Annotated in this window: 51 protein-coding genes (2 of these 51 cut by a window edge); 25 read left to right on the forward strand and 26 right to left on the reverse strand. The window is 69.8% G+C overall.

Features of this window, described 5'->3' with window-relative positions; translation table 11 throughout:
• From gyrA to dnaA, 8 genes are all read right to left on the reverse strand, one after another.
• Positions 1-853: the 5' portion of a DNA gyrase subunit A gene (gene gyrA, locus ACFFRH_RS15275; RefSeq protein ID WP_344747962.1), read on the reverse strand. 1,697 nt of this gene lie to the left of the window's left edge; the window shows 853 of its 2,550 coding nt (coding positions 1-853); its start codon is at positions 851-853; its stop codon lies beyond the left edge, outside the window.
• A 31-nt stretch (positions 854-884) separates the two neighbouring features.
• Positions 885-2,837, reverse strand: coding sequence for a DNA topoisomerase (ATP-hydrolyzing) subunit B (gyrB, locus tag ACFFRH_RS15280; protein ID WP_344747961.1), 1,953 nt, complete (start codon positions 2,835-2,837; stop codon positions 885-887).
• A gap of 298 nt (positions 2,838-3,135) precedes the next feature.
• Entirely contained in the window at positions 3,136-3,732 is a 597-nt protein-coding gene (locus tag ACFFRH_RS15285) for a DciA family protein (protein ID WP_344747960.1), read from the reverse strand.
• A 124-nt stretch (positions 3,733-3,856) separates the two neighbouring features.
• Positions 3,857-5,032, reverse strand: a complete 1,176-nt coding sequence (gene recF, locus ACFFRH_RS15290) for a DNA replication/repair protein RecF (protein ID WP_344747959.1) — start codon at positions 5,030-5,032, stop codon at positions 3,857-3,859.
• A gap of 103 nt (positions 5,033-5,135) precedes the next feature.
• Complete coding sequence (gene gnd / locus ACFFRH_RS15295) at positions 5,136-6,080, reverse strand: phosphogluconate dehydrogenase (NAD(+)-dependent, decarboxylating) (protein ID WP_344747958.1); 945 nt, start codon at positions 6,078-6,080, stop codon at positions 5,136-5,138.
• 32 nt (positions 6,081-6,112) lie between these two features.
• Positions 6,113-6,988, reverse strand: coding sequence for a 3-keto-5-aminohexanoate cleavage protein (locus ACFFRH_RS15300; protein ID WP_344747957.1), 876 nt, complete (start codon positions 6,986-6,988; stop codon positions 6,113-6,115).
• Between the two features lie 113 nt (positions 6,989-7,101).
• A complete protein-coding gene (dnaN, locus tag ACFFRH_RS15305; RefSeq protein ID WP_344747956.1) occupies positions 7,102-8,241 on the reverse strand; it encodes a DNA polymerase III subunit beta in 1,140 nt (379 codons plus the stop codon).
• Between the two features lie 574 nt (positions 8,242-8,815).
• The gene (dnaA, locus tag ACFFRH_RS15310) at positions 8,816-11,056 is read right to left on the reverse strand and encodes a chromosomal replication initiator protein DnaA (RefSeq protein ID WP_386157093.1); all 2,241 of its coding nucleotides are present in this window, start codon (positions 11,054-11,056) and stop codon (positions 8,816-8,818) included.
• Between the two features lie 35 nt (positions 11,057-11,091).
• Between dnaA and rpmH the strand changes: the two genes are divergently transcribed.
• The 8 genes from rpmH (at position 11,092) to ACFFRH_RS15350 (ending at position 16,828) form a co-directional block, all read left to right on the forward strand.
• Positions 11,092-11,229, forward strand: coding sequence for a 50S ribosomal protein L34 (gene rpmH, locus ACFFRH_RS15315; RefSeq protein ID WP_329088117.1), 138 nt, complete (start codon positions 11,092-11,094; stop codon positions 11,227-11,229).
• A gap of 61 nt (positions 11,230-11,290) precedes the next feature.
• Entirely contained in the window at positions 11,291-11,713 is a 423-nt protein-coding gene (gene rnpA, locus ACFFRH_RS15320) for a ribonuclease P protein component (protein WP_344744246.1), read from the forward strand.
• Positions 11,710-11,991: a membrane protein insertion efficiency factor YidD gene (gene yidD / locus ACFFRH_RS15325; protein ID WP_425581720.1), complete on the forward strand. Its 282-nt coding sequence runs from the start codon at positions 11,710-11,712 to the stop codon at positions 11,989-11,991. The genes rnpA and yidD overlap by 4 nt, the downstream gene beginning before the upstream one ends.
• Positions 11,992-11,995: 4 nt before the next feature.
• Positions 11,996-12,946, forward strand: a complete 951-nt coding sequence (yidC, locus tag ACFFRH_RS15330; RefSeq protein ID WP_344744244.1) for a membrane protein insertase YidC — start codon at positions 11,996-11,998, stop codon at positions 12,944-12,946.
• Between the two features lie 35 nt (positions 12,947-12,981).
• Complete coding sequence (locus ACFFRH_RS15335; protein ID WP_344744242.1) at positions 12,982-13,485, forward strand: Jag family protein; 504 nt, start codon at positions 12,982-12,984, stop codon at positions 13,483-13,485.
• 475 nt (positions 13,486-13,960) lie between these two features.
• Positions 13,961-14,656, forward strand: coding sequence for a 16S rRNA (guanine(527)-N(7))-methyltransferase RsmG (rsmG, locus tag ACFFRH_RS15340; protein WP_344744240.1), 696 nt, complete (start codon positions 13,961-13,963; stop codon positions 14,654-14,656).
• Positions 14,657-14,852: 196 nt separating this feature from the next.
• Entirely contained in the window at positions 14,853-15,779 is a 927-nt protein-coding gene (locus ACFFRH_RS15345; protein WP_344744239.1) for a ParA family protein, read from the forward strand.
• 71 nt (positions 15,780-15,850) lie between these two features.
• The gene (locus ACFFRH_RS15350; protein WP_344744237.1) at positions 15,851-16,828 is read left to right on the forward strand and encodes a ParB/RepB/Spo0J family partition protein; all 978 of its coding nucleotides are present in this window, start codon (positions 15,851-15,853) and stop codon (positions 16,826-16,828) included.
• A 959-nt stretch (positions 16,829-17,787) separates the two neighbouring features.
• Here ACFFRH_RS15350 and ACFFRH_RS15355 read toward each other — a convergent pair.
• The 3 genes from ACFFRH_RS15355 to ACFFRH_RS15365 form a co-directional block, all read right to left on the reverse strand.
• Positions 17,788-18,846 carry a threonine aldolase family protein gene (locus ACFFRH_RS15355; RefSeq protein ID WP_344744235.1) on the reverse strand — a complete coding sequence of 353 codons (1,059 nt, stop codon included), beginning with the start codon at positions 18,844-18,846 and terminating at the stop codon, positions 17,788-17,790.
• 269 nt (positions 18,847-19,115) lie between these two features.
• Complete coding sequence (locus ACFFRH_RS15360) at positions 19,116-20,069, reverse strand: D-alanine--D-alanine ligase family protein (protein WP_344744232.1); 954 nt, start codon at positions 20,067-20,069, stop codon at positions 19,116-19,118.
• Positions 20,070-20,254: 185 nt separating this feature from the next.
• On the reverse strand, positions 20,255-21,487 hold the full coding sequence (locus ACFFRH_RS15365; protein ID WP_344744253.1) for an aminotransferase-like domain-containing protein: 1,233 nt from the start codon (positions 21,485-21,487) through the stop codon (positions 20,255-20,257).
• 297 nt (positions 21,488-21,784) lie between these two features.
• Between ACFFRH_RS15365 and ACFFRH_RS15370 the strand changes: the two genes are divergently transcribed.
• Positions 21,785-22,405, forward strand: coding sequence for a GNAT family N-acetyltransferase (locus ACFFRH_RS15370; RefSeq protein ID WP_326646217.1), 621 nt, complete (start codon positions 21,785-21,787; stop codon positions 22,403-22,405).
• A gap of 221 nt (positions 22,406-22,626) precedes the next feature.
• On the opposite strand, the gene trxA is transcribed toward ACFFRH_RS15370, so the two are convergent.
• From trxA to ACFFRH_RS15410, 8 genes are all read right to left on the reverse strand, one after another.
• Positions 22,627-22,950: a thioredoxin gene (gene trxA / locus ACFFRH_RS15375; protein WP_344744231.1), complete on the reverse strand. Its 324-nt coding sequence runs from the start codon at positions 22,948-22,950 to the stop codon at positions 22,627-22,629.
• A 166-nt stretch (positions 22,951-23,116) separates the two neighbouring features.
• Complete coding sequence (trxB, locus tag ACFFRH_RS15380; RefSeq protein WP_344744252.1) at positions 23,117-24,052, reverse strand: thioredoxin-disulfide reductase; 936 nt, start codon at positions 24,050-24,052, stop codon at positions 23,117-23,119.
• A 453-nt stretch (positions 24,053-24,505) separates the two neighbouring features.
• Positions 24,506-25,420: an RsmA family anti-sigma factor gene (locus ACFFRH_RS15385; RefSeq protein WP_386157103.1), complete on the reverse strand. Its 915-nt coding sequence runs from the start codon at positions 25,418-25,420 to the stop codon at positions 24,506-24,508.
• The gene (sigM, locus tag ACFFRH_RS15390; RefSeq protein WP_329088091.1) at positions 25,410-26,057 is read right to left on the reverse strand and encodes an RNA polymerase sigma factor SigM; all 648 of its coding nucleotides are present in this window, start codon (positions 26,055-26,057) and stop codon (positions 25,410-25,412) included. Before sigM ends, ACFFRH_RS15385 begins: the two co-directional genes overlap by 11 nt.
• Before the next feature lie 114 nt (positions 26,058-26,171).
• Positions 26,172-27,704 carry a protein kinase family protein gene (locus ACFFRH_RS15395; RefSeq protein WP_344744228.1) on the reverse strand — a complete coding sequence of 511 codons (1,533 nt, stop codon included), beginning with the start codon at positions 27,702-27,704 and terminating at the stop codon, positions 26,172-26,174.
• A gap of 195 nt (positions 27,705-27,899) precedes the next feature.
• Positions 27,900-29,504, reverse strand: coding sequence for a murein biosynthesis integral membrane protein MurJ (murJ, locus tag ACFFRH_RS15400; protein ID WP_344744227.1), 1,605 nt, complete (start codon positions 29,502-29,504; stop codon positions 27,900-27,902).
• Between the two features lie 46 nt (positions 29,505-29,550).
• Positions 29,551-31,671 carry a DUF6049 family protein gene (locus tag ACFFRH_RS15405; protein WP_344744226.1) on the reverse strand — a complete coding sequence of 707 codons (2,121 nt, stop codon included), beginning with the start codon at positions 31,669-31,671 and terminating at the stop codon, positions 29,551-29,553.
• 46 nt (positions 31,672-31,717) lie between these two features.
• On the reverse strand, positions 31,718-32,239 hold the full coding sequence (locus ACFFRH_RS15410; protein WP_344744225.1) for a YbaK/EbsC family protein: 522 nt from the start codon (positions 32,237-32,239) through the stop codon (positions 31,718-31,720).
• 159 nt (positions 32,240-32,398) lie between these two features.
• Between ACFFRH_RS15410 and ACFFRH_RS15415 the strand changes: the two genes are divergently transcribed.
• Both ACFFRH_RS15415 and ACFFRH_RS15420 read left to right on the forward strand, forming a co-directional pair.
• Entirely contained in the window at positions 32,399-33,925 is a 1,527-nt protein-coding gene (locus ACFFRH_RS15415; RefSeq protein WP_386157343.1) for a CCA tRNA nucleotidyltransferase, read from the forward strand.
• Between the two features lie 190 nt (positions 33,926-34,115).
• Positions 34,116-35,330 (forward strand): adenosylmethionine--8-amino-7-oxononanoate transaminase, encoded by a 1,215-nt coding sequence (locus ACFFRH_RS15420; protein WP_344744251.1) that lies wholly within the window; start codon positions 34,116-34,118, stop codon positions 35,328-35,330.
• A gap of 67 nt (positions 35,331-35,397) precedes the next feature.
• On the opposite strand, the gene ACFFRH_RS15425 is transcribed toward ACFFRH_RS15420, so the two are convergent.
• Complete coding sequence (locus tag ACFFRH_RS15425) at positions 35,398-36,702, reverse strand: MFS transporter (protein WP_344744223.1); 1,305 nt, start codon at positions 36,700-36,702, stop codon at positions 35,398-35,400.
• A gap of 135 nt (positions 36,703-36,837) precedes the next feature.
• Here ACFFRH_RS15425 and idi point away from each other — a divergent pair, with 135 nt between their 5' ends.
• Positions 36,838-37,419 (forward strand): isopentenyl-diphosphate Delta-isomerase, encoded by a 582-nt coding sequence (idi, locus tag ACFFRH_RS15430; RefSeq protein ID WP_344744222.1) that lies wholly within the window; start codon positions 36,838-36,840, stop codon positions 37,417-37,419.
• 146 nt (positions 37,420-37,565) lie between these two features.
• Here the strand turns inward: idi and ACFFRH_RS15435 are convergent, their stop codons facing one another.
• Positions 37,566-38,645 (reverse strand): inositol-3-phosphate synthase, encoded by a 1,080-nt coding sequence (locus ACFFRH_RS15435; protein WP_386157111.1) that lies wholly within the window; start codon positions 38,643-38,645, stop codon positions 37,566-37,568.
• 30 nt (positions 38,646-38,675) lie between these two features.
• A complete protein-coding gene (locus ACFFRH_RS15440) occupies positions 38,676-39,350 on the reverse strand; it encodes a PadR family transcriptional regulator (RefSeq protein ID WP_344744221.1) in 675 nt (224 codons plus the stop codon).
• A 619-nt stretch (positions 39,351-39,969) separates the two neighbouring features.
• On the opposite strand from ACFFRH_RS15440, the gene ACFFRH_RS15445 reads away from it, so the two are divergent.
• The 3 genes from ACFFRH_RS15445 (at position 39,970) to ACFFRH_RS15455 (ending at position 45,352) form a co-directional block, all read left to right on the forward strand.
• Positions 39,970-42,687 carry a transglycosylase domain-containing protein gene (locus tag ACFFRH_RS15445; RefSeq protein WP_386157115.1) on the forward strand — a complete coding sequence of 906 codons (2,718 nt, stop codon included), beginning with the start codon at positions 39,970-39,972 and terminating at the stop codon, positions 42,685-42,687.
• On the forward strand, positions 42,687-43,994 hold the full coding sequence (locus ACFFRH_RS15450) for a glycosyltransferase family 87 protein (protein WP_344744218.1): 1,308 nt from the start codon (positions 42,687-42,689) through the stop codon (positions 43,992-43,994). The genes ACFFRH_RS15445 and ACFFRH_RS15450 overlap by 1 nt, the downstream gene beginning before the upstream one ends.
• A 161-nt stretch (positions 43,995-44,155) precedes the next feature.
• A complete protein-coding gene (locus tag ACFFRH_RS15455) occupies positions 44,156-45,352 on the forward strand; it encodes a putative hexosyltransferase (protein WP_344744217.1) in 1,197 nt (398 codons plus the stop codon).
• Positions 45,353-45,486: 134 nt separating this feature from the next.
• On the opposite strand, the gene ACFFRH_RS15460 is transcribed toward ACFFRH_RS15455, so the two are convergent.
• Positions 45,487-46,245, reverse strand: coding sequence for a deoxyribonuclease IV (locus tag ACFFRH_RS15460; protein ID WP_344744215.1), 759 nt, complete (start codon positions 46,243-46,245; stop codon positions 45,487-45,489).
• A 95-nt stretch (positions 46,246-46,340) separates the two neighbouring features.
• On the opposite strand from ACFFRH_RS15460, the gene ACFFRH_RS15465 reads away from it, so the two are divergent.
• A complete protein-coding gene (locus ACFFRH_RS15465; RefSeq protein WP_344744214.1) occupies positions 46,341-46,526 on the forward strand; it encodes a hypothetical protein in 186 nt (61 codons plus the stop codon).
• Between the two features lie 71 nt (positions 46,527-46,597).
• Here ACFFRH_RS15465 and ACFFRH_RS15470 read toward each other — a convergent pair whose 3' ends face one another.
• On the reverse strand, positions 46,598-46,909 hold the full coding sequence (locus ACFFRH_RS15470; RefSeq protein WP_344744213.1) for a hypothetical protein: 312 nt from the start codon (positions 46,907-46,909) through the stop codon (positions 46,598-46,600).
• Between the two features lie 272 nt (positions 46,910-47,181).
• Here ACFFRH_RS15470 and rpsF point away from each other — a divergent pair, with 272 nt between their 5' ends.
• The 7 genes from rpsF (at position 47,182) to ACFFRH_RS15505 (ending at position 51,945) form a co-directional block, all read left to right on the forward strand.
• Positions 47,182-47,472 carry a 30S ribosomal protein S6 gene (rpsF, locus tag ACFFRH_RS15475; RefSeq protein WP_030919721.1) on the forward strand — a complete coding sequence of 97 codons (291 nt, stop codon included), beginning with the start codon at positions 47,182-47,184 and terminating at the stop codon, positions 47,470-47,472.
• A gap of 77 nt (positions 47,473-47,549) precedes the next feature.
• A complete protein-coding gene (locus ACFFRH_RS15480; protein ID WP_344744212.1) occupies positions 47,550-48,107 on the forward strand; it encodes a single-stranded DNA-binding protein in 558 nt (185 codons plus the stop codon).
• 101 nt (positions 48,108-48,208) lie between these two features.
• The gene (rpsR, locus tag ACFFRH_RS15485) at positions 48,209-48,445 is read left to right on the forward strand and encodes a 30S ribosomal protein S18 (protein ID WP_012895699.1); all 237 of its coding nucleotides are present in this window, start codon (positions 48,209-48,211) and stop codon (positions 48,443-48,445) included.
• 14 nt (positions 48,446-48,459) lie between these two features.
• Positions 48,460-48,906 carry a 50S ribosomal protein L9 gene (gene rplI / locus ACFFRH_RS15490; RefSeq protein WP_344744211.1) on the forward strand — a complete coding sequence of 149 codons (447 nt, stop codon included), beginning with the start codon at positions 48,460-48,462 and terminating at the stop codon, positions 48,904-48,906.
• Positions 48,907-49,273: 367 nt separating this feature from the next.
• The gene (locus ACFFRH_RS15495) at positions 49,274-50,164 is read left to right on the forward strand and encodes an ABC transporter substrate-binding protein (RefSeq protein WP_344744210.1); all 891 of its coding nucleotides are present in this window, start codon (positions 49,274-49,276) and stop codon (positions 50,162-50,164) included.
• Between the two features lie 97 nt (positions 50,165-50,261).
• A complete protein-coding gene (locus tag ACFFRH_RS15500; RefSeq protein WP_344744209.1) occupies positions 50,262-51,128 on the forward strand; it encodes an amino acid ABC transporter permease in 867 nt (288 codons plus the stop codon).
• A gap of 73 nt (positions 51,129-51,201) precedes the next feature.
• A complete protein-coding gene (locus ACFFRH_RS15505) occupies positions 51,202-51,945 on the forward strand; it encodes an amino acid ABC transporter ATP-binding protein (protein ID WP_344744208.1) in 744 nt (247 codons plus the stop codon).
• A gap of 67 nt (positions 51,946-52,012) precedes the next feature.
• Here ACFFRH_RS15505 and ACFFRH_RS15510 read toward each other — a convergent pair whose 3' ends face one another.
• Positions 52,013-53,629 carry an APC family permease gene (locus tag ACFFRH_RS15510; protein WP_386157124.1) on the reverse strand — a complete coding sequence of 539 codons (1,617 nt, stop codon included), beginning with the start codon at positions 53,627-53,629 and terminating at the stop codon, positions 52,013-52,015.
• Between the two features lie 305 nt (positions 53,630-53,934).
• On the reverse strand, positions 53,935-55,203 hold the full coding sequence (locus ACFFRH_RS15515; protein ID WP_344744250.1) for an MATE family efflux transporter: 1,269 nt from the start codon (positions 55,201-55,203) through the stop codon (positions 53,935-53,937).
• 565 nt (positions 55,204-55,768) lie between these two features.
• Here ACFFRH_RS15515 and dnaB point away from each other — a divergent pair.
• A complete protein-coding gene (dnaB, locus tag ACFFRH_RS15520) occupies positions 55,769-57,124 on the forward strand; it encodes a replicative DNA helicase (protein ID WP_344744206.1) in 1,356 nt (451 codons plus the stop codon).
• A 180-nt stretch (positions 57,125-57,304) separates the two neighbouring features.
• Positions 57,305-57,671: the 5' portion of a ClpX C4-type zinc finger protein gene (locus ACFFRH_RS15525; RefSeq protein ID WP_344744205.1), read on the forward strand. The gene runs 5 nt beyond the window's last position; the window shows 367 of its 372 coding nt (coding positions 1-367); it begins with the start codon at positions 57,305-57,307; its stop codon lies off the right edge, out of view.

Below are 57,671 nucleotides of genomic sequence, written 5' to 3' on the forward strand. Positions count from 1 at the left end.
GCGCGAGGTTGTCCGGGTTGACCTGGTAGGGGAGTTCGGTGACGACCAGGCACTGGCGGCCCTTGGCGTCCTCCTCGACCTCGACGATCGCCCGCATGGTGATCGAGCCGCGCCCGGTGCGGTACGCGTCGTCGATGCCGCGGCGGCCGACGATCAGCGCGCCGGTGGGGAAGTCGGGCCCCTTGACCCGGGCGATGAGCGCCTCGAGGAGCTCCTCGTCGTCGGCCTCGGGGTTCTGCAGGCACCAGACGATGCCGCCCGCCACCTCCCGCAGGTTGTGCGGCGGGATGTTGGTGGCCATGCCGACCGCGATGCCCGCCGCCCCGTTGACCAGCAGGTTGGGGAAGCGCGAGGGCAGGACGAGGGGCTCCTGGGAGCGCCCGTCGTAGTTGGGGACGAGATCGACGGTGTCCTTGTCGATGTCGCGCAGCATCTCCATCGCGATGGGCGCGAGCTTGCACTCGGTGTAGCGCATCGCGGCCGGCGGGTCGTTGCCCGGCGAGCCGAAGTTGCCCTGTCCGTCGACCAGGGTGTAGCGCAGCGACCAGGGCTGGGCCATCCGCACCACGGTGGCGTAGATCGACGCGTCACCGTGCGGGTGGTAGGAGCCCATGACGTCACCGACGACGCGGGAGCACTTGAAGTAGCCGCGGTCGGGCCGGTAGCCGCCGTCGTACATGGCGTACAGCACACGGCGGTGCACCGGCTTGAGGCCGTCACGGACGTCCGGCAGCGCACGCGAGACGATGACCGACATCGCGTAGTCCATGTAGCTGCGCTGCATCTCGGACTGGATGTCGACCGGCTCGACGCGGTCGGTCGGAGGGCCGGGCGGAGTGTTGACTTCCGTCACAGGTCAAGATCCTTTTCTGGTACGGCTACCGCTACACGTCGAGGAAACGGACGTCCCGGGCGTTCCTGATGATGAAGGAGCGGCGGGCTTCGACGTCCTCACCCATGAGCACGCTGAACAGCTCGTCGGCCTGGGCCGCGTCGTCGAGGGTGACCTGGAGGAGAAGGCGGGTGTCGGGGTTCATGGTCGTCTCCCAGAGCTGGGCGGCGTTCATCTCGCCCAGACCCTTGAAGCGCTGCACGTTGTCGCGCGGCCGGGGGTCGGGCTTGCCCGCGTCGATGCCCGCCTGGATGACCACGTCACGCTCGCGGTCGGAGTAGGCGTAGGAGGCGTCCTCGCCCTTCCGGTCCCACTTGATCTTGTAGAGGGGCGGCTGGGAGAGGTAGACGTGCCCCGCCTCGATCAGCGGCCGCATGAAGCGGAACAGCAGGGTCAGCAGCAGCGTGGTGATGTGCTGGCCGTCGACGTCGGCGTCCGCCATCAGGATGAGCTTGTGGTAGCGGAGCTTGGCGATGTCGAACTCGTCGTGCACGCCCGTGCCCATGGCGGTGATCAGCGCCTGGACCTCGTTGTTCTGCAGGACCTTGTCGATCCGGGCCTTCTCGACGTTGAGGATCTTGCCGCGGATCGGGAGGATCGCCTGGAACTTGGAGTCGCGGCCGCCCTTGGCGGAGCCGCCCGCCGAGTCGCCCTCGACGATGTACAGCTCGCACTTCTCCGGGTCGCTCCACTGGCAGTCGGCCAGCTTGCCCGGCAGCCCCGAGCCCGACTCCAGCAGCGACTTGCGCCGGGTCAGGTCGCGGGCCTGGCGGGCGGCGAGGCGGGCGCGGGAGGCCTGCAGGGACTTCGTGATGATGTCCTTGGCCTCGCCGGGGTTGCGCTCGAACCAGTCGCGCAGGTGGTCGTTGCAGGCCTTCTGGACGAACGACTTGGCCTCGGTGTTGCCCAGCTTGGTCTTGGTCTGGCCCTCGAACTGCGGGTCGGTCAGCTTCACCGAGATGATCGCGGTGAGGCCCTCACGGATGTCCTCACCGGCGAGGTTGTCGTCCTTGCCCTCCTTGAGGAACTTCTGCTCGCGCGCGTAACGGTTGACGATGGACGTCAACGCCGCGCGGAAGCCCTCCTCGTGGGTGCCGCCCTCGGCCGTGTTGATCGTGTTGGCGAAGGTGTAGACGGACTCGCTGTAGGAGTTGTTCCACTGCATCGCGATCTCGACGGCGATGCCCTCGCCCTGCTCCTCGAAGTCGATCACCGAGAGGTGGGCCGGCTCCTTCTTGGAGTTGAGGTGCTTGACGAAGTCGGACAGGCCGCCCTCGTAGTGGTACGTGGCCTCCCTGGGCTCGCCCTCCTCGCCCTCGGCGAAGTCGGGGCGCTCGTCCCTGATCGAGATCGTCAGGCCCTTGTTGAGGAAGGCCATCTCCTGGAAGCGGCGCGCGAGGGTCTCGAAGTGCCAGGTCGTGGTCTCGAAGATGGTCTCGTCGGCCCAGAAGGTGATCGAGGTGCCGGTCTCGTCGGTCTTCTCGCCCTTGGCCAGCGGGGCGGTGGGCCTGCTCTCGACGTAACTCTGGCGCCAGTGGTGGCCCTCGGTGCGGATCTCCACGTCGAGCTTGCTGGACAGCGCGTTGACGACGGAGACGCCCACGCCGTGCAGGCCGCCGGAGACCGCGTACGACTTGTCGTCGAACTTGCCTCCCGCGTGCAGCACGGTCAGCACGACCTCGACCGCGGGACGGTTCTCACCTGGGACGATGCCGACGGGGATGCCTCGGCCGTTGTCGACGACCCGTACGCCGTTGTCGGCGAGCAGGGTGACCTCGATCCGGTCCGCGTGTCCCGCCAGGGCCTCGTCGACGGAGTTGTCCACGACCTCGTAGACGAGGTGGTGCAGACCGCGCTCGCCGGTGGAGCCGATGTACATGCCGGGGCGCTTACGGACCGCCTCGAGCCCTTCGAGAACGGTGATTGAGCTAGCGTCGTAGGACAAGTGCGAAATCCTCCTGCCGCGGACACGCGGCAGGGAGACAAGATGTAGCCCCGCCGTGCCCGTCACCGTCGTGAATGCCCCGATGCGTTCACCCAGGGGAACCGGCATGCGCGCCGGGGGTGACACGCAAACGGACGTGTCCGGAATTCGATTTCATTCTAGCGGCTCAGAGCACATCATGTGGCATTGACGGCCTCTGGAATGGCCTGTCGCGCGACGATCATCGTCTTGGACATCCCCCTACGGGGACGGGGTTCGCCGCGCCAGAAGGGCCACTGATCCGTTTTCGAGCCTCGGATCAGCCGTAGGTGTCGCCCGGACCGCGGCTTCCGGTGACGCGCAGGCCCCCACTGGAGCGGGGGCCGTTCTGCGGTCCGCGAACTTTTACCTTTTGCACCGTTCCGTCCCCAAGCTCCTCGTTCAACCTCCTGACGAGCGTCCTCGCCAGCAGGCGCACCTGGGTGGCCCAGGCGGTGGAGTCGGCGACCACCACGACCTCGCCCTCGGCGAAGGTCTCCGGCTTGGTGTGGGCCGCCATGTCGGCGCCGACGATCTCGTGCCAGCGACCGAAAACCCCGCCGATCGCGGCGGGCTGCTCCCAGCCGCGGTCGGACAGCAGGTCGGCGATGGCCCTGCCGAAGAGCTGGGGATCACCGGAGTCCCTGCGCGCCCCCGACGCCCTGCGCCGCGGCTCGCGGCGGGGGAGCTGCCCCCGCCTGGCGGCGTCCGACTTGGCCTGGGCCAGCTTCTCCCTGGCCAGCGCGGCCCCCTTGGCGGCCGCGCTCCTCGCGGAACCGGCGGCCGCTCCGTCCACCTCCGTACCGCGCATGTCGCCCGCGCCACCCGCACCGCCCGGCGCGGATGCCGTGCCGCCTGTGCCGCCCGTGCCGCTCACGCCGTCCGGGTCCGGTGAACGGGGGTCGGGCCCGCTCCGCTCCCGGCCGCCTCGCGCGGCGCCGCGCCGCCTCGGTTCCGGGGCCCGCGGCACGGGCACCGGGCCTGCGGTGCCCTCTCCGCCGTCATCGGACACGGGCCACGCCCCCCTCGGTCACGTCGAAGCGGCTCCCCGCCAGCTCCTCCGGCACGTCGTCGGGGACCGCGGCGGTGATCAGCACCTGCTCGGCCGGGGCGACCATCTCGGCCAGGCGGCGTCTGCGCCTGTTGTCCAGCTCGGCGAAGACGTCGTCCAGGATCAGGACCGGGTCGCCGCCGTCGGCCCTGAGCAGGTCGTAGGCGGCCAGCCTGAGCGCCAGCGCGAACGACCACGACTCGCCGTGGCTGGCGTAGCCGCGCGCGGGAAGCTCGCCCAGGCCGAGGAACAGGTCGTCGCGGTGCGGCCCGACGAGGGTCACACCCCGTTCGAGCTCGGAGGCGCGGACCTCCAGCAGACAGGCCCGCAGCCGCTCCGCCAGCTCCGCGCGGTCGGTCCCGGCGTCCGGGGGCAGGGTGCCGCGATACTCCAGCCCGGCGGGGGCGGAGTCGGGCGCGAGGGAGGCGTACGAGGCGGCGACCAGCGGGCGCAGCGTCTCGACCAGCTCCAGCCTGGCCGCGAGCAGCTCGGCGCCGTGCGTGGCCAGGTGGGCGTCCCAGACCTCCAGGGTGCTCAGCGGGTCTCCCGCCCCCGCCTCGGCGAACGCCGCCTCGCTCTCGGCCCGCCGGGTGCTCCTGCCCCGGCCCCGCCGGGCCTGCGCGGCGGTGCGCAGCAGGGCCCCGCGCTGCTTGAGCACCCGGTCGTAGTCGGCGCGCACCCCCGCGAACCTGGGCGTCCTGGCGACCAGGAGGTCGTCGAGGAACCGGCGCCGCTCGGAGGGGTCGCCCTTGACCATCGCGAGGTCCTCGGGGGCGAACAGGACCGTGCGCAGCAGCCCGACGACGTCGCGGGGACGGGAGACGGGCGAGCGGTTCAGCCTGGCCCGGTTGGCCCTGCCCGGGTTGATCTCCAGCTCGATCAGCGCGCGCCGGTCGTCGCGCACCACCGACGAGCGGACGATCGCCCGCGCCGCGCCCTGCCTGACCAGCGGCCCGTCGTTGGCGACCCGGTGGCTGGCCTGCGTCGCCACGTAACCCAGCGCCTCGACCAGGTTGGTCTTCCCCATGCCGTTGGGCCCGACGAAGGCCGTGACCCCCGGCTCCATGCCGAGGTCGACGGTTTCGTAGGACCGGAAGTCGGTCAGGGAGAGATGGGCGACATGCACCCCAGGAAGATTAGTCGGCCCCGTCCGCCACCGGGGCCTCCCGCGTCCGTACGGCTCGCGCCCTGTGGAAAAGGTATGACGCGAGCCGCAGGGGGACGGCGGGCTATCCGGCCGTCTCGACCGGGGGCGTGACGTCGGCGCCGGGGGAGTCGGCGCCCTTCTCGGCCGCGCCCGCCTTGGAGGTGACCGCGTGGCCGCCGAACTGGTTGCGCAGGGCCGCGACGACCTTCATCGCCGGTGAGTCGTCCTGGCGGGAGGCGAACCTGGCGTACAGGGCGGCGGTGATGACCGGCAGCGGGACCGCGTGCTCGACGGCGGCCTGCACCGCCCAGCGGCCCTCGCCCGAGTCCTGGGCGTAGCCCTCCAGCTCGGAGAGGGACGGGTCCTCGTCGAGCGCGCGGACCATCAGGTCGAGCAGCCAGGAGCGGATGACCGTGCCCTGCCGCCAGCTCTTGAAGGAGCCGGCCACGTCGGTCACGATGTCGGAGGCCTCGAGCAGCTCCCAGCCCTCGGCGAAGGCCTGCATCATGCCGTACTCGATGCCGTTGTGGACCATCTTGGCGAAGTGGCCGGCGCCGACCGTGCCGGCGTGGACGAAACCGTCCTCACCCTCGGGCTTGAGGGTCTCGAAGACCGGCATCACCCGCTCGACGTCGGCCTTCTCGCCGCCGACCATGAGGGCGTAGCCGTTCTGCAGCCCCCAGACGCCGCCGCTCACGCCGCAGTCGACGAAGCCGATGCCCTTGGCGGCGAGCTCGGCGCCGTGCTTCTGGTCGTCGACGTAGTGCGAGTTGCCGCCGTCGACGAGGATGTCGCCGGGTGACAGCAGGTCGCCGAGCGCCTTGACCGTCGCCCGGGTCGGGTCGCCCGAGGGCACCATCACCCACACGGTGCGCGGCGCCTGGAGCCGCTCCACCAGCTCCTCCAGGCCGGAGACGTCACTGACCGCCGGATCGCGGTCGTAACCGACGACGTCGTGGCCTCCGCGGCGCAGACGCTCGGCCATGTTGCCGCCCATCTTGCCCAGCCCGACCATGCCGATCTGCATACGAGCACCCCCTTCAGGGTTTCATCATTCACCTACGCCAGGCGTGCCCGCGCGAGCCTTACCAGCTCGGCGTTCCCGCTGACGGGATCACCCACAGGGCTGTGGAGGACGTCCTCCAGGCCGATGCGCGTGGCGAGTCCAGACTGCCCCGCCTCGTCCAGGAGAATCCAGGTCGGGTCCCCCTCACCGTGGAGCAGCCTCGTGCCGGGGACGCCGAGCTCGGCGAGACGGCCCAGGACGGCCCGCGCCCGGGAGAGGGCGGTGCCGGCGGGACCGCCGATGATCTCGACGAGCACCCGCGCGCATTCGAGGCCGGTCGCGGCGAGCGCCTCGGCGTCCTCCACCGACCAGACCCCGGCCTCCACCTGCACCCCGAGCCGTCGCAGATCATGCCACAGGGCCTCGAAGCCGGGCTCGGAGAGGTTCGCCGAGGCGAAGTCGGGCAGCTCGCCGGGGGAGAGCGCGGCCCAGCCGCGGACGGCGTCGCGCCGCGCGTCCACGTCCCAGCCGGTTATCCACAGCCCTGTGCTCACCCCGACGGGAAGCCCGGGGCACGCCTCGCGCACGGCGCGTACGGCCGCCCCGATGTGGGCGGCGCTGAGCGACTCGCTGCCCGCCTCGTCGCGCGGATGCATGTGAACGGCGTCCGCACCCGCCCCACGCGCCCCACGGGCCGCCTCAGCGAGCTCCAGGGGGGTCAGGGGGACGGCCGGGTGGTCGCCGGGCCTCCTGGCGCCGTTCAGGCACGCCTTGAGCCACGTCGCCCCCCGCGCGGTCTCGCCGTGCGTCCCGCCGCGTGTCTGGGCGGCCCTGTGGACGGCCGTTCCCGCCGCGGGGCCGCGGTCGGGGACGGCCTCCGCGCCCGCCGCGAGAGGACCGGCCACGAGTTCGCCGCCGGCATCGGTCACCGCACCTGCCGCGAGATCGCTTTCCGGGGCCGGCGCGGGATCCCCCGGGAAAGCGGGATCCCCCGGGGAACTCGCCGGGGGATCCGCCGCGCCGGGCCGTCGCGGGGCCGCCATCAGCTGGACAGGCGGATGGGCATGATCAGGTAGCGGTAGTCGGGGACGCCGCCGTCGTCCGAGGGCTTGCCTCCGGTGAGGATGGCGGGCTTGGTGGACGTGGTCATCTGCAGGCGGGCCACGTCGGAGTCGATCGCGCCGAGCCCCTCCAGCAGGAACTGGTGGTTGAAGGCGATGTTGATGTCGTCGCCCTCGAACTCGACGGGGAGCACCTCGACCGCCTGGGCCTCGTCGCCGCTGCCCGCCTCCAGGACGACCTCGTCGCCGCGGAAGGCCAGCCGTACCGGCGTGTTGCGCTCGGCGACCAGGGCGACGCGCTTGACGGCCTCGACGAAGGCGGCCGTCGGCAGCTCGGCGCGGGCGGAGAACTCCGTCGGCAGCAGCGAGCGGTACTTGGGGAACTCGGGGTCGAGCAGCCGGGTGGTGGTGCGGCGTCCCGCGCTGGAGAAGCCGATCATGCCCTCGCCGGTGCCGCCCGCGGAGCTCATCGCGATCTCGACCTCGGCGCCGGTGCCGCCCAGGGCCTTGGCCGTGTCGGCGAGGGTCCGGCCCGGGATCATCGCGATCGCCGAGAAGTCGGGCTGGCCCGGCTGCCACTTCAGCTCCCGCACGGCGAGGCGGTAGCGGTCGGTCGCCGCGAGCGTGACCGTGTCGCCCTCGATCTCCACGCGCACGCCGGTGAGCATCGGCAGGGTGTCGTCCTTGCCCGCGGCCACGGCCACCTGGCCGACGGCCGAGGCGAACACGTCGCTGCCCACCCGTCCGGCGGCCGGGGGCATGGTCGGCAGGGAGGGGTAGTCCTCCACAGGCATGGTGAGAAGGGTGAACCGGGCGCTGCCGCAGGTGACGACCGCCTTGGCGCCCTCCACGACGAAATCCACAGGCTGCGCGGGGAGCGCCCTGGTGATCTCGGCGAGGAGCCTGCCGGAGACGAGCACCACGCCCGCCTCGCCCGTCTGCAGTTCGAGGGTCACCTCGGCGGAGACCTCGTAGTCGAAGCCCGAGAGCTTGAGCTGCCCGTTCTCCGTGACCTCAAGACGCATGCCGGCCAGCACCGGCACGGAGGGACGCGCCGGCAGGCTGCGCGCCGTCCATGCGACCGCCTCAGCGAGCACGTCTCGGTCGACCCGGAACATCACGTGGATCTGCCTCCTGTGTGTCGAGCGCCATCCGCTCGGTGCCTGGGGTTCAAGTGTTCACTGTCGCGCACCTGTGCTCCCTCGGAACCCTCTTATGGCTCTTGGGTTTCCTAGTTAGAGATACAAGTGGCCTTCGTATTAGGGGCTGTGGATACTGTGGAAAGCCCTTGTTTCCGCAGGTCAAGTGCTGTTTTTTCATCCACTGGGGCTGTGGGCGGAGACTGTGGACAACTCTTGGGGCTGGGGAGAACCTCGGAGTACACACAGGCCGTCCCCAGATTCGGTGCCCTCTGTCCCCAAGTTTTCCACGAGGTTTCCCCAGGTTATCCACGGGGTAGGAGGTCGTTTTGTCCTTGTGGAAAACTCTCCCCACAGGGCGTCCCCAGGTTATCCACGAGTTGTCCCCAGGTTGTCCCCAAGTTCTCCCCAGAGTTGTCCACATGCTCCGAATGCTGTTCGGACCAGCGGGTTTCCGGATGATCATGGTTCGGCGCCCCGGAGCCTCCCGGGCCCTCGCGAGCCGTTGATCCACAAGGTTTTCCACAGCCTGTGCATCACGGGGTGAAAAACCTCATCATCCGTTGCGGGACTGCTGCTTGATCCGGGTCGTCAGCTCGTTGACCTGGTTGTAGATCGAGCGTCGCTCGGCCATCAGGGAGCGGATCTTCCGGTCGGCGTGCATCACCGTGGTGTGGTCGCGGCCGCCGAACTGCTGGCCGATCTTCGGCAGCGACATGTCGGTCAGCTCCCTGCACAGATACATGGCGATCTGCCGGGCGGTCACCAGCACCCGCGAGCGCGACCCTCCGCACAGGTCGTCGATCGACAGGCCGAAGTACGCGGCGGTGGACGCCATGATCGTGGCGACCGTGATCTCGGAACCGGCGTCCTCGGTGATCAGGTCCTTGAGCACGACCTCGGTGAGCTGCAGGTCCACCGACTGCCGGTTCAGGCTCGCGAACGCGGTCACCCTGATCAGGGCGCCCTCCAGCTCGCGGATGTTGGTCGAGATGCGGCTCGCGATGTATTCGAGCACCTCGGGCGGCGCGGCCAGGCCCTCCTGGATCGCCTTCTTGCGCAGGATCGCGATCCGGGTCTCCAGCTCGGGCGGCTGGACGTCGGTGATCAGACCCCACTCGAACCGGTTGCGCAGCCGGTCCTCCAGCGTGACCAGCTGTTTCGGCGCCCGGTCGCTGGAGATGACGATCTGCTTGTTGGAGTTGTGCAGCGTGTTGAAGGTGTGGAAGAACTCCTCCTGCGTCTGCTCCTTGCCCTCCAAAAACTGGATGTCGTCCACCAGCAGGATGTCCACGGCCCGGTACCGGCCCCGGAAGTTGTCGGCCTTGTGGTCGCGGATGGAGTTGATGAAGTCGTTGGTGAACTCCTCCGAGCTCACGTATCTCACCCGCGCGCCGTCGTAGAGGCTCTGCGCGTAGTGGCCGATCGCGTGCAGCAGGTGGGTCTTGCCCAGGCCCGAGTCACCGTAGATGAACAGGGGGTTGTACGCCTTGGCCGGCGCCTCGGCCACCGCGACCGCCGCCGCGTGGGCGAACCGGTTGCTGGAGCCGATCACGAAGGTGTCGAAGGTGTACTTCGGGTTCAGCCGGGCCGGCTCCCCCTGTGTCCGGCTCCCGCGGCCGTCCCACCTGTTCTGCACGCCACCGGCGCCGCCCGCGGCGGGCACGGGGGGCGTGCCGCGGGCGAAGGAGTCGGGCTCGGGCCGCGGCGGTGACGGCTGCGGGGTGTAGCCGCGGCCGTATCCGGGGCTCTGCTCCCCCTGCGCGGGCGCCTGCGAGGGCTCCGCGGGGAGATAGGGCTGGGGAGACTCCTCGCCCTGCTGGTACGGGTAGGAGAACGGCTGAGCCTGTGGATAGTCGGTGGACGGCTGCGCGGGCTGGCCGCCCCCCGGATAGGGGTGCTGGAGCCCGGAACCCCCGTGGTGCTGGGGCGGAGCGGGCTGTGCATAACCCTGCCGGTCCCCGCCTGCCTGTGCATAACCCGGCGGCTGGGCCTGGGGATAAGCGTCCTGGCGGGAGGTGAGCCCGGACTCGGGGCCCGCCGCGCTGGGGTCGACCATGACCGCCACCCGCATCGGGCGGCCGAACTCCTGGGAGAGCGCCTGACTGATGAGCGGACGAAGCTTGTTCTCCAGGACATCCCTGGCGAAATCCGTGGGTGCGGCGAGCACCACGGTGTCGTTCATCAGGCCGAAGGGCCGGGTCATGTTGAGCCAGACCCGCTGCTGGGACGGGACGTTCTCGTTCAGGGAGTTCTCAAGGGCCCTCGCCCAGACCGCGCTGAGGTCCGTTCCGTCCATGGTCCGGCTCCCCTCCTCCCGACGCGGCCCCCGCTGGCCTACCGCGATCTGTTTATCCACAATGGTGGCCGCCGGGCGCACCGGATCTCGTCGTTGTCCACATGCCGGGAGTCCCGTGGCCCCTTCGTGGGCGCCATACGAAATCCACATCGAATCCACAGGCTGTGCACAGCCCGTTACCTGCGGTCCGACACGTCCTCGCAGCGGAGAGAGGGTCTGGAAGGGCCGACAGTAGCCCTGTCCACAGCTGTGTACAAGACGTTGTCCACAGCCTAGTGGCGTACGGGGGGGACGGAGCGCACATCCTGTGGACGGCGAGGCGCCGGTGGATAACGTGCCTGTGGAAACGTGGATAACCTGTGAGGGCGTGCTTGGGGAACCCTCTCCGGTTTGACCTGGGACACGTCTGACCCGTAACGTACGACGGTCGGCTTGCCACGCGGCGGCTATTTCGCATGCCCCGCATCCGGTAAGCCAGCCACTGTCGAGCGTCCCCATGTGCTGGGGATGCGTCTTGAGCCTGGAGCCCACTCGTGAGCAAGCGTACTTTCCAGCCGAACAACCGCCGTCGTGCGAAGACCCACGGCTTCCGGCTCCGCATGCGCACCCGCGCCGGCCGCGCCATCCTTGCCGCTCGCCGTCGCAAGGGCCGCGCCGAGATCTCCGCCTGACGCATCCGTTGCGCCCGGTTCGCCGGGCCTAGGCAGTAGCGCCCGTCGCCCGCCGGCAGCGATGCCGGCGGGCGACGGGCGTACCTGCCCAGGGTCGCCAAGATCTCTCGTGCTGCCGTCCGGGTCCCGCATGCGCCGGGGCGACGAGTTCGCAGGCGCGATCAGAAGGGGAAGCCGAGTAGGCCGTCCCACCCTGGTCGCGCACCTTGGCATGCGTTCTGACACGGACACTCCCCCCCTGGTCGGATTCGTGGTGAGCCGTGCCGTGGGAGGCGCGGTCATCAGAAATCGGGTTAAACGTCAGTTGAGACACCTCATGCGAGACCGTCTCGACCGGCTTCCGAGAGGTAGCCTGCTGGTGGTACGCGCCAATCCACCGGCCGCGTCCGCGCGAAGCGAGCGCATCGCCGCCGAACTCGACGTCGCGCTGGATCGTTTACTCAGGCGGCTGGAGCCCCCCGGGGCTCACATGGATGGGCGATGATGACGGCGCAGCAGACCGCTGGAATTTCTCCGGCTGCCAGGATCCTGATGGCTCCGATCCGGTTCTACCGGTCCTTCGTGGGCCCTCTGCTGGGTCCCCGTTGCCGCTTCCACCCCTCGTGCAGTGCCTACGGCCTCGAAGCCGTGGCCGTTCACGGCGCGCTGCGCGGCACATGGTTGACGATCCGGAGAATCGGGCGTTGCCACCCATTCCATCCCGGAGGCTTTGACCCGGTGCCCCCGCGCCCGGGCCGGTCCGACGAAACGCAAGGGAGCTAGCTCGGTGGAGCTGTCCTGGCTGAACTGGCTATACACAGCCGTCGCCCATGTAATCACCTGGATTCACCAGGGCTACAGCACCTTCATCCCGAAGGACAGCGGGCTCAACTGGGCGCTGACCATCATCACGCTCACCGTGCTGATGCGGCTGCTGATCTTTCCGCTCTTCCTCAAGCAGATGCGCTCGTCGAAGAAGATGCAGGAGCTGGCGCCCAAGGTCCAGGAGATCAGAAAGCGCTACAAGAACGACAAGCAGCGGATGAACCAGGAGGTCATGGCGCTGTACCAGGGGCAGGGGGCCAACCCGCTGGGTGGCTGCCTCCCGATCCTGGCGCAGTTCCCGATCTTCATCTCGATGTTCACCGTGCTGCAGGCCATGGCGAACAGCCCGGTGCCCAAGTTCGGCATGACCCAGCAGATGATGGACAGCGCCCGAGCGGCCCACATCTTCGGCGCGCCGATCCCGGCGACCTTCTTCACCGACTCGGCCGACATCATCAAGCTCGGTGCCGACCCGATCGTCACCAAGGTCGTGCTCGCCATCTTCGTGGCGGTCAGCTCGCTGACGACCTTCCTCACCGTCCGGCAGAGCGTGACCCGCTCGATGGCCCAGATGCCGGACAACCCGATGGCGCAGCAGCAGAAGATCCTGATGTACGTCTCGCCGCTGTTCGCCGTCTTCTCACTGAACTTCCCCCTCGGCCTGATCCTCTACTGGGTCACCACGAACCTCTGGACCCTCGGCCAGCAGCACTGGTTCTACAGCCGTAACCCCTCCCCGGTGGTCGACGCCAAGGGCAACGTCACGACTCCCGAGCCCAAGCCGAGCCTGCTGAGCAAGGTCAAGAAGACCGCCCCCGAGCCCGAGGCGCCGCCCGTGCCGGAGGCCAAGGTGATCCGACAGCAGCCCACCCGCCAGCCCCGCAGCAAGCGGACCGGTAGCAAGAAGTCCTGACGTCTCATCCCGACAGCACGAAGGAGTGGCCGGACGTGACCGAGGCCGAGGCCGAGAAGGAGCCCGCGAAGACGGCTCCCGATCTCGCCGCCCTGGAGCAGGAAGGCGAGATCGCGGCGGACTATGTCGAGGGTCTGCTCGACATCGCCGACATCGACGGTGACATCGACATGGATGTCGAAGGCGATCGCGCCGTGGTGTCGGTCGTCGATATCAAGGGCGGCGACCTGGTCGGCCCCAACGGCGAGGTGCTGGAGGCGATCCAGGAGCTGACCCGTCTGGCGGTCCACCGTCAGACGGGCGAACGGTCGCGCCTGATGCTCGACATCGGCGGCTACCGCGACCGCCGCCGGAGCGAGCTGAGCGAGCTCGGTACCAAGATCGCGGCGGACGTCAAGCGGAACGGCGAGCCCAAGTCGCTGCAGCCGATGACCCCGTTCGAGCGGAAGATCGTGCATGACGCCGTCGCCGCGGCGGGCCTGCGGAGCGAGTCCGAGGGCGAGGAGCCCCGCCGTTTCGTGGTGGTCCTTCCCGTCTAGCACCTCCCAGCGACGGCGCGAGCCGACAGAGGCCGCCGTCCCCGGCTCCCCGGGGACGGCGGCCTTTTCTCATGGGTGTTTCCGTGGCCCGGCTCCGTGGCCCGGCTCCGTGGTCCGGCTCCGTGGTCCGGCTCCGTGGTCCGGCTCCGTGGCCCGGCTCCGTGGCCCGGCTCCGTGATCCGCTTTCGTGCCCGTGCCGTACGGACACCGTCTGGGACCCCGCGTCCCGGGGGCCTTTGCCGGCCGGTGCCCCGGATCACCGCTTCGGGGTGCTCGGGGAGATCACGGCTCTCGTCCGGGAATCGCCCGATATCGGAGTGCGCGTCGCCTGATGTCGGAGCGCGCGTCGTGCGGCGCCGTGTCCCGGCGCCCTACGGCGGTGTCGCCACCCCGCGCTGTACGACGGCGCGGAGGCGGGCCGTTAGCCTTGAGATCGGCCTGACCCCGATATCTCCGAGGGAAGAGTGAGCATCGAGTGAGTGACCAGATCCCCGAACCGCCCGAGGTCGCGCGCGAGGTGTTCACCGGCGACGCCTGGGCCAGAGCGGAGGCTTTCGCGGAGCTGCTGGCCGGCCCCGGCGTGGTGCGCGGGCTGCTCGGCCCGCGGGAGGTGCCGCGCATCTGGGACCGCCACCTGCTCAACTGCGCGGTGATCGCCGAGGCCGTGCCCGCCGACGTGCGCCTGGTCGACATCGGTTCCGGAGCCGGCCTGCCGGGCCTCGTCCTGGCGATCGTACGGCCCGACATCACCGTCACCCTCCTGGAGCCGCTCCTTCGCCGGACGGTCTTCCTGGAGGAGTGCGTGGAGTCGCTGAAACTCGACAACGTCGAGGTGCTGCGCGGCCGGGCCGAGGAGTTCGCGGGCAGGCGGGAGTTCGACGTCGCCTCCGCCCGCGCGGTGGCGCCGCTCGACCGGCTGCTGAAATGGTCACTGCCCCTGCTGCGCGAGGGAGGCGAGTTGCTGGCGATGAAGGGCGAGCGCGCCGCGGAGGAACTGGCGGACGCCGAGCCGCAATTACGGGCGAGTGGGGTACAAACCGCGGAGCTTACATCGGTCGGGCACGGTAAGGTCGAGCCGCCCGCAACTCTCATCCGGGTGGTCGCCGGTCGAGCTCCCGAAGGAGCGCGGAAGGCCTCTCGCCGGAAGGATCGTGCCTCGCGAGGCAGGTAGTCGCGAGGCACCGGATAAACCGAGCAAAGCGAGTACGAGGCCAGTGAACGACCGTTCGAGTGCGATCGCCAGCGCGAGGAGCGGTCTCGGCTGGCCCGAGGTTCCCGCCGTTCTGCCCCATGGACGCCTTTCCGGTCTGGGCTGGCCGGCACCAGCACCCGGTGCCGTAGTCAGGCCGGTTGAAAGGAAGACGACCGTGACCCAGACCCCCCTTAATCCCGGCGACTCGCCGCTGGTACGAGAGGCACTCAGCTCAGTGGTTTCACGTGAAACATCGGCCCAGAAGACCGCCGCCGCTCCCGGAGGTTCCACCGGGGTCCGGGACGGGGACTGGCCCCGCCCTTCCAAGACCCGGATCTTCACCGTCGCCAACCAGAAGGGCGGCGTCGGCAAGACCACCACGTCGGTCAACCTGGCGGCGGCGCTGTCCATGCACGGCCAGCGGGTGCTCGTGGTCGACCTCGACCCCCAGGGAAACGCCTCGACGGCCCTCGCCGTCGAGCACCGCGGTGACGTGCCGGACATGTACAAGGTGCTCGTGGAGGACCTGCCGCTCGCGGAGGTCGTGAAGGAGGTCCCGGACATGCCGGGCCTCTACTGCGCTCCCGCCACGATCGACCTGGCCGGTGCCGAGATCGAACTGGTCTCCATGGTCGCGCGTGAGGCCCGCCTGCAGCGCGCGCTGGCCGCTTACGACGCCGTCGAGTTCGACTACATCCTCATCGACTGCCCTCCCTCGCTCGGCCTGCTCACGGTCAACGCGCTGATGGCCGCGAACGAGCTGCTGATCCCCATCCAGTGCGAGTACTACGCGCTGGAAGGTCTCGGCCAGCTGCTGAGGAACGTGGACCTGGTCCGCGCCCACCTGAACCCCACGCTCGACCTCTCCACCATCCTCATGACGATGTACGACGGGCGGACCCGCCTCGCCTCGCAGGTCGCCGACGAGGTCCGCTCCCACTTCGGCGCGACGGTGCTGAGCACGCTGATCCCCCGGAGCGTGCGTGTCTCCGAGGCGCCGAGTTACGGTCAGTCGGTGATGACGTACGACCCGGGCTCCAGCGGCGCGATGGCCTACATGGACGCCGCCCGCGAGATCGCCTACCGCGGCGCGGCCGTATGAGCACGGGGAACCCCGGGGCGGCGGCCACGGGCATGTCAGTGAGGGCGACACCTTGAGTCTCGGGAGGGGCAGTGAGTAAGCAGCCGAGAGGGCTGGGCAGGGGGCTGGGGGCGCTCATCCCGACGGGTCCGGCCGTCGTCGCGGAGCCGCCCGTGTCGATGACCGTGACCATGGTCGCCCCCGAGCCGGTGGTGGTGCCGGAACAGCCCGGCCCCCAGCCGGTCGCGGGCGCCTACTTCCTCGAGATCCCCGTCGACGACATCGCGCCCAACCCGCGTCAGCCTCGCGACATCTTCGACGACGAGGCTCTGAAGGAGCTGGCCGTCTCGATCGGTGAGGTCGGCCTGCTCCAGCCGATCGTGGTGCGCGCCACGGGTGACGGGCGCTACGAGCTGATCATGGGTGAGCGCCGCCTGCGCGCTTCCAAACTCGCCGGGCTCTCCGAGATCCCCGCGATCGTCCGGGAGACGCACGAGGACAAGCTCCTGCTCGACGCGCTCATCGAGAACCTCCAGCGCGAGCAGCTCAACGCCCTGGAGGAGGCGGCGGCCTACCAGCAGCTGCTCAGCGACTTCGGCGCGACCCACGAGCAGCTCGCCACCCGGATCGGCCGGTCCCGCTCGCACGTGACCAACACGGTGCGCCTGCTGAAGCTGCCGCCTTCGGTGCAGAGCAAGGTCGCGGCCGGGACGATCAGCGCGGGCCACGCCAGGGCCCTGCTCCGCCTGGACGATCCCGCCGCCCAGGAGCATCTCGCCAGCCGTATCACGGCCGAGCTGCTCTCGGTCCGCGCGGTCGAGGAGATCGTCGCCGTGGGCGACGCCAAGGCGGCCCCGGCACCGACTCCGCGCGCTCCCCGTGCGAAGCCCGACGAGGAGCCCGCCCTGCGGCATCTGGCCGACCGTCTCTCCGACCGCTTCGAGACCCGGGTGAAGGTCGACTTCGGCCGTCGCAAGGGACGCATCGTGGTGGAGTTCGCGACCATCGACGATCTGGAGCGCATCATCGGCACGATGGCCCCGGGCTCGCTGCAGGCGATGGAAGGATGATCACACCGGCCCCGGAGGCCCGGGAGAGCGATCCCGTGGCGCACTCGCCGGGCCGGTGAATCCTCCCCGAGGCCCCTTCCGGGATGGCTGCCTTCCGGGACGACCCCCGGCGGCCGACCTTCCCGGACGGTTCCCCGCCGACGAACGGCCTCCCTGTTTCACGTGAAACAGGGAGGCCGTTCGCGTTCTCCCCGACTCGCGTGCCTCCCGCCGCTTCCCGCCTCGGTCGCTCTTCCGGCTCCCTCCGCTTCGGTCATCCCGCGCTTCGCCCGCGACCCGCGCCCGTCGCCTCGCCTTCCTGCGGCCGCTTCCCCGCCCGTTCACGATCCTTTCCCGCGCGCCGCTCTCCCTGTCATTCACGCTTCTGCCCGTCGTCCCGTCGTCCCGGCGCCCCGTCGTCCTGGCGTCCTGGCGTCCTGGCGTCCTGGCGTCCTGGCGTCCTGGCGTCAGATCCGCGCCCGGCACCTCCTTCTCCGCCGCCCACCGCCCTGTGCTCGCCGTACGGCGTTGCGATGATCGGCGGACCCCCTGTCCTTCTGGCGCGTCTCGCGCGCACACATGAGCGACTTCAGGGCCGTACGCCCCGGTTCGACGGGGCAACGCGAGTGGAGTGTCGCATCCGGCAGAGGCTTTCCCCGTGGCGCCGGAGCGACCGCCTTTCGGGGGTGTCTCGCCCGACGGTCTCGCCGGCGCCATCGCGGAGGCGGCGTTGTTTCACGTGAAACAGGGATGGGAGGCGTGTGTAACCGGACTCCACGAGGGGGTGGTTCTCGGCGGGAGGGAAGAGGGGCAGCAGGAGGGAAGGTGGTTCTTCGGGCATGGAACGACGCCGGGATTGACGTACGGGACAGGAAACATGCGGGAGAAGGAGGGCGGGCCCGGGGACGGCGGTCGCTGTTTCACGTGAAACAGTCACCGACTCTGGATGGCAGGGCTGTTTCACGTGAAACAGAGGTCGTTCAGGAGCCGACGATCTCCTGGACGACGAGACGGATGTCGGCGACGAAGGCGTCGACGTGCTCGGGGGTGGTGTCGAAGGCGGTCACCCAGCGGACCACGTTCTCGGCCGCGTCCCAGACGTGGAAGAGATAGCGCTGCTGCAGCTCCGCGATGGCCTTCTCGGGGAGGGCCGGGAAGACGGCGTTGGACTGCACGGGATAACGCAGGGAGACGCCCGGGAGGTCGGCGATGCCGTCGGCCAGGCGGTGGGCCATGGCGTTGGCGTGGGCCGCGTTCTCGCGCCAGAGGTCGTCGGTGAGGAGGGCGGTCAGCTGGGCGGAGACGAAGCGCATCTTGGAAGCGAGCTGCATCCCCTGCTTGCGCAGGAACAGTGCCGGGGAGTCCAGCTCCGGGCGGAGGATCACGAGCGCCTCGGCGCCCATGGCGCCGTTCTTGGTGCCCCCGAAGCTGAGCAGGTCCACACCCACGTCCGTGGTGAGGGAGCGGAGCGAGCAGCCGAGCTCGGCCGCCGCGTTGGCCAGGCGGGCGCCGTCCATGTGCAGGAAGAGGCCGTGCGCGTGCGCGAAATCCGCGAGCTCGGCGAGCTCGTCGGCGGTGTAGCAGGTGCCGCACTCGGTCACCTGGGAGATGGAGACGACCCTGGGCTGGGAGTGATGCTCGTTCCCCAGCACGGACAACTGGCCGCGGACGTCGTCCACGGAGATCTTGCCGTCGTCCGTGGGAAGGGTGATCAGCTTGGCGCCCAGCACGCGTTCCGCGGCACCGCACTCGTTGGTGTGGATGTGGGCGGTGGCCGGGCAGAGCACCGCGTCGTACGCCCGGAGCACGAGACCGAGGCCCACCACGTTGGCGCCGGTGCCGTTGAACATCGGGTAGACGGTCGCGTGGGCGCCGAACTCGGCGCGGAAGGCGTCCTCCATCGCGGTGGTCCAGGCATCCCCGCCGTAGGCGGGGGCGTCTCCGGTGTTCGCTTCGAGGATGGCGGTGAGAACCGCAGGGTGCACGCCCGCGTGGTTGTCGCTGGCGAAGCTCTTGGGAAATGGGGTGGAGGTCAGCACACGGCCAGCGTAGGGGGAAGCCCGGCACGCCTGCCGACTCGCCCTGACTCGCCCGCCGACCCGGTTCGTCCCGCCCGCCGACCCGCCCCGCTCGCGGATCCGCCCCGCTCACGGATCCGCTTCGCTCACGGACCCGCTTCGCTCACGGACCCGCTTCGCTCACGGACCCGCTTCGCTCACGGACCCGCTTCGCTCACGGATCCGCCCCGGCTGCCTGCCGCCCGGTTCCCCCGCGGGGTGGTCCACGCGGGGGAACCGGGCGCGAAGGGTCAGGCGCCGCGCTTGGCGGCCTGTTCCAGGAGAACGCGGCAGAGGGTGCCGAGGTCCTCCCCGGCGGCCTCGGCGGCCATGGGGAGAAGGGACGTCTCGGTCATGCCCGGGGCGACGTTCACTTCGAGGAAGTAGGGCAGGCCGTCCGCGTCGACGATCAGGTCGGTGCGGGAGATGTCCCGGAGGCCGAGGGCGGTGTGCGCGGTCACGGCCATCTCGGCGCAGGCCGCCGACGCCTCGGGCGACAGGCGTGCCGGGGCGAAGAACTCGGTGTGCCCCGCGGTGTAGCGGGCCGCGTAGTCGTACACGCCCTCGTTGGCGACGATCTCCACGGGGGGCAGTGCCACCGGCCCGTTCCCGAGGTCGACCACGGAGACGGCGACCTCGACCCCCTCGATGCAGCGCTCGATCAGCGCGGTGTCGCCGTAGGCGAAGCAGCCGACCATCGCGGCGGGGAAGTCCTCGGCGGTGCGGACGATCGACGCGCCGAGCGCCGAGCCGCCGCGGGACGGCTTGACGAACAGGGGGAGGCCGAGGCGCTCCACGATGCGGGCCAGCACCGCGGAGGCGCCGAGGTCGTGGAAGGTCTCCTTGGGCAGCGTCACCGACTCGGGGGTGCGCAGCCCGACGGAGCGGACGACGGTCTTGGCGGTGGGCTTGTCGTAGGCGACCCGGCAGGCGTCGGGGCCGGCGCCGACGTACGGGACGGAGAGGAGTTCCAGGACCGAGCGGATGGCGCCGTCCTCGCCCGCTCCGCCGTGCAGGGTGACGAAGACCGCGTCCGGCGGGTCCGCGAGCACGGAGGGAACCAGGGACGCGTCGGTGTCGCGGGTCTCCACGGAGATGCCCGCTCCGCGCAGCACCTCGCTCACCCGGCGGCCGGAACGCAGCGAGACTTCCCGCTCGTAGGAGAGCCCGCCCGCCAGGACGAGCACATGGCCCAGGTCACTCATCCGACACACCTCTCGTCAAGGCCCGCTCCGAGCCTGTCCTGTCGCTCTCGTCACGCGCGGTACGGCTGTCCCGGCGAACCGGATCGATCACCGCGCACCGGCGCAGGAAGTCACCGTACGGTACCGGCGGGGAGGAGCTCGTGCCGGAGGTGCCCCGTGGCACGGGACACCTCCGGAGGGCGAGGTTACGCGAGGTCGGGACCCGGGGTGTCGATCCCGGCGCGCTCGGCGGGCGAGCCGGCTCCGAAGGTGTCGCGGACGCGGAGCTCCTGCCCGATCACCCCGGCCAGGCGGCGGACGCCCTCGCGGATCCGCTCGGGCTCGGGGTAGCAGTAGGAGAGCCGCATGTGCCGCGCGCCGCCGCCGTCGGCGAAGAAACCGGTACCCGGCACGAAGGCCACCCGCTCGGCGACCGCGCGGGGCAGGAGCGCCTTGGAGTCGAGCCCCTCGGGGAGGGTGGCCCAGACGAAGAACCCGCCACCGGGGCGGGTCCAGGTGACGCCGTCGGGCATCAGGGCCTCCAGCGAGGCGAGCATGGTGTCGCGGCGCTCGCGGTAGAGCTCCCTGAACGACTTGATCTGCTCGCGCCAGGGCTGGGTGGCGAGATACTGGCCGACGGCCAGCTGCGTGAAGGAGGAGTGCGACAGCACCGCGGACTCCATCGCCAGCACCAGCTTCTCGCGGATGGCGTGCGGGGCGAGGGCCCAGCCGACCCGGAAACCGGGGGCGAGGGTCTTGGAGAACGAGCCGAGATAGACGATGCCGTCGGCGTTGTCGGCGCGCAGCGTCCGCATGGGGTCGCCGTCGAAGCCGAGCATGCCGTACGGGTTGTCCTCGACGATCAGCACGTCGGCCCGCTGGCAGATCTCCAGGACCTGCTGCCTGCGCGCGACGCTGAGCGTCACCCCGGCGGGGTTCTGGAAGGTGGGGATCGTGTAGAGGAACTTGATCCGGTTGCCCGCGCTCTTCAGGGCGTAGATGGTCTGGGCGAGCGACTCGGGGACGATCCCCTCGCTGTCCATCGCGACATGGATGACCCTGGCCTGGTAGGCGGAGAACGTGCCCAGGGCCCCGACGTAGGAGGGCCCCTCGGCGAGCACGACGTCGCCCGGGTCGATGAAGATCCGGGTGATCAGGTCGAGGGCCTGCTGGGACCCGACGGTCACGACGACGTCGTCGGGGTTGGCCTCGATGCCCTCCATCCGCATGACGTCGCAGATCTGCTCGCGCAGGTGCGGGTCGCCCTGCCCCGAGCCGTACTGGAGCGCGACCGGGCCGCGCTTGGCGATCAGGTCGGCGACCAGCTCCCCCACCACGTCCAGGGGGAGGGCGGTGACGTACGGCATTCCGCCGGCGAGCGAGACCACCTCGGGCCTCGACGCGACGGAGAAGAGAGCTCGCACCTCGGAGGCGACCATCCCGGTTGCCCGTGCCGCGTAACGGTCGACGTAGGTGTCGATGCGCGAACCCTGGGTGAGGGCGATGGCTTGACCGTGATCGTGATCCTGGGGCACGGTCCACCTCCTAGGTTGTGTGGAGCGCAAGCGCTCATACTAGAGAAACCAGGTTACGTCAGGGGTTGCAGTCGCCTGCGTGTGGGGACGGGACCTCCTGAAACCAAGACCCTTACTGGGCTACGATGCCAGCTGGAGACGCCGTTTTCGCGCGTTTTTCGCCATGGCTTGCACTCGTCTCGCCAGGATTGGGGCCAACAGGTGTCGCGTCGGCTGGCAAACGTCACCCTCGACAATCTCGACGACCTGCCGCGCCGCTGCCGCCGGTGCGTCTTCTGGGAGCTCGATCCCGTCAACGCGGACCGGGCCGTGAAGGCCGGTGATCCGGGGCTGGAGAAGGAGGCATGGATCTCCTCCACCCTCCTGGAGTGGGGCAGCTGCGGAAAGATCGTCTACGTCGACGGGGTGGCGGCGGGCTTCGTGCTCTACGCGCCGCCCCACTACGTGCCGCGCTCGGTGGCCTTCCCGACCTCCCCGGTGAGCGCGGACGCGGTGCTGCTGATGACCGCGCACATCATCCCGGAGTTCTCCGGGGGCGGCCTGGGCCGGATGCTGGTCCAGGGCGTGGCCAAGGACCTGACCCGGCGCGGGGTGCGGGCGATCGAGGCGTTCGGCGACCTGAAGTGGGAGCAGCCGGGCGCGTGCCTGATGCCCGCCGACTACCTGCTCTCGGTGGGTTTCAAGACGGTACGCCCGCATCTGCGCTTCCCCCGCCTCCGCCTGGAGCTGAAGAACGCCGTCTCGTGGCGTGAGGACGTCGAGGTGGCACTGGAGAGGCTGCTTGGGTCGATGAGTCCGGAGAGGGCGCTGCGGCCCGTCTGAGACCCTCTGGGGCCCGTACGGCGCGCTCTGGAGCCGAACGCGCCCTCCCGGGCGCGCGAACCCCCTTCCGGGACTCTCGCGAGCCCGCCCGGGACGCACCCCTCGCCGGGCACATGTGAAAGCCCCCCGCGGTGAGACGGGGGGCTTTCAGTGGGTGGGTGTGCCGCTCGGAAGCGGGTGATACGGGCGGACACTGTGGGGAGCGGCCGACCGCAGGGGGCCTAGATGATGCCCTCGAGCTCGCGAAGCAGCATGGCCTTCGGCTTGGCGCCGATGATCTGCTTCACAACCTCTCCGTTCTTATAGACGTTCAGAGTGGGAATCTGGAGTACGCCGTAGTTTGTCGCCGTTGTCGGATTTTCGTCGACGTTCAGCTTGACGATGGTGAGCTTCTCGGCCTGCTCGCCGGCGATCTCCTCCAGGATCGGCGCGACCTGGCGGCACGGGCCGCACCACTCGGCCCAGAAGTCGACGATCACGGGCTTGTCGCTCTTGAGGACGTCGGCCTCGAAGCTGGCGTCGGTCACGTGCTTGATGGTGCCCAAGGTTCCTGCTCTCCCTCTTGCCCTCTTGTCCGAGGGCTGTTCCTGATGACGTTGCCGATGGGTGGCCGGTGTGCGCGGTGGCGTCCCGCGGGGTGCGACGCGTGCGAGCCCGCCTCGCGGGGGCGCGTCACGCGCCCCCGTCGCACTCCGTCGTCACGCGCGGTCGTCACGCGCCGTGGTGCTCGGCCAGCCAGCGCTCGGAGTCGAGCGAGGCGGCGCAACCGGTGCCGGCGGCGGTGATCGCCTGACGGTAGGTGTGGTCGACGACGTCGCCCGCCGCGAAGACACCGTCCAGGTTCGTGCGTGTCGAGGGCGCGTCGACCTTGATGTAGCCCTCGTCGTCCAGCTCGATCTGGCCCTTGACCAGCTCGGTGCGCGGGTCGTGCCCGATCGCGATGAACAGGCCGGTGGCCGCCAGCTCCGCCTCGGCGCCGGTCTTGAGGTTGCGCACCCGCACCCCGCTCACCTTGGTCTCGCCCAGCACGTCGACGACCTCGCTGTCCCACAGGAAGTGGATCTTCTCGTTCGCGAACGCCCGATCCTGCATGATCTTGCTGGCGCGCAGCTCGCCGCGACGGTGCACCACGGTCACCGAGGCGGCGAACCGGGTCAGGAAGATCGCCTCCTCCATCGCGGTGTCCCCGCCGCCGACGACCACGATGTCCTGGCCGCGGAAGAAGAACCCGTCACAGGTGGCACACCACGAGACCCCGTGGCCCGACAGGCGCTTCTCGTTGGGCACGCCCAGCTCGCGGTAGCCCGAGCCCATCGACAGGATGACGGAGGTGGCGTAGTAGGTGTCGGTGGCGGTCTTGACGACCTTCGGGGTGGCGGCCAGGTCGACCTCGACCACGTCGTCGGCGATCAGTTCGGCACCGAACCGCTCGGCCTGCTTGCGCATCCCGTCCATCAGGTCGGGGCCCATGATGCCGCCGGGGAAGCCGGGGAAGTTCTCCACCTCGGTGGTGTTCATCAGGGCGCCACCGGCGGTGACCGACCCCTCGAAGACCAGCGGATTCAGCTCTGCACGCGCGGAGTACACGGCCGCCGTGTAACCCGCCGGACCCGACCCGATGATGATCACATTTCGGACGTCCATCAGTGCTCGCGCCTCTCCCTCTGTCGATGCCACCGGCGTCAACAGATCCTAGGGGCCGGTGATTCCCGCCCGGCGCGGTGACGGATCCCCCGGTGGAACCGGAAAGCCCCGCACGGACGAATCCATGCCGGGCACCCACGGCGGGGGCGGGGGTTTTGGGAACGGATTACCCGTCGCGGATCACCCTGGGATTCCTGCCACCGGCCATTCCCGGCGATCATCCCGGACGTCTCACCGTGGTTCCCCAGGACTCCTGTCACCCGTCTCACCGTGGTTTCCCGGGGCTCCTGTCACCGGTCGTCCCGGGCGTCTCACCGCGGTTCCTCGGGACCTCCGTCAGCGGGTCGTCCAGGAGGTCTCACCGTGATCCTGGGATCCTGTCAGCGATCACCTGGGTCTCACCACGGATCGGCCCCGGGTGGCCTGTCGAGGTCACCCGGGGCCGATCCGCTCCGTTCACTCCCAGTGTGCGAGGCCGGGCTTGCGCACGTTCTCACACTGCGGGCCCACGACGTGGACGCGCACCGTGTTCTTGGCCTGGTCCTGCCAGAAGAGCAGGATGTTGGCCTCCTGCCCGTTGTAGAACCCCTGGTCCACGGCGAAGGGCGAGAGGCCGACCTGCGCCGACACCTGCCGGACACACTTGTCGATCCCCGAGTTCTCGGTCGTCCCGACGATGGTTCCGGGGCTGATGTAGTCGAGCAGCGAGCCGCGCAGCTCCGCGTCGGTGTAGTTCCAGTTGCTGTCGGTCAGCGAGTACTGGATCGTGTCCGCCGGCGCGGGCTGGGCGATCGCCGGCACGTGGTCCGGGCCGGACGCCGTCAGCGTCCCGGTCGCCAGCGCGGTCGCGCCGATCACCGCCGCGGCCACGCCCGCCGCCGCGGCGGGCATCGCCCACCGGCGCCGCCGGTTCGTGCCACGACGCCTGGCCGGGACCACCGGGACCACGGTGCCGTCGTCGCCGACGACCCCCAGCCGCACCGGCTCAAGCTCTGGCTCCTTCTCCGGGAGCGGGGCCCTCCGGGGGGCCGTCTCCCATGGCGCCGGTTCTGCGGGAGAGGACGTCTCCCACGGCGCGTCGCGCATTATGTCGTCCCAGGCCGGTGCTTCCACCAGGCCCACTCCACCTCCACGGAAGCTATCTGCCTCGGCGGCCAGCGCGCGGTCGATCCTCAGCGCGACTCCCATCGGCATCGCCGGTGTAGGGGTCGCCGCCAGTACCTCGCGAACTGCCGCGAGGTCGGCGAGGCTCTCACCACAGGGATCGCAGATCGCGAGATGCTCGCGTACCCGCATGGCCGTGGCGGCGTCGAGGAGCCCCTCGGCCAGTTCGGCCAAGATCTCCAGGTCGTAGTGCGTATCACCCGTCACGAAGTTCTGCTCCCTTCGCGGATGAGACGCGAGACAGGTCTGATCGGTTCCGTAAATGGGAAAGAATCGGGGCGAGTTTCGCCCTTCCGCGCGCGCATCGGCTCTTCACCGTGCCGCTCGGCACCTCCAGCACCTGGGCCGCGTCCTCGACCGAGTAGCCCATCATGTCCACGAGGACCAGCGCGGCGCGCTGGTCGGAGGGCAGCAGCTTCAGGGCCGCCGAGACCTCCATGGACACCTCGCGCTCGGCCGTCTGGTCGAGCACCGGGGTCTCGCGCTCCGCGGCCTCGACGAGCTCGTCGTCGGCCACCGGGCGCACCGATTTCCTGCGCATGCGGTCGAGGCACGCGTTGACCACGATGCGATGCAGCCACGTGGTCACCGCCGCCTCGCCGCGGAAGCTCCCGGCCTTGCGGTAGGCCGAGACGAAGGCGTCCTGAACGGCGTCGGCCGCCTCGTCGGGATCGCCCAGTGTGCGCAGGGCGACCGCCCACATGCGGTCTCGATGTCGCTTGACTATTTCACTGAAGGCGTGCGGATCCCCGGCGATGTGCCGGGTGAGCAGGTCGGCGTCGGACACGGGGGCCTTCGCCGTCTGCTCGTCCGCCGCTGGCGGGGTCTCGGGTGGGGAATTCACAAGGAGAGTCCTGCTATACCGATCCGGGGAGAACACCTCTACGGGATAGATGGTGCCACGAATTCTCGGATGATCTGCAAGAAGCCATGTAAAACAGATCAAATCGGAGCGGTTTCACTTGGTCGCGAGGACCTTCATGTCCAGCACCTGTCCGCGGTACTTCCCCTGGTAGGTGGGCATCTTGGTGAACCAGACGAGCACGTAGCGGCCCTTCTTCGGGGCTTCCGCGGTGAACGTCTTCTTGCCGGAGACTCCGTTGACCTTCTGCAGCACGGACAGGTCGTCGAGCTGCGGGGAGTCGCCGACCCTGAGCTCCACGGTGCCTCCCGAGGTGCCGCCGAAGTTGACCGTCACCTGCTTGACCGGGACGCTCTCGCCCATGTCCAGCAGGAGGCCCACCCCCGTCTTGAGCCGGCCGAAGTCGGCGGAGTCGTACGACTCGGAGTGCCAGTCGGTGGACTCCTTGCCGTCGGTCGCGTTGATGGCGAGCTCGCCGCGCTCCTCGTTGTCGCCCAGCGGGTCGAAGCCGGTGACCGAGGAGGGCTTCACCTCCCGGGTGCCGACGGCCGCGGTCGGCGTGGGCGTGGTGCTCTCCTCGCCGGGCACCGGGGTGCCGGCGTTGCCGATGCTGCGGCCGAGGGTCCAGGCGCCCAGGCCGACGGCCACCATCACCAGCAGCACGACGACGGTCATGGCGACCTTGTTGACCATGCCGCCCTGGCGGGGCATCGGGCGGTGCTGATTCTGGTGGTGCTGGTTCTGGTGGTGCTGGGGTGCGGGCGTGTGGCGCTGGGGCGCCGCCGTGTCGACGCCCTCGGATCGGGAGGCCGCCACAGGCAGCGCCGTCATGGGCATCGGCGTCGGCATCGGCAGGGGACTGGGCCGCGACACCGAGGCGAGGGCCTCGGCGACCTCGGCGGGCGTGGTGAGCGGTTCGAGCCCGCGCCTGGTCTCCGGCAGCAGCGCCCGGCAGACGATGGCGTCCAGGTAACCGGGGACACCCGCGGTGACCTGGCGCGGCGTGCAGAAGTGCCCGTCACCCATGGGCGCGACGGGCAGACCGGCGCCGTTCTGCTCGTCACCCGGCCAGTGGCCGGTCAGCCCGGCGTACAGCAGGCGGGCGAGGCCCTCGGCGTCCTCGCGGGCGGGGTCGTCGCTCGTCACGTCGTCCAGGACCGCGTCGACTCCCAGGCCGAGCAGCTTGACCGTGCTGCCGGCCGTCCACACCAGGTGGTCGGGGGTGAGGCAGAGGTGGGCGAGGTTCGCCTCGTGCGCGTGGGCCAGCGCCTCCGCGGCCTCGGCGACCATCGCGGCGGCCCGCTCGGGGTCGAGCGGCCCGCCCGCGATCATGTCGCCGAAGGACTCGCCGCTCACCCACTCGCTGACGACGTAGGAGTGGCCGTCGTCCTCGGTCGCGTCGAAGACCTGGGTGAGACGGGGGTCGGTCAGCCGGCTCGCCACCCTGGCCGCCGTGACGACCTCGTTCAGGCGGGGGAAGTCGGGATCGAAGGTGTGGACGGCGACGGGCCTGGCGAGCACCTCGTCGATGGCCTTCCACAGCGTGGCCCCGCCCGACTCGTGGACGCGGTCCTCGAGCCGGAAACGCTCGGCCAGCTTGGTGCCGGGCTCGACGGCGGGGGAACTCACGAGGACCCCGTACCTGAGAACACGACAGCACCATGCCCGGTCAGCACATCACGACACATCACACGATGCTGGGTGGATCCGCCCACGCCCTCCTGCTTCCATTAGCCGCATGTCACCACACGCGTCGCACCATGGTAGTCCCGCGCCGGTTCCGCCCGTGTTCGTCTTGTCAGACGTTTGAGACAAGTCTTTGGGTTACCGGCCTACCCGTCCTGCCACCATTCCAACGATCGAACTCACCTCGGGGATGCGCATCCGGTGGGCGATCGCCAAGTAAAGAACCATACCGAGTCCGCCGCCCGCCGCCAGCATGATGGCCGCGCTCAGCGCGTCCAGCCCCGTGAGCTCCTGCGTGAGCCACAGGACGCCGAGCGCGAGCGCCGCCGAGGGGAGCGCGGCCAGGTACATCCGGGACAGCCCGGCGGCCACCCTGCGCCCCGCCAGGCCCCCCACCCGGCGCGCCGCGAGGATCCAGGCGACCGCGGCGCCGACCACGTAGGCGACGGTGAACGCGAAGGCCAGGCCCATCACGATGTACCGGGGGGGCAGGGCGTAGTAGGCCCCGAGGCTGAGCGTGGCGTTCACCGCCACGTTGCCGAGGGCGAGGAACACCGGGGTGCGGGTGTCGCCGAAGGAGTAGAAGACCCGCAGCAGCAGCTGGAAGATCGAGAACGGCACCAGCGCCAGCCCGAAGACCTGCAGCACGTTGCCGATGTAGACCGCCGAGTCGACGGTCATGTTGCCCCACGAGAAGATCAGCACGGTCACCGCGGGGCCCAGCACCATCAGCAGCAGCCCGGCGGGCACCAGCAGCACCGACACCAGCCGCACCCCAGAGGCGAACTCCTCGCGGACCGTGTCGAGCTGCCCGTCGGCCACCCCCCGGCTCATCCTGGGCAGCATCGCGGTGATCACCGAGACCGCGATGATCCCGTACGGGAGCTGGAAGAACTGGTAGGCGTAGGCGTAGGCCGAGTTGCCGGCACCGGGGGCGCGCTCACCGGCGCCCGAGGCGAGCTTGGTGGTGATCAGGAAGCCCAGCTGGCTGATCCCGACGTAGGCGAAGGTCCAGGACGCGGTCCGGCCCATCTCGCCGAGACCGGCGTTGCGCAGGTCGAACCGGGGCCGGAAGCGGAAGCCGACCCGGTGCAGCGAGACGACCAGCACCAGGCACTGGGCCACGATGCCCGCGGTGGTGCCGAGGCCGAGCAGCAGCAGGTCGCCGTCCGTCACGGTACCGATGTCGGTGCCCGAGCCGCCCAGCTTCAGGTAGTAGACGACCGCGACGCCGATCATCACGATGTTGTTCAGCACCGGCGCCCACATGGGCGCGGCGAACCTGTCGCGGGTGTTGAGGATCGCGCCCGCGATCGCGCCGATCCCGAAGAAGGCGATCTGCGGCAGGATGTACCGCGCCAGGGTGACCGCGACCTCGGTCTTCTCCGCGTTCCAGTCGGCGCTGTAGAGGCCGATCAGCGGCCTGGCCAGCGCCACCGCGACCAGCGCCATCAGCGTCAGCGTGACGACCCCGAGGGTCATCAGGCGCTGCTCGTAGGCCCGGCCGCCGTCAGGGTCGGACTTCTGCCGCCTGATGATCATCGGGACCACGACGCTGCTCAGGATCCCGCCGATGAGCAGGTCGAACAGGATGAGCGGGATCGTGTAGGCCACGTTGTAGGCGTCGCCCAGCGCGAAGGTGCCGATGGCCGCGGCGAGCACCGCCGTCCGGACGAAGCCGGTGACGCGGGAGACCATCGTCCCCGCCGCCATGATCGCGCTCGCGCGCAGGACCCTGCTCATGCGCTTTCCTTCGCTAGGTGCTCGGGGTGCTCGGAGCGCCGGGCGCTCACGACTCGGTGCCGGCGGGTTCGCGCTCGCGCTCCGGCGGCGGGGTCGCCGAGGGGCGACGACGGCCCCGCCGGCGCAGGACGCGCAGGACGACGGCCGCCAGCATCACCACGAGAGCCGCCCCCACGATCACCAGGGCGACCCCGGTGTAGCCGGTCGTCCGCACGGTCAGCTCGATCGGCTTGCCGTACTTGCGGCCGTCCTCGGTGGTGAGCTGGACCGTCACGGTCGACTGGCCGCTCTCCTTCGAGGTCATCGGGATCCGGATGGTCTGGTTCTGGCCGCCGAAGATCTCCAGTTTGTCCTCGTACGGTTCGATCTTGAGCAGGTCGGGCTGGTCGGAGGTCACCCTGAGCCGGACCGCGATCCTGCTGTTCTCGCCGCTCAGCCCGTTGCGCACGCTGATCGGCACGTCGCCGTTGCTGCCGGCCAGGGTGCGCAGCCGCGACTGCTCGCTGCCGGTGATGTTCACCATGGCGATCCGGCCGTCGATCGCCTCGGCGAGCTGCTGGACGTACGGCGCGGCGTTGCCGGTCTTGCCGCGCCAGGCGGAGGAGGTCAGGCGCAGCAGCGCCAGGTCGAAGGCGTCGAGGTCCTGGGCGGTGGTGATCGCGGCGGTCAGGTCGGCGCGGGCGCCGACCTTCTTGACGCCCGTCAGGTACTGCTTGGAGAGCTCCAGCTTGCGGTCCTGGTCGGTGTAGGTCAGGCCGGACCGCTGGACCGGGGTGCCCTTGCCGCGCTTGACCGTGTCGAGCGTGACGGGTGCCAGCCAGGGCAGGGTGGCGGCCGTCTCGATCAGATCGGTCACGTAGTCGGGGTCGGGGTCCCAGCGGCGGTGCGGGACGGCGATCACCGTCCTGGCCGAGATGCCGGGCTCCGAGCTGATCATCGCCGTCTCCGCGATGAACCGCTGGCGGTTCGTCAGCGCCGAGCCGGGGGCGGAGGTGTCGGCGCCGACCGTCTCGCTCAGCGCCGCGTCGGCGACCAGGGCGGTGATCGGGCCGTTCACGCTGTCCAGGGTCGCCGAGGCGTCGGGGGTGGTGACCGGAGGCATCGCCGGTGGCAGGTTCAGCACGTTCAGCAGCACGGTGCCGACGCCGCCGGTGGCCAGCAGGTCCAGCCCGTCGTAGTCGATCAGGCCGCCCACCGGCCAGTTCACGTTGGTGATCACGTCACGGCCGAGGGTCTGCTTGGCGACGATCGCGGCCGCGGAGATCCCGGTCCGTGTGGCGTCGTCGAAACCGTTGTGGGCGAGCGCCGCCACGTCGGGGTCGCCGTACGGGGTGGCCACCACCGGGTGGTCGGCGACGGCCTCGCGGAGGTCGCTCAGCCACTGGGCGGCCTCGGGGGTCGCGGGGCGCTCCTGGGAGCGGTCCTTGACCCTGACCGTGTGCGGGCCGCCCATGGCCCGCGCGTCGTCGAGCAGGGCGGGGTCGACGATCCAGGTGAGGCCCTTGGCCGACGACGTGTCCTGAGCGATCTTGAGCAGGTTGCCCAGGCGCTTGCCGGGGGCCATGGCCGCGGGCAGGCCCTCGTCAAGGAAGACGGAGTCGCCGGCCCGGCGCGGCTGGTCGACGATGGGCAGCACCGTGGCGAGCCGGGTGCGGGCGACCCTGGTCTCCCTGGGCATGTAGGTGACCGTGGTGCGCAGGCTGCCGGCCTGCTGCCCGAAGGAGTCGAGCACCTCGACCATGACCGGGTAGACGCCGAAGCCGGAGAACTTCAGCTCCTGCGGCGTGAAGGAGAACTCCCACGGCAGCTTGCCCGCGGGCGCGATCGGCGCCTGGACGAAACTCTGGCAGCACCACGAGCTCGGGAGGGTCTGCCCCGCCTGGTAGGCCTCCATGTCGGCGCGCCTGGCGAACGGCTGGGGCGAGTAACGCATCTGGACGCGCAGCCCGTTCAGGGGCTCGGCGCCCGAGTTGACCAGGGAGCCGGACAGCTTGATCTCGGTGGTCGGGTCACGGGGGGCGTCGGGGCCGATCGCCTCCAGCACGACCTGGAGGCCCGCCCGGCTCACCGAGGTCGTCCGGGCGTTCGCCGTACCCGGAACGACCACGGCCGCGGGAACGAGCAGCGTGGTGGCGAGCAGGGCGAGGATCGCGGCCTTGTGGATCACGTGCCGGCCAGGGGTCGAGTACGGCGCACGCCGGTAATGCTATGGCCTAACCGGCGAGAGGAAAGGTCGCCGGTTCCCTGTGGGAGCGATGCCGGGTCAGGTCGACGATCTTTCCCGACACCAGTGTGAGCAGATGGTCGGTACGGATCAGGAGCGCCGTACGACGCTCTCCGGTGGGCACGTAAACGGGTGTGGCGGTGCGGGTGAGTCGCTCGTCCACCAGCACGGTGAGGGTGGGGGGCAGGAGCAGCGGGCAGACCAGGCCCGAGGCGTAGTCGGTGGCGGAGTTGACGGTGAAGGCCGAGGCCGGCCGGACCCGCCGGGCCTCCAGGATGCCGCCGATCACGCCGGGGCGCGGCGGGGAGTCGACGGAGGTGACGACCGCCACGGGCTCGCGGCCGATTCGCGTCGTGACCTCCAGGACGGTGACTCCCAGGCAGATCTCGGGACTCGCCGACAGCACCTCGGGGAGTTCGTCCGAGCACGTCATCGCGCGCGGAAGGCGTACGATCTCATGATGGACCTGGTGTGCGAGGAGCCAGCGGTGGATCGCGAGCGCATCCTTCATGTGTGTGCTCCTTGCCTCGACGCACAGTCCCCGAGGTTCCCTGACCGACCGTAACCTGGTGATCGCTTCAGGTGTATCCCCGCAGGGGAACATGTTCCGTAACCGAAGGACCTACCCGGCTTGTCCCTTTCAAATCTGACCCAGAGCCAGCGCCACGGCATGAGCGAGCTGTTCCGGAAGATCGCACCCGTGGCGGACGAGCTCGGCGAGCTCTTCGCCGCCAGGGGGTACCAGATCGCCCTCGTCGGCGGCTCCGTACGCGACGTCTTCCTGGGCCGGATCGGCAACGATCTCGACCTGACCACGGACGCGAGGCCCGAGACGGTCCTGGAGCTCGTCCGCGACTGGGCCGACTCCATCTGGACGATCGGCATCGACTTCGGCACCGTCGGCGTCCGCAAGGGCGGGTGGCTGCTGGAGATCACCACCTACCGCAGTGAGTCGTACGATCCCAAGTCGCGCAAGCCCGACGTGGCCTACGGCGACACGCTGGAGGGCGACCTGGCCCGGCGCGACTTCGCGGTCAACGCGATGGCGCTGCGCCTGCCGTCCCGCGAGTTCGTCGACCCGCACGGCGGCCTCGACGACCTGCACGCCAAGGTGCTGCGCACCCCGGGCCCCCCCGAGCGCTCCTTCGGCGACGACCCGCTGCGGATGCTCCGCGCGGCCAGGTTCGCCAGCCAGCTCGGCTTCGCCGTCGACCCCGCGGCGCTCGCCGCGATGGGCGCGATGGCCGACAGGATCGACATCGTCTCCGCCGAGCGCATCCGCGAAGAGCTGGACAAGCTCATCGGTGGCGACCACCCCCGCGAGGGCCTGCGGCTCCTCGTCGAGTCCGGGCTCGCCGACCACGTGCTGCCCGAGGTGCCCAAGCTCCGTCTGGAGATCGACGAGCACCACCGGCACAAGGACGTCTACGAGCACTCGCTGATCGTGCTGGAGCAGGCGATCGACCTGGAGGAGAGCGGTCCCGACCGGATCCTGCGCTGGGCCGCGCTCCTGCACGACGTGGGCAAGCCGAAGACCCGCCGCCACGAGCCCGGCGGCCGGGTCTCCTTCCACCACCACGAGGTGGTCGGCGCCCAGCTCGCCAGGAAGCGCATGGCTGAGCTGAAGTTCCCCAAGGACGTGGTGGCCGACGTCTCCCGCCTGGTGGAGCTGCACCTGCGTTTCCACGGGTACGGAACGGGCGAGTGGACCGACTCGGCCGTACGCCGCTACGTCCGTGACGCCGGGCACCTGCTGGAGCGCCTGCACAAGCTGACCCGCGCCGACTGCACCACCCGCAACCGGCGCAAGGCCCAGGCCCTGTCGCAGACCTACGACCAGCTGGAGGAGCGCATCGCCCGGCTGGCCGAGGAGGAGGAGCTCGGCAAGATCCGCCCCGAGCTCGACGGCAACGAGATCCAGGAGCTCCTCGGCGTCCCGCCGGGTCCCCTCGTGGGCCGCGCCTACAAGTTCCTGCTGGAGATGCGCCTCGACCAGGGTGTCCTCGGCAAGGAGGCCGCCTCGGACGCCCTCCGCGAGTGGGCACGGGCGAACGGGGTGGACGGGGTGGCCGCGGTGACCGGTCGCATCGGCGTTGTGAGCGGTGTGAGCGGTGTCGGTGGCATCGGTGGCATCGGTGGCATCGGTGGTGAGGTGGGCGAGGTCGCCGGTGAGGTGGACTCTGAACGGCGCTCCTGACCTCGGAGACCCCGGAGACCTTGACGGCCTCGGCTCCAGGCCGGGCCGCGACGATCTCGGCGGTCTCGGAGGTCTTGGCGGCCTTGGCGGCACCGCGGAGAGGGCCGGGACCGCGGAGAGGGCCGGGGGCGTGGAGGCGACCGGGATCACGGAGACGAGCAGGACCACGGAGAGGGCCGGGGGCGCGGAGATCGCCCTGCTCGACCGTGAGCACGTGTGGCACCCCTACGCGGCCACCCCCCAGCCGGTGGCGCCGCACGTCGTCTCCCGCGCGGACGGGGTGCGGCTGACGCTCGCCGACGGGCGCGAGCTGGTCGACGGCATGTCGTCCTGGTGGGCGGCGATCCACGGCTACAACCACCCCCGGCTCAACCGGGCGCTGAAGGACCAGCTGGAGGACATGGCGCACGTCATGTTCGGCGGGCTCACCCACGAGCCCGCCGTGCGGCTGGCCGCCACCCTCGCCTCGATGACCGGGCTGCCGAAGGTGTTCCTCGCCGACTCGGGGTCGGTCGCCGTCGAGGTCGCGATCAAGATGGCCTTCCAGTTCACCGGCAGGGGACGGCTGCTCACCGTGAGGGGCGGCTACCACGGCGACACCTTCGGGGCGATGTCGGTCTGCGACCCGGTCAACGGCATGCACCACCTGTTCTCCGGCGTGCTGCCCGAGCACGTGTTCGCCGACCGGCCGCCGCGCGAGTACGACGAGGGTTACGCGGCCCGGCTGACGGACCTGGTCGCCCGGCACGCCGGCGAGCTGGCCGCGATCATCGTGGAGCCGGTCGTCCAGGGGGCGGGCGGCATGCACTTCTACCACCCGGCCTACCTGCGGCTGCTCCGCGAGCTGGCCGACGAGCACGGCGTCCTGCTGATCGCCGACGAGATCGCCACCGGCTTCGGCAGGACCGGGGAGCTGTTCGGCTGCGACCACGCCGGGATCAGGCCCGACATCATGTGCCTGGGCAAGGCCCTGACCGGTGGTTACATGTCGCTGGCCGCGACGCTGTGCACCGAGCGGGTGGCCAGGGGCGTCGGTGTGCTGATGCACGGGCCGACCTTCATGGGCAACCCGCTGGCCGCGGCCGTCGCGAGCGCCTCCCTGGAGCTCCTGCGGGAGCGCCCGTGGCGCGAGGAGGTCGGCCGGATCGAGGCCGGTCTCCTCGCGGGCCTGGCCGGGGCCGCGGAGGCACCCGGGGTGAGGGACGTGCGGGTCCTCGGCGCGATCGGGGTGATCGAGGCCCGCGAGCCCGTCGACGTCCCCGCCGTCCAGGCCCTCGTCATGCGGCACGGTGTCTGGCTCCGCCCGTTCGGACGGCTGATCTACGCGATGCCGCCCTACTCGATCGGCGACGGCGACCTGGAGAGGGTCACCACGGCGATGACGGCGGCGGCCCGGTCACTGTGAGGATCGTTGTCACGGTGACGGCGACTCGGTCACCGTGAGGGGCGCGACGGCGACGACGGTGGCCCGGTCACTGTGACGACGGCGACGACGGCAGCGGCTCGACCACCCGGGCCGGCGTGACGATCCGGTAGATCACCGCGCCCCCGACGTATCCGGCGGCGATGACCACCAGCACGAGCAGCGACCTGCCGTCCGGCGGGAGCAGCGCCGCCGCCAGGGCCGCGGCCAGCACGTAGCTGCCGTTGAAGAGCATGTCGTAGATGGAGAAGGCCCGGCCGAGGTAGGCGTCCTGCAGGTCCCGCTGGACGGCGGTGTCGGCGCAGATCTTGATGCTCTGCCCGGCGATGCCGAGGACGAAGCCCGCGGCCGCGAACCCCCACTGCTGGAACGGCGCGCAGAGCGCCAGCGTCAGCACCCCGGCGGTGACCAGCATGGCCGGGACCCACCGCTCGATGCCGAAGCGCTCGGTGGCCCACGGCGTGACCAGGATGGCCAGGAAGTAGCCGACCCCCGAGGTGGCGACCACGATGGAGACCGCGTTCAGCGCGTCCTCGGCGTTCTCGGCGAAGTAGTAGCGCGACAGCAGCACGAGCATCGCCGTGCACATGCCGTACATGAACCGGTGGGTCGCCATCGCGCCCATCGCCGCGGCGGCGGCCCGGTGCCGGGCGAGGTGTCGCGCGCCGTCGGCCAGGCCGGTCAGCACGTGGCGCACGGCCTCGCGAGCCTGCGGCCGGTCGGGGTCGTAGGCGGGACCGAGCAGCCGCCTGCCCATGGTCATGGAGATGAGCGCGCTGAGCCCGAAGACGAGACCGGAGACGACCAGCAGCACCGCCGTACCCGGGTGACCGGAGCCGAAGACCGCCCGGAGCAGGTAGCCGGCGCCGATGCCCACGAAGGTGAGAACGGTGCCGGAGGTCGGGGTGACGGCGTTGGCCACCATCAGCCGGTCGGCGGGCACGACGTGCGGGAGCGAGGCCCCCAGCGCGGACAGGAAGAAGCGGTTCACCCCGAGCACGCCGAGCGCGGCGGCGTAGAAGATCCCGTCGGGGGCGTCCGCGGCGACGAGCGCCGCCGCGGCGAGCAGCAGCGCCCCGCGGACCAGCGGCGCGATCACCAGGATCTGCCGCCGCGACCAGCGGTCGATGAACACCCCGACGAAGGGGCCCAGGATCGAGTACGGCAGCAGCAGCACGGCCAGCCCGGCGGCGATCTCCACCGCGCTCGTGCTCTTCTCAGGGCTGAAGAACGCGAACCCGGCCACGGCGAACTGGAAGATCCCGTCGGAGAACTGCGAGACCAGGCGGGTCGCGTACAGCCTCCGGAAGTCCCGACCTTCCAGGACCACGCGTAGATCGGATACGAAGGACACGCGCTCAGCCTATGTGCGACCGCCCTGCGCGGGCATCGGGTACATCCCTGATTAGCCAAATGGACATTTAGTACCTTTGCCTACGTTTCACTTAGGGGGCGCGGTAAACCGACATGATCACGTACCCTCGGTCGAGTGACACCTGATGAACACGTTGTGCTCGTCGACACCGAGGGAAACGCGATCGGCACGGCGGCCAAGGCCACGGTGCACGGTCTCGACACTCCCCTCCACCTGGCCTTCTCCAGTTACGTGTTCGACGAGCAGGGCCGGGTCCTCCTGTCCCGCCGCGCACTGCACAAGATCACCTGGCCGGGGGTGTGGACCAACAGCTGCTGTGGCCACCCCCTGCCCGGCGAGCCGCTTCCCGAGGCGGTGACCCGCAGGCTCTCCCACGAGCTGGGCCTCGCGGCCGGCCAGGTCGATCTCCTCCTGCCCCGCTTCTCCTACCGCGCGGTCATGGACAACGGCACCGTCGAGCGCGAGCTGTGCCCGGTCTACCGGGTGCTCGTGACCTCGGAGGCGGCGCCCAACCCCGACGAGGTCGACGACGTCCGCTGGATGCCGTGGAAGGAGTTCACCGACGGGGTGATCGGCGACCGTCTGCCGATCTCCCCCTGGTGCCGCGAGCAGGTCCCCCAGCTGGTCGAGCTCGGCGCCGACCCGCTCACCTGGCGGGCCGCCGACCCCGCCGACCTCCCGCCCGCCGCCCGCTGACCGTCACCCCGTCCGCCGCCGGCCCGCCCGCCCTGGCGGCGTGAGGGGCCCTCATACCGGCGACCGTCCTACGGCGAGAGCCCCCGGCCCATGTGGGCCGGGGGCTCTCGCCGTCTACCGTTCGGTCGTCGTGCGACGCCGGCAGGTCAGCGCTCGACCTCGCCGCGGATGAACTTCTCCACGTAGTCGCGCGCCTCGTCGTCGGAGTACTGCTCCGGCGGTGACTTCATGAAGTACGAGGAGGCCGACAGGATCGGCCCGGAGATGCCCCGGTCAAGGGCGATCTTGGCGGCCCGCACCGCGTCGATGATGATGCCGGCGGAGTTGGGGGAGTCCCAGACCTCCAGCTTGTACTCCAGGTTGAGGGGAGTGTCGCCGAAGGACCTGCCCTCCAGGCGCACGTACGCCCACTTGCGGTCGTCGAGCCACGGCACGTGGTCCGACGGGCCGATGTGCACGTCGGCCTTCTGCATCTCGTGCGGGATCTGCGAGGTGACCGACTGGGTCTTGGAGATCTTCTTGGACTGCAGGCGCTTGCGCTCCAGCATGTTCATGAAGTCCATGTTGCCGCCGAAGTTCAGCTGGTACGTGCGGAGCAGCTCGACACCGCGGTCCTCGAACAGCTTGGCCATCACGCGGTGCGTGATGGTCGCCCCGACCTGCGACTTGATGTCGTCACCGACGATCGGGACGCCGGCGTCGACGAACTTCTGGGCCCACGTGGGATCGGAGGCGATGAACACCGGCAGCGCGTTGACGAAGGCGACCTTCGCGTCGAGGGCGCACTGGGCGTAGAAGCGGTCGGCCTCCTCCGAGCCCACCGGCAGGTAGGAGACGAGGACGTCGACCTCGCTGTCCTTGAGAACCTGGACGACGTCGACCGGGGCCTCGTCGGACTCCTCCACCATCTCCCGGTAGTACTCGCCGAGGCCGTCGTAGGTGGGGCCGCGCTGCACCGTCACGCCGAGCGGCGGCACGTCGCAGATCTTGATCGTGTTGTTCTCCGAGGCCACGATCGCCTCGGACAGGTCACGCCCGACCTTCTTGGCGTCCACGTCGAACGCCGCGACGAACTCCACGTCGCCGACGTGGTAGTCGCCGAACTTGACGTGCATCAGGCCCGGCACCCGGGCACCGGGGTCGGCGTCCCGGTAGTAGTGCACGCCCTGAATGAGCGACGTGGCACAGTTGCCTACACCGACAATGGCTACGCGCACCGAACCCATGGCACTCGCTCCCCTTTGTTCTCTCAGTGGTCAGTTCTCTTCCGGGGTGGCGTGCCGCCCCGTCGTGCCCGTCCCTGGCGCGGGCGCCCTGGACGTCTCATCTCGCGCGGGCCGCCGTTCCCCCTCCGGCGGCGATGCTCGCCGTTCGGTGGCGATCAGCTCATTCAACCAGCGCACTTCGCGTTCGACCGACTCCAGACCGTGACGCTGGAGCTCGAGGGTGTAGCTGTCCAGCCGTTCGCGCGTACGGGCGAGTGCCGTGCGCACGGCGTCCAGACGTTCCTCGAGCCGGCTGCGGCGACCTTCGAGGATGCGCAGGCGCACCTCGGCCTCGGTGTGCCTGAAGAAGGCGAAATGCACGCCGAAGCTCTCGTCCTCCCAGGCGGACGGGCCGGCCTGGGTGAGGAGTTCCTGCAGGCGTTCCTTGCCCTCCGCGGTCAGCTTGTAGACGATCTTCGAACGGCGGCCGGGGAGCACGATGGCGCTGTCGGCGGCCGTGGTGGCCGCGGCGGCGTCGCCGTCTTCGACGATCAGCCCGTCGGTGAGCAACTGACGGAGGCACGGGTAGAGGGAGCCGTAGGAGAACGCCCGAAACATACCGAGCAGGGCGTTGAGCCGTTTGCGCAGCTCATAGCCGTGTAGCGGGGTCTCGTGCAACGACCCGAGCACGGCCAGCTCCAGCACGCCGCCACGTCCGCCGGCCACTGGAAACCACCACCTCTCGCGTCGATGTATCGAACCGATACATCGACAGGATACGTCCATTCAACATAAGGCTGCAATCAGCGACTTTCCCAAGAGGTTGGGAGCAAACCGCAAAAAGCCGTAGTCTGGCGCGTATGTGGTCACAGCAGGCGGTGGTGGGACAGGGCCCCCGCGCGGCGTGGACCGCTTCTCAATACCGGGAATTCCGCGTCAACGCGGGAGAGGTCTGCCAAGGTTGTTGCTCGAACCACCTGGCGATCTCGTTCGTCCCCGGGAATGGAGATCCACCCGAATAGGCCGGCTACCAGTGAGCCAAGGCGGCGAGGTCTCCGGTGATCAGGAGGTAGTCTCGCCCGCCTGCACGCCGTCGTAGACCCCGATGACCGAACGAGGACGCGTGAGTTACAGCCACAGCAATGACCCGGAGCCGGACGGGCGCCAGGAGGGCGCCGACGGATCGGCTCGCCAGGGGCGGCGCCGTCGCTCAAGCCCAGGAGCCGCTCCCCGTGCAGTCCCCCCCTCGCAAAACCCCCAAACCACCGCCGGCTGGGATTCTTCCCGCCAGGCACCGCAGGGCCGGCCGCCGCAGGGAGCCGGAGCCGATCCCCGGACCGCGATGATGCCCCAGCCCGGCGGGATGCCCTACCCCGGCGCCGCGTCCCAGCAGCCCGGCGGACCGCCGAGGCGCGACGCGGGCGCCCCCGGCGGCATGCAGCAGCGCGGCCCCGGCGGCCCCGGCGGCCCCGGTGGCCCTGCCGCTCCCGGTGGTCCCGGTGGTCCCGGTGGGACGCCCCAGCGCCGCCGTGACACCGACCCGACCGGCCGCCGCGCCGAGGCCGCCTTCGAGGACACCCAGTCGATGCTCGCCGCCCAGGCGGGCGGCGGGCGTTCCGCCGGTTCGAGGCCGGGCGAGGGCGGGCGCAGGCGCCGCGGGCGCGGCGCGAGCGGTCCCGCCGCGGGCGGACCCGGCGGCCCCGAGGGACCCGAAGGCCCCGGGGGCGGCGGTCCCGATGACGACGACGAGCCCCAGGCCAAGAGGTGGACGCGCTTCCTGCCCAACTGGAAGATCGTCATGGCCAGCTTCGTGGTGCTCAGCGCGGGCGTCTTCGGCATGATCGCGGTCGCCTACGCCAACACGCCCATCCCCAACTCCACGCAGGCCAGCGCGGACGACCGGGGCAGCGTGATCTACTACCGCGACAAGAAGACCCCGATCGCGCGGCTCGGCGTCCAGCGCGTCCCGGTGAAGCTCGAGCAGATCCCCAAGCACGTCCAGGACGCGGTGATCGCCCTGGAGAACCAGACCTTCCGCACCGACAGCGGCATCGACATCGCGGGCATGGCCCGATCGCTGTGGAGCACCGTGAGCGGCACCCAGCTCCAGGGCGCCTCGACCATCACCCAGCAGATGGCGCGCGGCTACTACGAGGGCCTCAGCCAGGAGGTCTCGATCCAGCGCAAGATCAAGGAGATCTTCGTCTCGGTCAAGCTGAGCAAGGAGAAGACCAAGGACGAGATCCTTCAGGAGTACTTCAACCTCGTCTACTTCGGTCACGGCGCGTACGGCATCCAGGCGGCCGCGAAGACGTTCTTCGGCAAGAACGTCGGCCAGCTGACCGTGCCGGAGGGCGCCTACCTGGCCGCCCGGGTCCAGAACCCGAGCGCCTTCGACGCCCAGGAGAAGAAGGGCGACTACTCCGCGATCAAGTGGCGGTTCGGTGCCGCGATCAAGAACATGGGAGAGCTCGATCCCGCCGCGTACGGCAAGTACGCGGGAAGCTCCTTCGAGGACCTGAAGTTCAAGAAGGCCAAGGCCGCGAACACCTACAAGGGCCTCAAGGGCTACATGCTCAACATCGTCCTGCGGGAGCTCAAGGGGCGGGGCATCGAGCAGGAGGACCTGGACACCGAGGGCTACAAGGTCTACACCACCTTCGACGAGAAGATGATGAAGGAGGCGCAGAAGGCGGTGAAGGCCCGCACAGCGAGCCTGGAGCCGACCATCCACGCCAGGCTGGCCTCGGTGGACCCGAAGAACGGCCGGGTGCTCGCCTTCTACAGCGGCGACGACTTCGTCAACGACTTCAACAACCGTGCCTTCGACTCCACCAAGCAGGCGGCGTCGGCGTTCAAGCCCTACGTGCTCGCGGCCTGGCTGGAGAACGACAAGTCGCTCGACAGCCTGGTCGACGGCATGCGGACGATCAAGATGCCCGGCACCACCCCGATCAGCAACTCAGGGAACGCCGCGTTCGGGCCGATCGACATGGTCAAGGCCATGGCCAGCTCGGTCAACACCGTCTTCGTGCAGATGGGCAAGGAGGTGACCCTCCAGGAGGTGGCGAGGATCGCCAAGTTGGCGGGGGTCGGCGAGAAGGCCAAGGACAACCCCGCCTACGCGGGCAAGAACGCGGTCGACTACGCGGTCGAGGAGCAGAAGTACCAGGTCACCATCGGCAGTGCCTCGGTCACCGCGGTCGAGCAGGCCGCCGGTTACGGGATCTTCGCCAACGAGGGCAAGCACTTCGACTGGCACACCATCACCAAGGTGACCACGGTCGACGGCGGAGTCGTGCTCCCCGAGCAGATCGTCGAGCGGCAGGTCATCACCCCCGAGTCCGCCGCCGACACGACCGTCGCGCTGCAGGCCGTCGTCAGGGGCGGCACCGGCGGCGCCGCCAACCTCGGTACCCGGCCGGTGGCCGGCAAGACCGGCACGAACAACGGCTACAAGGACGCCTGGTTCGTCGGCTTCACCCCGCAGATCGTCACCGCGGTCGGCATGTCCAAGGACGTGCCCTACAACAGGGCCGGGACGCGCAAGCTCAAGGTCGACAAGTACGGCCTGCCGAACAGGAAGATCAAGGACGAGAACCTCCTCTGGAAGGAGGAGCCCATGCCCTCCTTCATCGGCGGCGGCGGCACCCCGACCCTGATCTGGCACGACTACATGCAGGCCGTGACCGCCAAGGACGAGGTCCTGCAGTTCCCGCCGAGGGCCAACACCGGCACGCGGAACAACCTGGTCACCCCCACCCCGACGCCCACCCCGACGCCGACGATGGAGGACACCAACCCGTTCCCCGACGAGAACGGCGACGACGGCGGCTGGCCGAACGACAACAACAACGACGGCGGCGGCGGCGAGCAGGGCGAGCCCGACGGCCGCGAGTGCCTGCCCTGGGACGGCTCGTGCGACGTCGGCACCGACGGCGATCCGGGCAACGGTCCGCCGAACGAACTGGAACAGAACGGCGCGCCGGGCGCGGTCGGCGCCCCCGGCGTGCCGGCCGCGGCCCTGGTCCCGACCCCCTCCCCGAGCGGACGACGTCCCTGATGAAGAACCTCCTCTCGCCGCGGAGCCCGCTGCCCGAGTTCGGTACCCGGGCCATCCCGTACGTGCCCCTGGCCCTGTTCGCGGGGCTGGGGGCGGTCCTGGCCTGGTTCTGGAAGTGGCCGTGCCGCGTCGAGGGGGCGTGGAACCACGGGACCCTGCAGTTCACGAACTTCTGTTACACCGACATCTATCCCCTGTGGTGGAACGAGAAGCTCAACGAGGGCAAGATCCCCTATTTCGACTATCCGGTCGAGTACCCCGTCGGCATCGGCGGGATCATGGAGTTCTTCCGCCGGATCGTCACCCCGATGAGCGACCAGGGGACGGCGTTCTACGACCTCACCGTCATCCTCATGGCGATCTGCCTGGTCGTCGGCGTGCTGCTGATGGCCACGCTGGCTGGTCCCGCCAGGCGCTGGGACGCGCTCTGGTACGCCCTGGCCCCCGCGCTGATCCTCACCGCGTACATCAACTGGGACCTGGCGGCCAACGCCCTCGCGCTGGGCGCGCTGCTCGCCTGGTCGAAGCGGAAACAGTGGCTCGCGGGCATCCTGCTCGGCCTGGCGATCGCCACCAAGTTCTACCCGCTGATGTTCCTCGGCCCGCTGTTCCTGCTGACGCTGCGCACCGGCAGGTGGATGCCGTTCCTCAAGACGATCGGCGGCGTCGCGGGCGCCTGGCTCGTCGTCAACGTGCCGATCATGGTCTTCGCCTTCGACGGCTGGAAGCGGTTCTACGTCTTCAGCCAGGAGCGACCGGCCGACTGGGGCTCCATCTGGTACTTCTTCAACCAGAAGCAGTGGCCGATCCTGGGTGACTCCGAACTCCTCGACAAGCTGGGCATCGTCTCGCTCGCCGCGTTCTGCCTGGCGATCGCCGTGATCACCCTGACGGCGAAGACCCGTCCCCGCCTGATGCAGCTGTGCTTCCTCACCCTGGCGGCGTTCATGCTGACCAACAAGGTGTGGTCGCCGCAGTACGTGCTCTGGCTGATCCCCTTCGCGGTGCTGGCCAGGCCGGGCTGGAAGCCGATCGCCCTCTGGCAGCTCGCCGAGTGCTGGTACTTCTTCGCGATCTGGCTGTACCTCGTCGGCATCCAGCCGGGCAACGAGGCCCTGGGCATCGCGGGAGACACCTACTTCACCGCCGTGTGGGGTCGCGTGATCACCATTCTGATCATGATGGCGTTCGTCGTACGGGACATCTTCGTCCCGGACAAGGACGTGGTCCGCGAGGACGGGACCGACGACCAGGCGGGCGGCGTCTTCGACGGGGCACCCGACCGCTTCCGGCTCGCGCTCTCCTAGCGCCGAACCTGCCGGACCCGCCGAGCGTCCGCGCCCGGCGGGTCCGGCGGGTCCGCCGGGCACCCGGCGGGTCCGGCGAGGTGGCGGGAGGCGGAGTGAGGCTGTTCGGCGCGCGTTCGAGTCTGGCGGTCCGCCGCGATGATCCGGGACAATCCGACCTTGTGACCACTCCTGCCGCTCCCTTACCCGACACCCCTCCGAGCGACACCCCTCCACACGCCCCCTCCCCGGAGGACACCACTCCGAGCGACACCCCTCCGCGTGACACCGCGACGGAGGGGCTGCTGCTCTGGCTGGCCTCCCGGCTGGGAATCGTCGTCCTGGTCGTCGTCGGCGCCCAGGCGCTGATGGAGGGGGACGCCGTACCGAAGCCGTTCCTGGAGCGCTGGCGCAACTGGGACGCGAACCTCCTCATCACCATCGCCGAGCACGGCTACGACGGCGTCCCGGGCAGCGAGCCCGACAGGGGACTGCCCGCCTTCTTCCCCGGGATGCCGCTGATGCTCCGCGCGGTGCATCTCGTGATCGACGACTGGACGCTCGCCGGTCTGCTGATCTCCCTGGTGGCCGGTGCCGTCGCGATGGCGGCGCTCGCCAGGCTGGCCGAGTTCGAGGGGCCGGAGGGGACCGGCGGGCGCGCGGTGCTGGCGCTGCTGCTCTGGCCGATGGCGGTGTTCCTGTTCGCGGGCTACAGCGAGTCGCTCTTCCTCGCCTTCGCCGTCCCCGCCTGGCTCGCGGCGCGTCAGGGCCGCTGGCCGCTCGCCGCGGCCCTGGCGGCGGGCGCCTCCTGCGTGCGCATCACCGGCCTGTTCCTCGCCGTCGCGCTGATCGTGGAATTCCTCGTCCGCAGGCGGCCCCTACGGCAGGCGGCGTGGCTGCTCCTCCCGTTCGTGCCGCTGGCGCTCTACTCCGCCTACCAGTACTCCCGTACGGGCGACTGGCTTGCCTGGAAGACCGCGCAGGAGGCCGGCTGGGGGCGCCACATGGTGTGGCCCTGGGAGTCGCTGATCACGACCTTGGGCGCGACCGCGGGCGACGGGCGAACCGCCTGGGCGTTCCGGCTGGAGATCGCGGGGGCGATCGTCGGGGTGGTGCTCGTGCTGGTCCTGCTCTACCTGCGGAGATGGAGCGAGCTCGTCTACGTGGGGCTCCAGGTGGGCGCCCTGCTGTGTTCCGCCTACTATCTGTCGGTCCCGCGCTCGGCGCTGCTGTGGTGGCCCCTCTTCATCCTCATCGCCAGGGCGAGCGGCGGACCGGCGCCGTGGCGACGATGGATCATCATCGTCTACGCCCTGGTGGTGGGCCCGTTGATGGCGCTCAACGTGTTGATCTTCGCCGACGGGGCCTGGGTGGGCTGAGCCGCGGGGAACGCCCCTTACCCACTCTCCGGGAAAAGTAATCCCATGAAGTTATCCACAGGCTGTGGATCAATTCTCGTCCCGGAGTCTCGCCAGAGCCTCCCCGGAGCCTTCCCCTGGAGCCCCTGGAGCTCCTAGAGCTTCGTCCTGAGGAAGGCGATGTCCTCGGCCTGGCCGTCGAAGGGGGTCTCCACCACGATCGGGGCGTTCGCGCTCCGGCACACCCCCAGGATGAGCTCGGGGTCGATCTGACCCGCGCCGAGACTCGCGTGCCTGTCGGCGCCGGAGTCGAAGGCGTCGCGCGAGTCGTTGCAGTGGATGAGGTCGATCCTGCCGGTGATCGCCATGACCCGCTCGACCACGTCCGCCAGGTCCTCGCCGCCCGCGTGGGCGTGGCAGGTGTCGAGGCAGAAGCCCACGTCGAAGCCGTCGAGCGCCTCCCACAGCCGGGCGATGCGGTCGAGCTTGCGCGCCATCGCGTTGCCGCCGCCCGCGGTGTTCTCGATGAGCACCGGGACCTCGTGCTCCTCCAGGCGCTCGAACACCTTGCGCCAGTTGTCGAAGCCCTTCTGCGGATCGTCTCCGGCGCCGACGTGCCCGCCGTGGACGATCAGCCCCCGGGCGCCCAGTTCGGCCGCCGCCGCGAGGTGCGCGCTCAGCAGCTTGCGGCTGGGGATGCGCACCCGGTTGTTGACGGTCGCCACGTTGATCACGTAGGGGGCGTGGACGTAGACCTCCACGTCCGAGTCCTTGATCTCCCGCGTCTTCTCGCCGATGACCGGGGCCTTCCACCCCTTCGGGTCACCGAGGAAGAACTGCACGACCTCGGCGCCGCGCGCCCTGGCATGCGCCAGCGGGTCGTCCTGATCGACATGAGCTCCGATAAGCGGCATGTATCCGAGAGTAGCCGTTTCAACGCCGAGGGCTCGGGCAGTCGCAGGTCGCGCCCCACCGCCCGCCCCCACGGGCCAACCCCAAGGAGTTCCAAGTGGCTGCTCGCTATCGCAGAGGGATCAGTCTCATCGGCCTCATCTACATCCTGATCGGCATCTACGTCGCCTGGGTGTACGACTACATCACCCCCGCGCTCCTGAAGGACATCGCCGAGGCCCTGCTCGCGGTCTTCCTGTGGTTCCTCGTCCTGCTGGGCGTGGACCTGCGCCTGGCGGGTTAGCCGTTCCCCGCCCGCGCGCCGCGTGATCCGGCCCGGCCCTCGCCGGTGTGGCCCTCGTCAGGTTCGGGGCGCTACGGGAGGAAACCCCCGTTGCGGATGCCGAAGGCCACACCGACGAACGAGGCCACGATGCCCACGATGTTCAGCGCGCGCTCCGGCGTCGTCGCGGAGACGTACTGGGAGTAGAGGCCGCCGAAGAACCCCAGCACCCCCAGGAACGACGCGACGGAGTGCGCCGCGGGGAACAACCCGGCCACGAAGGCGACCAGCCCGCAGAGGACCGTGCCGACGCTCAGCACGTTCTCCAGAGGGTGGCGCCGCCCGTCGCTGTTCAGCCTGAACCGGGACGGCCCGCTCCGGCCGCGTCCGGACGTGCGTGACATCTCCACCGCCCCTTTCCCCGTTCCCCGTTCCCCGCGAAGGGGCGCGTTCCCGTGAGAACGCGCCCGTTTCCCCTGATGGGGACGTGCCCGGCGAGGTGACGGCCCAACCCTTGCCGGACTGGTAGGCTGGCACGGCTACGTCGAATGGGTGTGTCATGGCCCACCCTCCACCCCGAGCGCCGAAATGGGAGCCCGAGGTGGCGTACGTCAGCGTCCTCCTGTCACGGCACGGTGTCGTGACCGCAAGAGTCCAGAGGAGGTTGGAAGTCAGCATGCGCCGTTACGAAGTGATGGTCATTCTTGACCCCTCGCTCGATGAGCGTACGGTCGCCCCTTCCCTCGACCAGTTCCTCACGGTCGTCCGCAACGACGGCGGCACCGTGGAGAAGGTCGACGTGTGGGGTCGCCGCAGGCTGTCCTACGACATCGCGAAGAAGCCCGAGGGCATCTACGCCGTCATCGACCTGAGCGCCGAGCCCGCCACGGTCAAGGAGCTCGACCGGCAGATGAACCTCAACGAGGGAATCCTGCGCACCAAGGTCCTGCGCCCGGACGTGCACTAATCTCCGGCATTTTGTCGGGCGGCAGCCGTACTCTGAGCCGATAACCAGCGAAGGCCGCAGGAAGGGCAGCGCTAGCCATGGCAGCAGGCGACACCACGATCACCATCGTCGGCAACCTCGTCGACGATCCGGAGCTGCGCTTCACCCCCACGGGGCAAGCGGTGGCCCGGTTTCGCATCGCGTCCACTCCGAGGTTCCTCGACAAGACGACCAACGAGTGGAAAGACGGCGAGGGCCTGTTCCTGACCTGCAACGTGTGGCGGCAGGCGGCGGAGAACGCCGCCGAGAGCCTCCAGCGTGGCATGCGGGTCATCGTTCAGGGACGGCTCCGCCAGAGGTCTTACGAGACCAAGGAAGGCGAGAAGCGCACCGTTTACGAGGTTGAGGTCGACGAGGTCGGCCCCTCCCTGAGAAACGCGACCGCCAAGGTCAACAAGACCGCCCGTCAGGGCGGTGGCGGTGGCGGCTTCGGTGGCGGCCCCGCCAACGACCCGTGGGCCTCCGCGGCGCCGGCCGCACCGCAAGGTGGCGGCTTCTCCGGCGGCGGCGGCAACAACTACGGGGGCGGCGGCGGTCAGCAGCAGGGTGGCGGCGGCTTCGGCGGCGGCGACTTCAGCGACGAACCGCCCTTCTAGGGACGCTCCTCCGGGACGGCCACGACCGCGTCCCGACATCCCAGTCCATATCCGCAGCGACCATTCCCGCCTGACGGCGGGGCTCTGAAAGGAGCACCACGATGGCCAAGCCGGCACTGCGCAAGCCTAAGAAGAAGGTTTGCCTGTTCTGCCACGACAAGATCTCCTACGTCGACTACAAGGACACGGCGCTGCTTCGGAAGTTCATCTCCGACCGCGGCAAGATCCGTGCCCGCCGGGTGACGGGCAACTGCACCCAGCACCAGCGTGACGTGGCGACCGCTATCAAGAACGCTCGTGAGATGGCGCTCCTGCCGTACATGAGCACCGCGCGCTAAGGAGGTCCGGACAGATGAAGCTCATTCTCACCAGTGAGGTCACCGGCCTCGGCGCCCCCGGCGACATCGTCGAGGTCAAGAGTGGCTACGGCCGCAACTACCTGCTTCCCCGCGGCTTCGCGATCCTCTGGACGCGCGGCGGCGAGAAGCAGATCTCCTCGATCAAGAAGGCCCGTGACGCCCGCGAGATTCGCGACCTCGGCACCGCCAAGGAAGTCGCCGGCCAGCTGCAGGCCCTGAAGGTGGTCCTGAAGACGAAGGCCGGCGAGTCCGGCCGCCTCTTCGGCTCCATCACCACGGGTGACGTCGCCGAGGCCGTCAAGGCCGCCGGTGGCCCCCTGCTCGACCGCCGTCGCATCGAGATCGCCTCCGCGATCAAGAGCCTCGGTTCCCACCGGGTCAGCGTCAAGCTGCACCCGGAGGTCTCCGCGTCCCTCGATGTCGAGGTCGTCGCGGCCTGACAGGCCCCGTGTGACAAGGGCCCCTCCCCGTTCGCGGGGAGGGGCCCTCGTCCTTTTCCCGGTCCGTTCTTCCCTGTCCCGTACCTTCTGTTCTTCCGTTCTTTCCCGGTCCCCTGTGAGCCTCGGAGGGCCCGGTTCTCCATCGGGCACGGAAGGCTCGGTCCCCCGCGGGGCCGGAGATCCCGGCCCTTCCACGCGCCCGGAGCTTCCTGAGGGCCAGAGGCCCCGGTCCTTCCACGGGGCCTGTCAGGCCGACGAAAACCCCCCTTTCCCGCCGGGGAAATTTCATATTCTGGTACCCCGTTACCCCAGGTCACTGCGAGTACATACAATTCGGGAACCGTTGCTTCGCCCTGGAGGTTTTGTCATGGTCCGTCCCTCGACGCTGTTCGCGCTCGGTGCCCTCGCGGCGACCGCGGTGGCCTGTGCGCCGGCCTCGGAAACGGCGACCCAGGCGAGCCCCGCGTCCTCGGGCGCCTCCGGCGCCGCCTCCACGGCGGCCGGCGCCTGTGCCAAGGACAGCCCCGCGCTGAAGACCCCCGGCAAGCTGACCATCGGCACCGACAAGCCCGCCTACGACCCGTGGTTCAGCGACGACGACCCGGCCAACGGCAAGGGCTTCGAGAGCGCGGTCGCCTACGCCATCGCGGGCCAGTTGGGCTTCGCCAAGAGTGACGTCACCTGGGCCACGGTGAAGTTCGACTCCGCGTTCGCGCCGGGCGCCAAGCAGTTCGACTTCGACGTCAACCAGGTCTCGGTCACCCCCGACCGGGCCAAGGTCGTCGACTTCAGCAAGGGCTACTACACGGTCAAGCAGGCCGTGGTCGCGCTGGACGGCTCCAAGGTCGCCTCCGCCACGGACCTGGCGAGCCTGAAGGACGCCAAGATCGGCGTGCAGATCGGCACCACCTCGCTGCAGGCGGTCAAGGACGTCATCAAGCCGTCGTCCGAGCTCAACGTCTACAACGAGCAGATCGACGCCGTCAACGCGCTGAAGAACAAGCAGGTCGACGCCGTGGTGGTGGACCTGCCCACCGCCTTCTACGTGACCGCGGCCCAGGTCGAGAACTCCAAGATCGTCGGCCAGTTCGGTACGGCCTCCGGGGAGCCCGAGGTCTTCGGCGCGGTCTTCGAGAAGGGCAGCCCGCTGGTGGGCTGCGTCGACGAGGCCATCGACAAGCTGACCGCCTCCGGTGAGCTGGCGAAGATCGAGACCGAGTGGCTCGGCTCCGCCGCGGGCGCACCGGAGCTGAAGTGACCCTGCGGTACCTTCCGACATCGCCCGCGCGCATGTCCGCGAGCGGAACCGGGCCGCGGGCACGGAGCGCGTACGGCCCGCGTCACGGCGGCGCCCGATGAGGAACGACGAGCGCCTGGAGATTCCCACCGGCTGGGAGAAGAGCGAGCGGCAGATCGAGCGGGAGCGGCTCCGCAGGAGGTCGTCGATCCGTTCGGGCTCTGTCGCGACGGTCTCGACGATCCTCGTGATCGTCCTGCTGCTCTGGCTCTTCACCACCTCGCCCGGCTGGCCCCGGGTGCGGGACACGTTCTTCGACCTCGACCAGTTCACCGGGGCGCTGCCGGACGTGCTGAGCGGGTTCCTGCTCAACATCAAGATCTTCCTGATCGCCGAGCCGCTCATCCTCGTGGTGGGGCTGCTCGTCGCGCTGGCCCGCAACCTCACGGCGCCGGTGTTCTTCCCGCTGCGCGCCCTCGCGGTGATCTACACCGACGTCTTCCGCGGCGTGCCCACGATCCTCGTCATCTATCTCGTCGGTTTCGGCCTGCCCGCGCTCGGCCTGCAGGGCACGCCGACGGACCTCGCGACGCTGGGCATCATCGCGCTCACCCTCTCGTACGGCGCGTACGTGGCGGAGGTCTTCCGGGCCGGCATCGAGTCGGTGCACCCCAGCCAGCGGGCCGCCGCCCGGTCCCTCGGGCTGAGCCACGGCCAGACCATGCGCCACGTGGTGGTGCCGCAGGCCGTGCGCAGGGTGGTGCCGCCGCTGCTCAACGACTTCGTCTCGCTGCAGAAGGACACCGCGCTCGTCGCCACGATCGGTCCCCTGGAGGCGCTGCGGCAGGCGCAGATCCACGTCGCCAGCACCTTCAACTACACCCCCTACCTGGCGGCGGCGCTGCTGTTCATCCTGCTCACCATCCCGATGGCCCGCTTCACCGACTACCTGGCGGCCCGCTCGCAGCGGCGGCGGGGCCAGTGAGCGGGCGGATCGGGGCGTACGGTGGCAGCGTCCCGCCGCCCGGTGAGACGGCGGCGGTACGGGAGGAGAGGGCATGAGCCTGCTGGCCATCGAGGGCCTGTGGAAGAACTACCGCGGCCACAGCGTGCTGCGCGGCGTCGACCTGGAGGTCGAGCCGCACGAGGTGGTCTGCCTGATCGGTGCCTCCGGCTCCGGCAAGTCCACCCTGCTGCGCTGCGTCAACCTGCTGGAGACCGCCGACGACGGCACGATCACCCTGGACGGTGAGGAGATCACCGACGCCAGGACCGATCCCGACGACGTGCGCAAGCGCATGGGCATCGTGTTCCAGGCGTTCAACCTGTTCCCGCACATGAGCGTGCTGGACAACATCACGCTGGCGCCGCGCAAGGTGCACGGGACGGGCAGGAGGCAGGCCGAGTCGCAGGCCCGCGACCTGCTGGCCAGGTTCGGTCTGGCGGACAAGGCGGACGCCTACCCCGACCAGCTCTCCGGCGGCCAGCAGCAGCGTGCCGCCATCATCAGGGCCCTGGCCACCCAGCCTCGCCTGATGCTGCTGGACGAGGTCACCTCGGCCCTGGACCCGGCGCTCGTCAAGGAGGTGCTCGGGATCATCCGGGAGCTCAAGGAGGGGGGCATGACCATGGTCCTCACCACCCACGAGATGGGCTTCTGCCGCGAGATCGCCGACACCGTCTGCTTCCTCGACGGCGGCGTGCTCCTGGAACGAGGCACCCCCGAGCAGATCTTCACCGATCCTCGCGAGCCCCGCACCAGGGAGTTCGTGCAGAGTGTGATCGACGCCCGGCGCCTCTGACCTCTTCCCGCTCCCGGGCTTCCGGCTCCTGGGCTCTCCTGAGCCTGCCGAGGCCCGGCGCACGGTCTCAGCGGCGGTGCCTGCCGCGGGGTCCGGCGGTGGATCCGGGGCCGGGACCGCCGGGGCCGCCGGGAGGGCCGGGTGGCCCAGGTGGCCAGGGCGGGTCCGTCCGCCCGTCCCCGGGACCGTACTGGTACTGCCCCGGGGAGGGACGTGCCGGAGTCTCCGGGACAGGCCGTGCCGTCGTGGCGAGCACGCTGTTGCGCCTGCCGTACACCAGGTAGACCAGCACGCCGAAGGCCATCCAGATGATGAAGTACAGCCAGGTGATGAGCTGCAGGTTCACCATGAGCCACAGGCAGGCGAGGATCGAGGCGATCGGCACGCCGGGAGAGAGCGGGGTGCGGAAGCCCCGGGGCAGGTCCGGCATCGTCTGCCGCATCCTGACCACCCCGCCGGCCACGGCGATGAACACGAACAGGGCGCCGATCACGACCAGCGGTTCGAGCGTCAGCACGTCCACGAACTCGGCCAGCAGGATCGCGAGGAAGCCGATGATCAGCGTGACCCTCGTCGGGCTGCGGTAGCTACGGTTGATCTTGGAGAGCGAGCGGGGGATCAGCCCGTCGCGCGCCATGGAGAACAGCACGCGGGTCAGGCCGACGAGCAGCACCAGGACGACGGTGGTGAGGCCGAGCACCGCCCCGATGTTGATGACGTGCACCATGAAGCCCTCGCCCGCCTCGCGGAAGGCACTGGCGAGCGGCGCGTCCGCGGCGATCTTGTCGTACGGGGTCATCCCGACCATGATCACCGCGACCGCGATATAGATGACCGTGGTGAGCACCAGCCCGCGGATGATGCCCTTCGGGATCGACCGCGGGGCGTCCTCGGACTCCTCGGCGGCGGTGGCCACGACGTCGAAGCCGATGTACGCGAAGGTGATGGCCGCCGAGGCGGCGAAGATGCCGAACCAGCCGAACGTGCCCGTCTGGCCGAGGAGGAGGCCGAGCAGCGGGGAGTGAAGGGCCTCCTCGGCCTTCCCCGCGGGCACCGCCGGCACCGGGATGGCCGCGAGGTTGCGCTGATCGAAGTGGAGGGCGCCGATCACGATGACCGCGCCGATGGCCAGCAGCTTGGCGACCACGATGACCCACAGGGTGCGCAGTCCGACACGGGCGCCCAGGGCCACCACGGCCGTGAGGATCGCCAGGATGAACAGCGTGAACAGGTCGAAACCCGTGGTCTGGCCGACCATGCCCGCGATCACCTCGGGAAGGCGCACGCCGAGGTCGGTGAGCATCTGGGCGGCGTAGAGCGACCAGGCGCGGGCCACCGCGGCCGTGGCCAGCAGGAGTTCCAGGACCAGCGCCCAGCCCACGATCCAGGCCCAGACCTCGCCGAAGATGACGTAGGCGAAGGTGTAGGCGCTTCCCGAGCTCGGCATGGCGGAGGACAGCTCGGCGAAGCAGAAGGCCACGAGCAGGCTGGTGATTCCCGCGATCATGAAAGAGAGGATCACGCCCGGTCCGGCCATGTTCGCCGCCTGGCGGGCGGCGAGGCTGAAGATGCCCGCGCCGATCATGACCCCGACGCCGAGGACGATGAGGTCCGCTCCGCGATAGGCCATGGGGAGGCCGTGACGCGCACCGGTCAGCCGGCCTGTGGCGTGGTCCGGTGGCATGCGGCGAACGATCGACGAGGAAGCACCTTCGGGCACGACGTGACCAATCGTGGTGGGCTGATAACCCTATATTGTGGGACTCGTTTCACAGTGCCGCAGGGGAGTTGCGCCGGACAAGGGCTATCCGGTCACGTGGTGGACACCACAGTGTCACGCCCGGATCACCTGCTCGGCGGACACCGTCCGTCACAGGCGAACCGCCCGCGGTCGCGCCGTTCCGGTGTCCAGCCAGCCATCTCGGCCACCCGGTCACCTCAGCCATCTCGGCCATCCGGCGCGTCCACCCGGCCGCCTCGGTCGCCGGTTCAGCCGCCGGCCACCAGCCACGCCCTGCCGTACGCCCGGGTCGACAGGGTGACCAGCCGGGCCGCCATCCACAGCCCGAGCGCGAGCCAGAGCGCCACCAGGCCGCCGCCCCGCAGGTCCACCAGGAACGCGGCGGGCAGGTAGGCGATCGTCGTCCACACCCCCGCCCAGGCGAGGTAGCGCCGGTCTCCGGCCCCGATCAGCACGCCGTCCAGCACGAACACCACCCCGGCGACGGGCTGCAGGACGGCCACCACCCAGAGCAGGTCGAGCAGCTCCGCGGCGACGACGGGGCCCGCGTCGAACAGGGCGGGCACGAACGGCCTGGCCAGCACGATGAGGAGGCCTAGCAGCACGCCCGAGCCGATGCCCCAGACCACCATCCTCCCGGTGGCGCCGCGGGCTCCCGCCACGTCGCCGGCGCCCAGCGCGCGGCCGGTGATCGCCTGCCCGGCGATGGCGATCGCGTCCAGGGCGAACGCCATCAGGGTCCAGATCCTGATGGCGACGGTGTGCGCCTCGATCTGCTGCTCTCCCATGCGGGTGGCCGCGGCGGTCGCGACGGCCAGCACCAGCTGGAGGCACGCCGTACGGATGATCAGAGCGACCCCGGCCGAGCCCGCCGCCCGCACGCCCGCCAGGTCGGGGCGGAACGGCGCTCGGTACCGGACGAGGATCAGGAGGAGATAGACGGCGGCGGCGAGCGACTGGGCCAGTACCGTGCCCCACGCCGAGCCCGCGATCCCCCAGCCCAGTCCCAGGACGAACACGATGTTGAGCACGGCGTTCAGCGCGAAGGCCCCCACCGACACCAGCAGCGGGGTGGCGGTGTCCTGCATGCCGCGCAGCACGCCCGTGCCCGCGAACACCAGCAGCATGGCGGGCACGCCCAGCAGGCTGATCCGCAGGTAGGTCACCGCCTGCTGAGCGAGCTCGCCCTCGGCGCCGAGCAGATGGACCAGCGAAGGGGCGAGCGGCCATACGACCACGATGATCGCCAGTCCCACCCCGGCGGCCAGCCAGAGGCCGTCCACCCCCTGCCGAAGCGCCCGCCCGGTCTCGCCCGCCCCGATCTGCCGGGCCACCGCCGCGGTCGTGCCGTACGCCAGGAACACGCACAGTCCCACGAGGAAGCTCAGCACCGTGCTCGCCACCCCTAGGGCGCCGAGCGCGGGGGCGGGCAGGCGGCCGACGACGACGGTGTCGGTCAGCAGGAACAGCGGTTCGGCCACCAGGGCACCGAACGCGGGCAGCGCCAGCCGCAGGATCTGCCTGTCGTGGTCGCGCCCTGATCCGCCGGACCGCCCTGATCCGTTGAGTCGGCCCGATCCGCCGGACTGATCGGATTCCCCGAGTGGGCCGGATCCGCCGGGATGACCGGATTCGCCGAGTGGGCCGGATTCACCGGACCCGCCTGACCCGGCGGGCGGGTCGGACCGGCCGGACCGGCCGGATCGGGGGCGATCGGATCGGCCGGATCGAGGAGTAAGAGGCACTTATCCATTGTGCCTCTTACCTCCGGGTGGATCTTCAGCGGGATGAACCCGTCAGGGCATGCCATCAGGGGCGACTTTCGGCGTGTCGCCCCAACTTTCTTTTCTCCACAGGCAGTGGATGACGTTTTCGCTGGTCAGAGCGTTATCCACAGCTGTGGACAAGAGTTATCCACAGTACTGTCCCCAGGGTGCCCACACCTCTGGGGAAGAAGTGCACAGCTTATCCACACCTCTGTCGACAGGCCGCGTTGCCAGCTGGGCGCGGAGCCGCGAAACTGTCACACCGATCGGCTACAAATAGAGATAACGTAACTGTGTTCGAAAGAGGGGGTGTGTGGTGAGCATCGCGGAACCGCCGGTCTTCGAGCCGAGATTCGAGCGCACCCCACCGAACAACATCGAGGCCGAGCAGTCGGTCCTGGGCGGCATGCTGCTGTCCAAGGACGCCATCGCCGACGTGGTCGAGATCCTGCGCTCCGACGACTTCTACCGTCCGGCCCACCAGATCATCTACGACATCATCACCGACCTCTACGGTCGCGGCGACCCCGCCGACGCCGTCACCATCCTCGACGAGCTGCAGAAGCGGGGCGAGGTCGCCAGGATCGGCGGCGGCGCCTACCTCCACACCCTGACCGCCGTCGTCCCGACCGCGGCCAACGCCGGTTACTACGCGAGGATCGTCCGCGAGCAGGCCATCCTCCGCCGCCTGATCGAGGCCGGCACCCGCATCGTCTCCTACGGCTACGGCGGCCAGGACGAGGAGGTCGACGACCTCGTCGACCGCGCCCAGGCGGAGATCTACAAGGTCACCGAGCGCCGCACCTCCGAGGACTACATCCCGCTGGCCGACATCATGCCGGGCGCCCTCGACGAGCTGGAGGCCATCGGCGGCCGGAGCGGCCAGATGGTCGGGGTCCCCACCGGCTTCCAGGACCTCGACTCCCTCACCAACGGCCTGCACCCCGGCCAGATGATCGTCGTGGCCGCCCGTCCCGCCATCGGCAAGTCGACTTTGGGGCTGGATTTCGCGAGATCTGCCGCCATCAAGCACGGTATGACGACTGTGGTGTTCTCGCTGGAAATGTCGCGTAATGAGATCACGATGCGTCTGCTGTCGGCCGAGGCGCGGGTGGCGCTGCACGCCATGCGATCGGGCACGATGACCGACGACGACTGGGCCAAGCTGGCCCGGAGGATGGGCGAGGTGGCCGAGGCCCCGCTGTTCATCGACGACTCGCCCAACATGTCGATGATGGAGATCAGGGCCAAGTGCCGTCGTCTCAAGCAGCGCAACGACCTGCGGTTCGTCATCATCGACTACCTGCAGCTGATGTCCTCGCCGAAGAAGACCGAGAGCCGCCAGAACGAGGTCTCCGAGATCTCCCGGGCCATCAAGCTCCTCGCCAAGGAGCTGGAGGTCCCGGTGATCGCGATCTCCCAGCTCAACCGTGGCCCCGAGCAGCGGACGGACAAGCGGCCCATGGTCAGCGACCTCCGTGAGTCCGGAAGCATCGAGCAAGATGCCGACATGGTCATCCTTCTCCACAGGGAAGACGCTTACGAGCGCGAGTCGCCCAGAGCGGGCGAGGCCGACCTGATCGTGGCCAAGCACCGTAACGGCCCCACCGCCACGGTCACCGTGGCGTTCCAGGGCCACTACAGCCGTTTCGTCGACATGGCCCCTCACTAGAAGCTCACACGCGAGGGGCCGACCCGCCTGTCATGCGCCGTCGGCTGCCCGGAGACTTCCTGGGCGCGGCCGTTCGGTGCCACGCACTCGCGCCTCGTCGAACGCGCCGCAGCCTCGCTTGTCAGGGATTCCCTGACGAATTAAGGTGTCAGGGAGATCCTGACACCAAAGGAGGACGCCGTGGCATCGCCCGACACCCCGACCGAACTCGCTCGATGCTCCTTCTGCGGCAAGCCGGACACCGAGGTCGGCAAGCTGGTCGCCGGCGCCGGTGTGCACATCTGCGACGAGTGCGTGGCTCTGGCCGCGTCGATCATCGACGAGAGCCTCGGCGCCCCCGCGAGACCGCGCGTGCCCGTCTGGGAGTCGTTGACAGACGGAGAGATGCTGGGCCACATTCCACGCGTCGCCGCGCACATCGAGCAGGCCGAGGCCGACCTGCGCTCGTGGGTGCAGGAGCTGCGCCGGCGTGGTGTCACCTGGGCCAGGATCGGCGAGGCTCTCGGGATCACCCGCCAGTCCGCCTGGGAGCGGTTCTCCGGCGAGG

Source organism: Streptosporangium vulgare (assembly GCF_042428775.1).
Lineage (GTDB): Bacteria > Actinomycetota > Actinomycetes > Streptosporangiales > Streptosporangiaceae > Streptosporangium > Streptosporangium vulgare.

Bases quoted from the DNA above. Each gene is read 5' to 3' on its own strand.
- gnd (WP_344747958.1), bottom strand. From the start codon at position 6,080: ATGCAGATCGGCATGGTCGGGCTGGGCAAGATGGGCGGCAACATGGCC.
- dnaA (WP_386157093.1), bottom strand. From the start codon at position 11,056: ATGGGGACGCTCGACAGTGGCTGGCTTACCGGATGCGGGGCATGCGAA.
- rnpA (WP_344744246.1), top strand. From the start codon at position 11,291: ATGCCGGCGGGCGACGGGCGTACCTGCCCAGGGTCGCCAAGATCTCTC.
- yidD (WP_425581720.1), top strand. From the start codon at position 11,710: ATGATGACGGCGCAGCAGACCGCTGGAATTTCTCCGGCTGCCAGGATC.
- ACFFRH_RS15360 (WP_344744232.1), bottom strand. From the start codon at position 20,069: ATGAGTGACCTGGGCCATGTGCTCGTCCTGGCGGGCGGGCTCTCCTAC.
- ACFFRH_RS15365 (WP_344744253.1), bottom strand. From the start codon at position 21,487: ATGGTCGCCTCCGAGGTGCGAGCTCTCTTCTCCGTCGCGTCGAGGCCC.
- murJ (WP_344744227.1), bottom strand. From the start codon at position 29,504: ATGAGCAGGGTCCTGCGCGCGAGCGCGATCATGGCGGCGGGGACGATG.
- ACFFRH_RS15410 (WP_344744225.1), bottom strand. From the start codon at position 32,239: ATGAAGGATGCGCTCGCGATCCACCGCTGGCTCCTCGCACACCAGGTC.
- ACFFRH_RS15415 (WP_386157343.1), top strand. From the start codon at position 32,399: ATGAGCGAGCTGTTCCGGAAGATCGCACCCGTGGCGGACGAGCTCGGC.
- ACFFRH_RS15435 (WP_386157111.1), bottom strand. From the start codon at position 38,645: ATGGGTTCGGTGCGCGTAGCCATTGTCGGTGTAGGCAACTGTGCCACG.
- ACFFRH_RS15445 (WP_386157115.1), top strand. From the start codon at position 39,970: ATGCCCCAGCCCGGCGGGATGCCCTACCCCGGCGCCGCGTCCCAGCAG.
- ACFFRH_RS15450 (WP_344744218.1), top strand. From the start codon at position 42,687: ATGAAGAACCTCCTCTCGCCGCGGAGCCCGCTGCCCGAGTTCGGTACC.
- ACFFRH_RS15460 (WP_344744215.1), bottom strand. From the start codon at position 46,245: ATGCCGCTTATCGGAGCTCATGTCGATCAGGACGACCCGCTGGCGCAT.
- ACFFRH_RS15470 (WP_344744213.1), bottom strand. From the start codon at position 46,909: ATGTCACGCACGTCCGGACGCGGCCGGAGCGGGCCGTCCCGGTTCAGG.
- rpsF (WP_030919721.1), top strand. From the start codon at position 47,182: ATGCGCCGTTACGAAGTGATGGTCATTCTTGACCCCTCGCTCGATGAG.
- ACFFRH_RS15480 (WP_344744212.1), top strand. From the start codon at position 47,550: ATGGCAGCAGGCGACACCACGATCACCATCGTCGGCAACCTCGTCGAC.
- rpsR (WP_012895699.1), top strand. From the start codon at position 48,209: ATGGCCAAGCCGGCACTGCGCAAGCCTAAGAAGAAGGTTTGCCTGTTC.
- rplI (WP_344744211.1), top strand. From the start codon at position 48,460: ATGAAGCTCATTCTCACCAGTGAGGTCACCGGCCTCGGCGCCCCCGGC.
- ACFFRH_RS15495 (WP_344744210.1), top strand. From the start codon at position 49,274: ATGGTCCGTCCCTCGACGCTGTTCGCGCTCGGTGCCCTCGCGGCGACC.
- ACFFRH_RS15500 (WP_344744209.1), top strand. From the start codon at position 50,262: ATGAGGAACGACGAGCGCCTGGAGATTCCCACCGGCTGGGAGAAGAGC.
- ACFFRH_RS15505 (WP_344744208.1), top strand. From the start codon at position 51,202: ATGAGCCTGCTGGCCATCGAGGGCCTGTGGAAGAACTACCGCGGCCAC.
- ACFFRH_RS15510 (WP_386157124.1), bottom strand. From the start codon at position 53,629: ATGCCACCGGACCACGCCACAGGCCGGCTGACCGGTGCGCGTCACGGC.